General features: G+C 60.2%; 54 protein-coding genes, 1 tRNA gene and 1 pseudogene (2 of these 56 cut by a window edge). 35 read left to right on the forward strand and 21 right to left on the reverse strand.

Features of this window, described 5'->3' with window-relative positions:
• The 3 genes in view from dapD to ACFZCE_RS12010 are tightly spaced (at most 57 nt apart) and all read left to right on the forward strand, a layout consistent with a single transcriptional unit that may run on beyond the window.
• Positions 1-255 carry the final stretch of a 2,3,4,5-tetrahydropyridine-2,6-dicarboxylate N-succinyltransferase gene (gene dapD, locus ACFZCE_RS12000; RefSeq protein WP_390939164.1) on the forward strand. The gene continues 780 nt to the left of window position 1, outside the view, so 255 of the gene's 1035 nt are visible here — the last part of the coding sequence; its start codon lies beyond the left edge, outside the window; its stop codon occupies positions 253-255.
• Positions 256-312: 57 nt separating this feature from the next.
• Positions 313-1518, forward strand: coding sequence for an aminotransferase class V-fold PLP-dependent enzyme (locus ACFZCE_RS12005; RefSeq protein WP_390939166.1), 1206 nt, complete (start codon positions 313-315; stop codon positions 1516-1518).
• Positions 1515-1919, forward strand: coding sequence for a SufE family protein (locus ACFZCE_RS12010; protein ID WP_390939168.1), 405 nt, complete (start codon positions 1515-1517; stop codon positions 1917-1919). Before ACFZCE_RS12005 ends, ACFZCE_RS12010 begins: the two co-directional genes overlap by 4 nt.
• On the opposite strand, the gene tcdA is transcribed toward ACFZCE_RS12010, so the two are convergent.
• Positions 1891-2724: a tRNA cyclic N6-threonylcarbamoyladenosine(37) synthase TcdA gene (gene tcdA, locus ACFZCE_RS12015; protein ID WP_390939170.1), complete on the reverse strand. Its 834-nt coding sequence runs from the start codon at positions 2722-2724 to the stop codon at positions 1891-1893. The genes ACFZCE_RS12010 and tcdA overlap by 29 nt on opposite strands.
• Positions 2725-2846: 122 nt before the next feature.
• Between tcdA and ACFZCE_RS12020 the strand changes: the two genes are divergently transcribed.
• The 4 genes from ACFZCE_RS12020 to ACFZCE_RS12035 all read left to right on the forward strand — a co-directional run bounded on the left by ACFZCE_RS12020 (position 2847) and on the right by ACFZCE_RS12035 (position 6498).
• Positions 2847-4046 carry a diguanylate cyclase gene (locus ACFZCE_RS12020; RefSeq protein WP_390939172.1) on the forward strand — a complete coding sequence of 400 codons (1200 nt, stop codon included), beginning with the start codon at positions 2847-2849 and terminating at the stop codon, positions 4044-4046.
• 94 nt (positions 4047-4140) lie between these two features.
• On the forward strand, positions 4141-5292 hold the full coding sequence (gene dapE, locus ACFZCE_RS12025) for a succinyl-diaminopimelate desuccinylase (protein WP_390939174.1): 1152 nt from the start codon (positions 4141-4143) through the stop codon (positions 5290-5292).
• Complete coding sequence (locus ACFZCE_RS12030) at positions 5292-6101, forward strand: putative RNA methyltransferase (RefSeq protein WP_390939176.1); 810 nt, start codon at positions 5292-5294, stop codon at positions 6099-6101. The genes dapE and ACFZCE_RS12030 overlap by 1 nt, the downstream gene beginning before the upstream one ends.
• Positions 6102-6123: 22 nt before the next feature.
• Positions 6124-6498 (forward strand): hypothetical protein, encoded by a 375-nt coding sequence (locus tag ACFZCE_RS12035; RefSeq protein WP_390939178.1) that lies wholly within the window; start codon positions 6124-6126, stop codon positions 6496-6498.
• A gap of 20 nt (positions 6499-6518) precedes the next feature.
• On the opposite strand, the gene ACFZCE_RS12040 is transcribed toward ACFZCE_RS12035, so the two are convergent.
• On the reverse strand, positions 6519-6731 hold the full coding sequence (locus ACFZCE_RS12040; protein ID WP_390939180.1) for a cold shock domain-containing protein: 213 nt from the start codon (positions 6729-6731) through the stop codon (positions 6519-6521).
• Positions 6732-6898: 167 nt separating this feature from the next.
• On the opposite strand from ACFZCE_RS12040, the gene plsB reads away from it, so the two are divergent.
• The 11 genes from plsB (at position 6899) to metR (ending at position 23172) form a co-directional block, all read left to right on the forward strand.
• Positions 6899-9391 (forward strand): glycerol-3-phosphate 1-O-acyltransferase PlsB, encoded by a 2493-nt coding sequence (gene plsB, locus ACFZCE_RS12045; protein WP_390939182.1) that lies wholly within the window; start codon positions 6899-6901, stop codon positions 9389-9391.
• Positions 9392-9887: 496 nt separating this feature from the next.
• Positions 9888-10304 carry a YbaY family lipoprotein gene (locus ACFZCE_RS12050; RefSeq protein WP_390939184.1) on the forward strand — a complete coding sequence of 139 codons (417 nt, stop codon included), beginning with the start codon at positions 9888-9890 and terminating at the stop codon, positions 10302-10304.
• A gap of 15 nt (positions 10305-10319) precedes the next feature.
• The gene (locus ACFZCE_RS12055; RefSeq protein ID WP_390939185.1) at positions 10320-11009 is read left to right on the forward strand and encodes a DUF4197 family protein; all 690 of its coding nucleotides are present in this window, start codon (positions 10320-10322) and stop codon (positions 11007-11009) included.
• Between the two features lie 194 nt (positions 11010-11203).
• Positions 11204-12106 (forward strand): glutamate/aspartate ABC transporter substrate-binding protein, encoded by a 903-nt coding sequence (locus ACFZCE_RS12060; RefSeq protein WP_390939187.1) that lies wholly within the window; start codon positions 11204-11206, stop codon positions 12104-12106.
• A gap of 70 nt (positions 12107-12176) precedes the next feature.
• A complete protein-coding gene (locus ACFZCE_RS12065) occupies positions 12177-12923 on the forward strand; it encodes an ABC transporter permease subunit (protein WP_390939189.1) in 747 nt (248 codons plus the stop codon).
• On the forward strand, positions 12920-13588 hold the full coding sequence (locus tag ACFZCE_RS12070) for an ABC transporter permease subunit (RefSeq protein WP_390939338.1): 669 nt from the start codon (positions 12920-12922) through the stop codon (positions 13586-13588). Before ACFZCE_RS12065 ends, ACFZCE_RS12070 begins: the two co-directional genes overlap by 4 nt.
• On the forward strand, positions 13585-14319 hold the full coding sequence (locus ACFZCE_RS12075; protein WP_390939191.1) for an ATP-binding cassette domain-containing protein: 735 nt from the start codon (positions 13585-13587) through the stop codon (positions 14317-14319). The genes ACFZCE_RS12070 and ACFZCE_RS12075 overlap by 4 nt, the downstream gene beginning before the upstream one ends.
• 95 nt (positions 14320-14414) lie before the next feature.
• Positions 14415-16307, forward strand: coding sequence for an ATP-binding protein (locus ACFZCE_RS12080; RefSeq protein ID WP_390939340.1), 1893 nt, complete (start codon positions 14415-14417; stop codon positions 16305-16307).
• Positions 16304-17626 carry a sigma 54-interacting transcriptional regulator gene (locus ACFZCE_RS12085; RefSeq protein WP_390939193.1) on the forward strand — a complete coding sequence of 441 codons (1323 nt, stop codon included), beginning with the start codon at positions 16304-16306 and terminating at the stop codon, positions 17624-17626. Before ACFZCE_RS12080 ends, ACFZCE_RS12085 begins: the two co-directional genes overlap by 4 nt.
• Positions 17627-17695: 69 nt before the next feature.
• Positions 17696-22159 (forward strand): dermonecrotic toxin domain-containing protein, encoded by a 4464-nt coding sequence (locus ACFZCE_RS12090; protein WP_390939195.1) that lies wholly within the window; start codon positions 17696-17698, stop codon positions 22157-22159.
• A 92-nt stretch (positions 22160-22251) separates the two neighbouring features.
• The gene (gene metR, locus ACFZCE_RS12095; RefSeq protein WP_390939197.1) at positions 22252-23172 is read left to right on the forward strand and encodes a transcriptional regulator MetR; all 921 of its coding nucleotides are present in this window, start codon (positions 22252-22254) and stop codon (positions 23170-23172) included.
• 194 nt (positions 23173-23366) lie between these two features.
• Here the strand turns inward: metR and ACFZCE_RS12100 are convergent, their stop codons facing one another.
• Positions 23367-24326: a zinc-binding dehydrogenase gene (locus ACFZCE_RS12100; RefSeq protein ID WP_390939199.1), complete on the reverse strand. Its 960-nt coding sequence runs from the start codon at positions 24324-24326 to the stop codon at positions 23367-23369.
• A gap of 178 nt (positions 24327-24504) precedes the next feature.
• On the opposite strand from ACFZCE_RS12100, the gene ACFZCE_RS12105 reads away from it, so the two are divergent.
• Together ACFZCE_RS12105 and ACFZCE_RS12110 are read left to right on the forward strand one after the other, a co-directional pair.
• Positions 24505-26601 (forward strand): carboxy terminal-processing peptidase, encoded by a 2097-nt coding sequence (locus tag ACFZCE_RS12105; RefSeq protein WP_390939201.1) that lies wholly within the window; start codon positions 24505-24507, stop codon positions 26599-26601.
• Positions 26602-26703: 102 nt separating this feature from the next.
• Positions 26704-28446 (forward strand): EAL domain-containing protein, encoded by a 1743-nt coding sequence (locus ACFZCE_RS12110; protein WP_390939203.1) that lies wholly within the window; start codon positions 26704-26706, stop codon positions 28444-28446.
• Here the strand turns inward: ACFZCE_RS12110 and ACFZCE_RS12115 are convergent.
• From ACFZCE_RS12115 to pcaQ, 4 genes are all read right to left on the reverse strand, one after another.
• Entirely contained in the window at positions 28428-28814 is a 387-nt protein-coding gene (locus ACFZCE_RS12115) for a hypothetical protein (protein WP_390939205.1), read from the reverse strand. The two genes, ACFZCE_RS12110 and ACFZCE_RS12115, sit on opposite strands and share 19 nt — an antisense overlap.
• A 110-nt stretch (positions 28815-28924) precedes the next feature.
• Positions 28925-29371, reverse strand: coding sequence for a DUF1232 domain-containing protein (locus ACFZCE_RS12120; protein ID WP_390939207.1), 447 nt, complete (start codon positions 29369-29371; stop codon positions 28925-28927).
• A 247-nt stretch (positions 29372-29618) separates the two neighbouring features.
• Positions 29619-30416: an FKBP-type peptidyl-prolyl cis-trans isomerase gene (locus ACFZCE_RS12125; RefSeq protein WP_390939209.1), complete on the reverse strand. Its 798-nt coding sequence runs from the start codon at positions 30414-30416 to the stop codon at positions 29619-29621.
• A 177-nt stretch (positions 30417-30593) separates the two neighbouring features.
• Positions 30594-31514 (reverse strand): pca operon transcription factor PcaQ, encoded by a 921-nt coding sequence (gene pcaQ, locus ACFZCE_RS12130; protein WP_390939211.1) that lies wholly within the window; start codon positions 31512-31514, stop codon positions 30594-30596.
• Between the two features lie 107 nt (positions 31515-31621).
• On the opposite strand from pcaQ, the gene ACFZCE_RS12135 reads away from it, so the two are divergent.
• The 3 genes from ACFZCE_RS12135 to ACFZCE_RS12145 all read left to right on the forward strand — a co-directional run bounded on the left by ACFZCE_RS12135 (position 31622) and on the right by ACFZCE_RS12145 (position 32600).
• Positions 31622-31876, forward strand: coding sequence for an Arc family DNA-binding protein (locus ACFZCE_RS12135; RefSeq protein ID WP_390939213.1), 255 nt, complete (start codon positions 31622-31624; stop codon positions 31874-31876).
• On the forward strand, positions 31873-32286 hold the full coding sequence (locus ACFZCE_RS12140) for a PIN domain-containing protein (protein ID WP_390939215.1): 414 nt from the start codon (positions 31873-31875) through the stop codon (positions 32284-32286). The genes ACFZCE_RS12135 and ACFZCE_RS12140 overlap by 4 nt, the downstream gene beginning before the upstream one ends.
• 240 nt (positions 32287-32526) lie before the next feature.
• Positions 32527-32600 (forward strand) — tRNA-Gly (locus tag ACFZCE_RS12145).
• A gap of 759 nt (positions 32601-33359) precedes the next feature.
• Here ACFZCE_RS12145 and ACFZCE_RS12150 read toward each other — a convergent pair.
• Positions 33360-34280, reverse strand: a complete 921-nt coding sequence (locus ACFZCE_RS12150; protein ID WP_330735744.1) for a hypothetical protein — start codon at positions 34278-34280, stop codon at positions 33360-33362.
• 133 nt (positions 34281-34413) lie between these two features.
• Here ACFZCE_RS12150 and ACFZCE_RS12155 point away from each other — a divergent pair, with 133 nt between their 5' ends.
• Positions 34414-34650, forward strand: coding sequence for a hypothetical protein (locus tag ACFZCE_RS12155; protein WP_141695260.1), 237 nt, complete (start codon positions 34414-34416; stop codon positions 34648-34650).
• Here the strand turns inward: ACFZCE_RS12155 and ACFZCE_RS12160 are convergent.
• Positions 34628-35011, reverse strand: a complete 384-nt coding sequence (locus tag ACFZCE_RS12160) for a hypothetical protein (protein ID WP_147468546.1) — start codon at positions 35009-35011, stop codon at positions 34628-34630. The two genes, ACFZCE_RS12155 and ACFZCE_RS12160, sit on opposite strands and share 23 nt — an antisense overlap.
• A complete protein-coding gene (locus ACFZCE_RS12165) occupies positions 35008-35265 on the reverse strand; it encodes a hypothetical protein (RefSeq protein ID WP_065992385.1) in 258 nt (85 codons plus the stop codon). Before ACFZCE_RS12165 ends, ACFZCE_RS12160 begins: the two co-directional genes overlap by 4 nt.
• Before the next feature lie 256 nt (positions 35266-35521).
• On the opposite strand from ACFZCE_RS12165, the gene ACFZCE_RS12170 reads away from it, so the two are divergent.
• The 10 genes and pseudogenes from ACFZCE_RS12170 to ACFZCE_RS12215 form a co-directional block, all read left to right on the forward strand.
• A complete protein-coding gene (locus ACFZCE_RS12170; protein ID WP_083233253.1) occupies positions 35522-36982 on the forward strand; it encodes a site-specific integrase in 1461 nt (486 codons plus the stop codon).
• Entirely contained in the window at positions 36979-40407 is a 3429-nt protein-coding gene (locus ACFZCE_RS12175; RefSeq protein WP_122280364.1) for a site-specific integrase, read from the forward strand. Before ACFZCE_RS12170 ends, ACFZCE_RS12175 begins: the two co-directional genes overlap by 4 nt.
• The gene (locus ACFZCE_RS12180) at positions 40391-41077 is read left to right on the forward strand and encodes a hypothetical protein (protein WP_227447887.1); all 687 of its coding nucleotides are present in this window, start codon (positions 40391-40393) and stop codon (positions 41075-41077) included. The genes ACFZCE_RS12175 and ACFZCE_RS12180 overlap by 17 nt, the downstream gene beginning before the upstream one ends.
• Positions 41061-41402: a hypothetical protein gene (locus tag ACFZCE_RS12185; RefSeq protein ID WP_226504912.1), complete on the forward strand. Its 342-nt coding sequence runs from the start codon at positions 41061-41063 to the stop codon at positions 41400-41402. Before ACFZCE_RS12180 ends, ACFZCE_RS12185 begins: the two co-directional genes overlap by 17 nt.
• Positions 41399-43300 carry a hypothetical protein gene (locus ACFZCE_RS12190; RefSeq protein ID WP_065992381.1) on the forward strand — a complete coding sequence of 634 codons (1902 nt, stop codon included), beginning with the start codon at positions 41399-41401 and terminating at the stop codon, positions 43298-43300. Before ACFZCE_RS12185 ends, ACFZCE_RS12190 begins: the two co-directional genes overlap by 4 nt.
• 173 nt (positions 43301-43473) lie before the next feature.
• On the forward strand, positions 43474-44490 hold the full coding sequence (locus tag ACFZCE_RS12195; protein ID WP_065992379.1) for a glycosaminoglycan attachment site: 1017 nt from the start codon (positions 43474-43476) through the stop codon (positions 44488-44490).
• Positions 44491-44603: 113 nt separating this feature from the next.
• Complete coding sequence (locus ACFZCE_RS12200) at positions 44604-45023, forward strand: HAD family hydrolase (RefSeq protein ID WP_226504910.1); 420 nt, start codon at positions 44604-44606, stop codon at positions 45021-45023.
• Positions 45024-45638: 615 nt separating this feature from the next.
• On the forward strand, positions 45639-46061 hold the full coding sequence (locus tag ACFZCE_RS12205; protein WP_065992378.1) for a hypothetical protein: 423 nt from the start codon (positions 45639-45641) through the stop codon (positions 46059-46061).
• Positions 46062-46177: 116 nt separating this feature from the next.
• A complete protein-coding gene (locus ACFZCE_RS12210; RefSeq protein WP_065992377.1) occupies positions 46178-46969 on the forward strand; it encodes a hypothetical protein in 792 nt (263 codons plus the stop codon).
• Positions 46970-47880: 911 nt separating this feature from the next.
• Positions 47881-48000: pseudogene (locus ACFZCE_RS12215) on the forward strand (antitoxin Xre/MbcA/ParS toxin-binding domain-containing protein); the annotation flags it as partial.
• A gap of 37 nt (positions 48001-48037) precedes the next feature.
• Here the strand turns inward: ACFZCE_RS12215 and ACFZCE_RS12220 are convergent.
• The 7 genes from ACFZCE_RS12220 to ACFZCE_RS12250 form a co-directional block, all read right to left on the reverse strand.
• On the reverse strand, positions 48038-48586 hold the full coding sequence (locus ACFZCE_RS12220; RefSeq protein WP_330735746.1) for an arsinothricin resistance N-acetyltransferase ArsN1 family B: 549 nt from the start codon (positions 48584-48586) through the stop codon (positions 48038-48040).
• Between the two features lie 19 nt (positions 48587-48605).
• The gene (gene arsH / locus ACFZCE_RS12225; protein ID WP_065993189.1) at positions 48606-49340 is read right to left on the reverse strand and encodes an arsenical resistance protein ArsH; all 735 of its coding nucleotides are present in this window, start codon (positions 49338-49340) and stop codon (positions 48606-48608) included.
• Positions 49340-49810: an arsenate reductase ArsC gene (locus tag ACFZCE_RS12230; RefSeq protein WP_065992376.1), complete on the reverse strand. Its 471-nt coding sequence runs from the start codon at positions 49808-49810 to the stop codon at positions 49340-49342. Before ACFZCE_RS12230 ends, arsH begins: the two co-directional genes overlap by 1 nt.
• 9 nt (positions 49811-49819) lie before the next feature.
• Positions 49820-51109 carry an arsenic transporter gene (locus ACFZCE_RS12235; RefSeq protein ID WP_122280366.1) on the reverse strand — a complete coding sequence of 430 codons (1290 nt, stop codon included), beginning with the start codon at positions 51107-51109 and terminating at the stop codon, positions 49820-49822.
• 22 nt (positions 51110-51131) lie between these two features.
• Entirely contained in the window at positions 51132-51482 is a 351-nt protein-coding gene (locus ACFZCE_RS12240; RefSeq protein ID WP_065992371.1) for a metalloregulator ArsR/SmtB family transcription factor, read from the reverse strand.
• Positions 51483-51629: 147 nt separating this feature from the next.
• Positions 51630-53024, reverse strand: coding sequence for a heavy metal sensor histidine kinase (locus tag ACFZCE_RS12245; RefSeq protein ID WP_122280367.1), 1395 nt, complete (start codon positions 53022-53024; stop codon positions 51630-51632).
• The gene (locus ACFZCE_RS12250) at positions 53021-53704 is read right to left on the reverse strand and encodes a heavy metal response regulator transcription factor (RefSeq protein ID WP_032656501.1); all 684 of its coding nucleotides are present in this window, start codon (positions 53702-53704) and stop codon (positions 53021-53023) included. Before ACFZCE_RS12250 ends, ACFZCE_RS12245 begins: the two co-directional genes overlap by 4 nt.
• A 190-nt stretch (positions 53705-53894) precedes the next feature.
• Here ACFZCE_RS12250 and ACFZCE_RS12255 point away from each other — a divergent pair, with 190 nt between their 5' ends.
• Positions 53895-54341, forward strand: coding sequence for a DUF411 domain-containing protein (locus ACFZCE_RS12255; RefSeq protein ID WP_065992367.1), 447 nt, complete (start codon positions 53895-53897; stop codon positions 54339-54341).
• Between the two features lie 51 nt (positions 54342-54392).
• On the opposite strand, the gene copD is transcribed toward ACFZCE_RS12255, so the two are convergent.
• The 4 genes from copD to ACFZCE_RS12275 form a co-directional block, all read right to left on the reverse strand.
• The gene (copD, locus tag ACFZCE_RS12260) at positions 54393-55328 is read right to left on the reverse strand and encodes a copper homeostasis membrane protein CopD (protein ID WP_065992366.1); all 936 of its coding nucleotides are present in this window, start codon (positions 55326-55328) and stop codon (positions 54393-54395) included.
• A gap of 2 nt (positions 55329-55330) precedes the next feature.
• A complete protein-coding gene (gene copC / locus ACFZCE_RS12265) occupies positions 55331-55714 on the reverse strand; it encodes a copper homeostasis periplasmic binding protein CopC (protein WP_065992364.1) in 384 nt (127 codons plus the stop codon).
• A 69-nt stretch (positions 55715-55783) separates the two neighbouring features.
• Positions 55784-56725 (reverse strand): copper resistance protein B, encoded by a 942-nt coding sequence (locus ACFZCE_RS12270; protein ID WP_083233251.1) that lies wholly within the window; start codon positions 56723-56725, stop codon positions 55784-55786.
• A 10-nt stretch (positions 56726-56735) separates the two neighbouring features.
• A protein-coding gene (locus tag ACFZCE_RS12275) for a copper resistance system multicopper oxidase (RefSeq protein WP_122280368.1) crosses the window boundary here: on the reverse strand, positions 56736-57319 show its 3' portion. 1273 nt of this gene lie beyond the right edge of the window; the window shows 584 of its 1857 coding nt (coding positions 1274-1857); the start codon falls outside the window, past its right edge; it ends in the stop codon at positions 56736-56738.

The raw sequence follows: 57319 nt of genomic DNA on the forward strand, positions 1-57319 counted from the left end.
CTGATCGGCGCCAACGCCGGTATCGGCATTCCGTTGGGCGACCGCAACACCGTGGAAGCGGGCCTGTACGTGACCGCCGGCACTAAAGTGCGCCTGCTCGACGACGCCAACCAACTGGTGCGCATCGTCAAGGCCCGCGAGCTGGCCGGCCAGCCAGACCTGCTGTTCCGCCGCAACTCCGAAACCGGTGCGGTGGAATGCAAAACCCACAAGTCGGCCATCGAGCTGAACGACGCACTGCACGCCCACAACTAAAGTGGGTAGATCGGCCGGGGCATCTCGCCCCGGCCGACCAGCAAGGGCACCGCACCCATGTTCCAAGCATCCCCCTGGCGTACGGATTTCCCCGCCATCGCCGCCCTCGCGCGGCAACAGCAAACCTACCTCGACAACGCCGCGACCACGCAAAAGCCGCAGGCGCTGATCGACGCGCTAGGTCACTATTACAGCCACGGCGCCGCCAACGTTCACCGTGCCCAGCACCTGCCCGGCGCCCTGGCGACCCAAGCGTTCGAGGCCTGCCGCGAAAAAGTCGCCGGCTGGCTGAACGCCCCCAGCCCCAACCAGATCCTCTTCAGCCATGGCGCCACCTCGGCGCTTAACCTGCTGGCCTATGGCCTGGAGCCCTTGTTCCAGGCGGGTGATCAGCTTGCCATCAGCGCGCTGGAGCACCACGCCAACCTGCTGCCCTGGCAGCAACTGGCCAAGCGCCGTGGCTTGGAGCTGGTGGTGTTGCCGATCACTGCCGCCGGGGTGGTCGACCTCGACCAGGCCCGCGAGTTGATTGGCCCGCGCACCCGCTTGCTGGCCGTAAGCCAGCTGTCCAACGTGTTCGGCACCGAGCAGCCGCTGCCGGCATTGCTCGCACTGGCCCGCGCCCAGGGTGCGCTGACGGTGGTCGACGGCGCCCAGGGCGTGGTCCATGGCCGCCATGACGTGCAAGCGCTGGGCTGCGACTTCTACGTGTTCTCCGGGCACAAGCTGTACGGCCCGGAAGGCGTGGGGGTGATCTACGGCCGCGGCGAGGCCTTGGGCCAACTGAGCCATTGGCAGTTCGGCGGTGAGATGGTCCACCAGGCGAGCTACCACAGCGCCAATTTCCACCCCGCGCCCCTGGGCTTCGAGGCCGGCACGCCGCCGATTGGCGCGGTGCTCGGCCTGGGCGCTACGCTCGACTACCTCGGCGGGCTTGCCGCCGACGCGGTCGCCGCCCATGAAAGCGCCCTGCACGCCCAGTTGCTGCGCGGCCTGCGCGACCGCGAGGGGGTGGTGCTGCTCGGCGAGCCGCAGCGGGCACTGGCCAGCTTCAACGTGCAAGGCGTGCACCCCGCGGACCTCGCCCACCTGCTCAGCGAGCAAGGGGTGGCGGTGCGTGCCGGGCACCACTGCGCCATGCCGCTGATGAACCACCTCGGGCAACCGGGGGCGATCCGCGTGTCGCTGGCGTTGTACAACGACAGCAGCGACCTGCAACGGCTGTTCGAAGCGCTCGACGGCGCCCTGGCGTTACTGCGATGAGCCTGCCCGCGCAAGCCAGCCAAGCGCTGGCCGAGTTCGGCGCCGCTAAGGGCTGGGAAGCCCGGGCGCGCCTGCTGATGCAATGGGGCGAGCGCCTCGAGCCACTACAGGAGGCCGAGAAAACCGATGCCCAGCGCGTGCATGGCTGCGAAAGCCAGGTGTGGCTGGTGGCCGAGCCGCGCGACGGGCGCTGGCATTTTCGCGCCAGCAGCGACGCCCGCCTGCTGCGCGGGCTGCTGGCGCTGCTGCTGGTGCGCAGCAACGGGCTGGCTCAAGCCGAGTTGGCCAAGCTCGACCTGCCAGGCTGGTTCCAGGCACTGGGCCTGGGCCGGCAGCTTTCACCCTCGCGCAGCAACGGCCTGAACGCGGTGCTCAAACGGATGGCTGAGCTGGCGGGCTAGCCTGCGCGCCGCGCTCGGCGGGCCGGCGGGCACCGGCCACGAGTTTGTCCACCGCCTTGCTCGCGGCGACCATGCCGAAGGTCGCGGTGACCATCATCACCGCGCCAAAGCCGCCAGCGCAGTCCAGCCGCACCCCTTCGCCGACGAAGCTCTTTGACAAGCACACCCCGCCGTCTGCCTTGGGGTAGCGCAGTTGCTCGGTGGAAAACACACAGGGCACGCTGTAGCTGCGCGCGGTGTTGCGGGAAAACCCGTAGTCACGCCGCAACAACGAGCGCACCCGCGAGGCCAGCGGGTCGTTGAAGGTGCGGTTGAGGTCGGCGACTTGGATCTGCGTCGGGTCGACCTGCCCACCGGCACCGCCGGTGGAGACGATCTGCACCTTGCGCCGCTTGCACCAGGCAATCAGCGCGGCCTTGGCCGCCACGCTGTCGATGCAGTCGAGTACGCAGTCGAGCTGGCCGGTGATGTACTCAGCCAGGTTGTCGCTGCTGATGAAGTCGGCCACCGGGTGCACCACGCAGGCGGGGTTGATCGCCCGCAGGCGCTCGGCCATCACCTCGACCTTGGGCCGCCCCACCTGGCCCTCCAGTGCATGGGCCTGGCGGTTGGTGTTGCTCACGCACACGTCGTCGAGGTCGAACAGGGTGATCTCGCCCACGCCGCTGCGCGCCAATGCCTCGGCCGCCCACGAGCCCACCCCGCCGATGCCGACCACTGCCACGTGGGCGGCCCGCAGGCGCTCCAGGCCCTGATGGCCATACAGCCGGGCAATACCGCCGAAGCGGGGATCATCAGGGGTCACGGGTACTGCCTCCGGTGAAAAATGTTCATGGCCCAAAAAATGCGCCGCGAGTATACCGGCCTTGAGCGGGTGAACGGCCACATGGCTGTCAGAATTATCGCGTACACTGCGGTACTTTTCCCGTGCCCGCCGTACCGGCCATGCTGCTCAACGACCCACTCACCCTTCTCTATATCGTCACGCCGTTCGGTTTGATGACCACGCTGGTGCTGTGCCTGTCTTACGTGGGCCACGGCCGCCACAGCGTGGCGCTGCACGGGTGGATTGCCGGCGACCTGGTGCTGGCCTGCTACCGAGTGGTGCCGATGCTGCAGCCCGGCCTGGTGCCAGAGCGCTGGGCGTGGCTGGGGCTGTTCACGCCCCAGGTGGCCTTTGTGCTGAATATCAGCCTGCTGCTGGTGGCGATCGGCGCCCACAGCGTCGCCCTCAACCACTTGGGCGGGCGCCGCGCCGGGCGGGCCTGGCACGCGGCGGTGCTGGTCGGGCCGGCGCTGGTGTTCGCCGGCGGCGCTGGCCTGCTGCTGCACAGCGGCTTGCTGGTGCCCTGGTTCACCGGCGTGCTGGCCGTGGCGATCGCCTATCAGTTGCGCATCACCTGGCCCTTGCAGCGGCATTACCGCGGCGCCTGGGGCCTGATCGCCGGGCATGTGGCGCTGATCGCCTTCCACGCCTGGAACACCCTGGCACTGACCCTGCAACCGCTGCCGCCGCTGGCCTTCGATGAGCCCGACCTGCCGTCGATGATGGCCATGGGCATGGACTTCATGGTGTCGTTCTTGTTCACCCTGAGCTTCGCGCTGATGCTGCAAGAACAACTGCGCCAGCAGATCGTGCAGCTGAGCATCACCGACAGCCTGACTGGCGCGCTCAACCGCCGGGGTGCCGGCGCCCAGCTCGACCAGCAATGGGCCCAGGCCTTGTTACAGCGCTACCCGATCAGCGTGGCGATGATCGACCTCGACCACTTCAAGCGCATCAACGACGAGCACGGCCACGCCTTTGGCGACGCGGCCCTGCAGCATTTTGCCGGCACCGTGCTGCGCCTGAAGCGCCACGGCGATGTTTTCGTGCGTTGGGGTGGCGAGGAGTTCTTGCTGGTGCTGCCCAACACCCGCACCGACCAGGCCAGCGCCCTGCTGGCGCGCGTGCGCGATGCGCTGGCCGAACCCAGCGGCTTGCCCTTCGGCATCCACTTCAGCGCCGGGGTGGCCGACAGCCGCGCCCTGTTGCCGGCGGCCAAGCTCGAAGCCTTGCTGGCGGTGGCCGACAAAGCCCTGTACCGCGCCAAGGCCGAGCGCGGGCGGGTAGAGGTGGTGTGTTGAGCCAGGGCCGCGGCGCTAGCGGGGCAACACCCCACCCCCATTTTCCATTACCATAGCCGCCCTTACCTGCTGACGTTGACCACCGGAGTGCCCCATGACGGCTGCCGCCGCGCTTTCGCCCACCCTTGAACTGGCCTGCGAGCTGATCCGCCGCCCTTCGGTGACCCCGGTCGATGCCGACTGCCAGGCACTGATGATGCGCCGGCTCGGCGCCCTGGGCTTCAAGCTGGAGCCGATGGCGTTCGCCGAAGTGGATAACTTCTGGGCCACCCATGGCCAGGGCGAGGGCCCGGTACTGTGCTTCGCCGGCCACACCGACGTGGTGCCCACCGGCCCGGCGCAGGCCTGGCAGCACGAGCCGTTCGATGCGCGCATCGACGACAGCGGCATGCTCTGCGGGCGTGGCGCCGCCGACATGAAGGGCAGCCTGGCGGCGATGATCGTCGCCACCGAGCGCTTTGTACGCCAGTACCCGGACCACAAGGGCACCGTGGCCTACCTGATCACCAGCGACGAAGAAGGCCCGGCGGTGCACGGCACCAAGGCCGTGGTCGAAGCGCTGCGCGCCCGCGGTGAACGCCTCGACTGGTGCATCGTCGGCGAACCGTCGAGCACCACCCTGGTCGGCGACGTGGTCAAGAACGGCCGCCGTGGCTCGCTCGGCGCCGTGCTCACGGTCAATGGCAAGCAGGGCCACGTGGCCTACCCGCACCTGGCCAGCAACCCCATTCACTTGGCCGCGCCGGCCCTGGCCGAGCTGGCCGCCGAGCACTGGGACGACGGCAACGCGTTCTTCCCGCCCACCAGCTTCCAGGTGTCGAACCTCAACGCTGGCACCGGTGCGACCAACGTGATCCCCGGCACCCTGACGGCGCTGTTCAACTTCCGTTTTTCCACCGAGTCCAGCGTCGACGGCCTCAAGCAGCGGGTCGCGGCCATCCTCGACAAACACGGGCTGGATTGGCACATCGACTGGTCGCTGTCGGGCCTGCCGTTCCTCACCGAACCCGGTGAACTGCTCGACGCCGTGGCCGCCAGCATCAAGGCGGTGACCGGCCGCGACACCCAGCCCTCGACCAGCGGCGGCACCTCGGACGGGCGCTTCATCGCCACCCTCGGCACCCAGGTGGTCGAGCTCGGCCCGGTGAACGCAACCATTCACCAGATCAACGAACGCGTACTCGCCAGCGACCTCGAACAGCTCGAAGAAATCTACTACCAGACCCTGGTCCGGCTGCTCGCCTGATGCTCACCTGCCCCCTTTGCGCCGCGCCGCTGGCCAACGCCGACCATGGCGTGCAGTGCCCGGCCGGCCACCGTTTTGACCGTGCCCGCCAGGGTTACCTGAACCTGCTGCCGGTGCAGCACAAGAACAGCCGCGCCCCCGGAGACAACCAGGCGATGGTCGAGGCCCGCCGTGGCTTTCTTGACCAAGGCCACTACGCCCCGGTGGCCCGGCGCCTGGCCGAGCTGGCCGCCGAGCGGGCGCCGGCGCGCTGGCTCGACATCGGCTGCGGCGAGGGTTACTACACCGCGCAAATGGCCGAGGCCCTGCCACGTGGCGACGGCTACGCGCTGGACATCTCTCGCGAAGCGGTCAAGCGGGCCTGCCGGCGCGCCCCAGCGGTGACCTGGCTGGTCGCCAGCATGGCGCGTATCCCGCTGCCGGCGGGCAGTTGCCAGTTGCTCACCAGCGTGTTCAGCCCTCTCGACTGGCAGGAGGCCCAGCGCCTGCTCAGCCCCGGTGGCGGCCTGCTGCGCGTGGGCCCGACCCGCGACCACCTGATGGAGCTGCGCCAGCGCCTGTACGACGAAGTACGCGAGTACGCCGACGACAAACACCTGGCGTTGGTACCGGCAGGCATGGCCCTGGCCCACAGCGAAACCCTGACCTTCAAGCTGAAGCTGATCGACCCCGACTCCCGCGCCCAGTTGATGGCCATGACCCCGCACGGCTGGCGCGCCAGCGCCGAACGCCGCGCCGCGGTGGTCGAGCACCCGGGCCCGTTCGGCGTCACCGTATCGATGCGTTACGATTACTTCGTTGCCCAGTAACCCTTTTCAGAGCCCCAACGCCATGCGCCAGCCCGACATCGAGATCTACCTCAAAGACAGTGACGTCGACCACAAGGCCGTGACCGCCTGGTTGGCCACCGCCCTCGGCCCTTGCAGCCCCTGGGCGCAAAAGGGCCAAACCTGGAAGTGCAGCGCCGCCGGCATCGCCGTGACCTGGGTGCCGAACGCGGTGGGCAAATGGAACAGCCTGTTCCTTGAAAGCGACAGCACCCCGTGGGACGACGACCTCGCCTGCGCCCGCGCCGCCCATCTGGCCCTGGGGGTGGAGGTGCGCTGCGCGCCGGGTGGCTGGCTGGAAGAAGAAGGCGAAGAAGGCGCCGACCGCTGGATGCGCATCAGCGCCGACGGCGAAGAAGAGATCACCTGGCGCACCTGAGGGCGGCCAGGCGCTGAGCCTCAGAGGCCGACCACTTCCTCGGCCTGCAGGCCCTTCTGGCCATCGACCACGGCGAATTCCACCTGCTGGCCTTCGATCAGGGTACGGTGGCCATCGCCGCGGATCGCGCGAAAATGCACGAACACATCCGCGCCGCCGCTTTCACGCTGAATGAAGCCAAACCCCTTGGCGTCGTTGAACCACTTCACCCGCCCGGTTTCACGAGAAGACATCTGCACTACTCCGTTTTTTTATTATCCAATGGTGCGCCGCTGGCGCGCGCCAGGCTGTGGCGCGGCCTGCGAGTATAAATAATGAATCATCTTTAAAAAGCCCCCGTGGGCCGCTTTTTCGGGGAAATCTGGCAGACTGTACGCCTGTTCAAGGACAATAACGCCGTATGACCCTCTCCCCCCTGCGCCGCCTGGTCTTCAGCCTGCTGCGGCGAGTGCTCTACCTCTGGGTACGCTCCGAAACCACCGGCCCCGCGCCCGCCAGCCTCGAGCTCGACCGCGGCCACCCCATCGTCTACGTGCTGCAATCGCCCGCGCTCAGTGACCTGGCGGTGGTCGACCGCGAATGCACCCGCGCCGGGCTGCCACGCCCGGTGCTGCCGGTGGCCACCGGCGAGGTGCTGGAGCCAGCGGCGTTCTTCTACCTCACCCCCGACCCCGACTGGCTCGGCCGCCACGACAAACGCGGCGCGCCGCCGGCGCTGGAGCGGCTGGTGCAACTGTGCCGCGACACCCGCGGCAGCGATGTACAAATCGTCCCGGTGAGCGTGTTCTGGGGCCAGTCCCCAGCCAGCGAAAACAGCCCCTGGAAGCTGCTGTTCGCCGACAGTTGGGGCGTGACCGGGCGCCTGCGCCGGCTGGTGACCATCCTGATCCTGGGCCGCAAAACCCGCGTGCAGTTCGCCCAGCCACTGCACCTGCAAGCCCTGGTGGCCCACGACAAAGGCCAGGAGCGCAGTGTACGTATGGTCCAGCGCCTGCTGCGGGTGCACTTCCGCCAGCAAAAGGCCGCGGTGATCGGCCCAGACATCTCCCACCGCCGCCACCTGGTCAAGGGCCTGGTGCACGCGCCGCTGGTGCGCCAGGCCATCGCCGAACACGCGCAAAGCCAACAGATAAGCGTAGAAAAAGCCGAAAAACAGGCCCTGCGCATGGGCAACGAAATCGTCTCGGACTACACCTACACCGCCATCCGTTTCCTCGAGGTGGTGCTGAGCTGGTTCTGGAACAAGATCTACGACGGCATCAAGGTGGGCCACATCGACCAGGTGCAGGCCATCGCCCCGGGCCATGAAGTGATCTACGTGCCCTGCCACCGCAGCCACATCGACTACCTGCTGCTGTCGTACCTGCTGTTTCGCAACGGCCTCACGCCGCCGCACATCGCCGCCGGCATCAACCTGAACATGCCGGTGATCGGCGGCCTGCTGCGCCGCGGCGGGGCGTTCTTCATGCGCCGCACGTTCAAGGGCAACGCGCTGTACACGGCGGTGTTCAACGAGTACCTGCACACGCTGTTCACCAAGGGCTTCCCGGTGGAGTACTTCGTCGAAGGCGGGCGCTCGCGCACCGGGCGCATGCTACGGCCCAAACCGGGCATGCTGGCGATCACCCTGCGCAGCTACCTGCGCTCGGCCGGCACGCCGATCGTCTTCGTACCGGTGTACATCGGTTACGAGCGGGTGCTCGAGGGGCGTACCTACCTCGGCGAGTTGCGCGGCGCGAGCAAAAAGAAAGAATCGATTTTCGACATCTTCAAGGTCATCGGTGCGCTGAAACAGCGCTTTGGCCAGGTGGCGGTCAACTTCGGCGAACCGATTCGCCTGTCGGCGTTTCTCGACGAAGCACAGCCCGGCTGGCAGCAAACCCCACTCGCCGCCGGCGAACGCCCGGCCTGGCTGCATGAGGTGACCAACCGCCTCGGCGAGCGAGTGGCCCAGCGCATCAACGCCGCCGCGGCAATCAACCCGGCCAACCTGGTGGCGCTGGCGCTGCTCTCCACCAGCCGCCACGCGCTGGATGAACGCGCGCTGGCGCGGGTGCTCGACCTGTTCCTGGCGTTGCTGCGGCGGGTACCGTATTCGCCGCACATCACCCTGCCCGAGGGCGACGGCAAGGCGCTGATCGACCACGCCCTGGGCATGGGCCTGATCGCCGAACAGCGTGACGCGCTGGGGCGCATCCTGTACCTGAACGAAGCCAACGCGGTATTGATGACCTACTACCGCAATAACATCCTCCACGTGTTCGCCCTGCCGGCGCTGCTGGCGAGCTTCTTCCAGAGCGCCTCGCGCATGAGCCGCGAGCAAGTGGTGCGGTTCGTGCGCGCGCTGTACCCGTTCCTGCAGGCCGAGCTGTTCATACGCTGGCCGCTGGAAGAACTGGACGCGGTGGTTGACCAGTGGCTGGCGGCGTTCGTCGAGCAAGGGCTGTTGAAAATCGACGGCGATGCCTATGTGCGCGCCGCGCCGAGCTCACGGCAGTTCGTGCTGCTGGCACTGCTGGCGCGCGGCATCACCCAAACCCTGCAGCGCTTCTACATGGCCATCGCCCTGCTGCTCGACCACGGCCAGCATGCGCTGACCGCCGAGCAACTCGAAGAACTGTGCACGACCATGGCCCAGCGCCTGTCGATTCTGCATGGGCTCAATGCGCCGGAGTTCTTCGACAAAACCCTGTTTCGCCACTTCATCGAAACCTTGCTGGCGGTGGGGGTGGTGTTCAGGGACGGCGAAGGGCGCCTGGGCTACCAGGCCCGGCTGGGCGAGCTGGCCGAAGGCGCGGCGAAACGGGTGCTGTCGGCCGAGGTGCGCTTGTCCATTCGCCAGGTGGCGTTGCAGCGGAACCAGGACCTGGAGCCGGAGGCACCGTTGGAATGAACGGGCGTACCCCCTTACGACCCACAACGCATTGACCCGCGGGGCGAATATGGCCTGAGCGTGGTGATCTACGTCGATGGCAGGCCCCGGTAGCTCAGCGATAGCGTGCAGCCGGTAGCCTTTGCGGAGGAGCAGCAGATCAAGGTGTTGCTGCGCCAGGCACGCAGACACGCGCGGCGGGCCCATCGCCCGGCACAGCCGGAGTGCCGGACCGCGGCCTCCCACCAGTTTTGTGTAAGTACCTGATTTACTGGGCAACACAGAGCCCGTGGGAGGCCGGCTGTGCCGGGCGATAGGCCCTGAAGCTCATGCACACAATCAGCAGAGCTCACAGATTGATCCCTTCCATGAAGCCGTAAAATTGCTTAAGTGAACAGCATTACGGCACAGCCGGGCGAAGGGCCCTTCAGACAGCTCCGATTCAGCCTCCCCCACCGTGACAACCGCCCGGGCCGTTGTAAACTCCATGGCGCCCTCCCGATGGAAACGCCTCCCCATGCGCCCAACCCTGTTATTGCTGTGCACCCTTCTACTCAGCGCCTGCGCCAGCACCCCGCCTACCGCGCAGTTGCAAGGCGAAGTGTTCTACCTGCAGCGCATCGCCTTGCCGGCGGATGCCGAGCTGACCGTTACCCTCGAAGACATCTCCCTGGCCGACGCCCCGGCGCTGGAGCTGGCCCGGCAACAACAGGCCAGTGGCGGGCGCCAGGTACCACTGCCGTTCAGCCTGGTGTACTCACCCAGCACGGTGAAGCCCGGCCACCGCTACGCGGTGCGCGCGCGGATCGAAGCCGGCGGCCAGTTGCTGTGGGTCAACACCGATCAGCACAGCGTCGCGCTAGACGGCCACGACCCTCAACCGCTGCGCATCCGGGTCAATCCGGTGCATACTCCTGAGTCTGTCATCCACTGACCCAAGGACTGCCCCATGTTTCGTCGCCTTGTACCCTTCACCGCGCTGTGCGCGGGCCTGCTGCTGTCCGGTGCCGCCAGCGCCCTTTCGCTCAGCGACCTGTCCCAGTCCGACGCCAGCGGCGGCCTGAAAGACGCCCTCGCCCAGGGCGCGCAGGTAGCGGTCAAGCAACTGGGCACCCCGGGTGGCTTCAACAACAACCCGCAGGTGCGCATCCAGTTACCGGCCAAGCTCGAAAAAGCCAACAAACTGCTCGGCGCGCTGGGCATGGGTTCGCAGGTACAAGAGCTGGAAAACGGCATGAACAGCGCCGCCGAAGCCGCCGTGCCACAGGCCCAGGCGATCCTGGTCAACGCCGTGAAAAGCATGACCGTCAGCGATGCCAAGGGCATCCTCTCCGGCGGCAACGATTCGGCCACCGAGTACCTGAACAAAACCAGCCGCGAAGAGATCCGCGCCAAGTTCCTGCCCATCGTCAAGGCCAACACCGACAAGATCGGCCTCGCCCAGCGCTTCAACAGCGTGGCCGGCCAGGCGGGCTCGGTCGCCGGGCTGAACGCCAAGACCAACACCGTCGAAGGCTACGTGACTGAAAAAGCCCTCGATGGCCTGTTCAAGATGATCGCCCAGCAAGAAGAAACCATCCGCAAGAACCCCGCCGCCGCGGCCACCAGCCTGGCCAAGAAGGTGTTTGGCTCGATCTGACCGGCAGCACGTTCGGCCAACCGAACGCGCTACACCGGCAACGTCCGGTTTTCCGCCCGCCGCGTGCTAGCACAATGCCCGAAAACCCTCTGAAACAGCGGTTTTCGGGCATTTTCACAAACTGGCACGGCTCCTGCTCTCTCCTCGTTAGCCAACGATGGCCACCAAAAAAAGAAAATACGAGGATTGTACCCATGCGTTTCGTCCCGACCCTGTTGAGCCTTTCTCTCGTTGCCGCGCTGTGCGGCGCCAGCGCGCAAGCCGAAGAACTCACCGGCACCTTGAAGAAGATCAAGGACACCGGCGTGATCACCCTCGGCCACCGTGACGCTTCGATTCCGTTTTCCTACATGGCCGATGCTTCCGGCAAGCCGGTGGGCTACTCCCACGACCTGCAACTGAAGGTCGTCGACGCCATCAAGCAACAACTGGGCATGCCCAACCTCGAAGTACGCTACAACCTGGTGACCTCGCAAACCCGTATCCCGCTGGTGCAGAACGGCACCGTCGACCTGGAGTGCGGCTCGACCACCAACAACGCCGAGCGCGCCCAGCAGGTCGACTTCTCGGTGGGCATCTTCGAAGTAGGCACCCGCCTGCTGTCGAAAAAAGACAGCGCCTACAAGGACTTCACCGACCTGAAAGGCAAGAACGTGGTCACCACCGCGGGCACCACCTCCGAGCGCCTGCTCAAGGCGATGAACGCCGAGAAGCAAATGGGCATGAACGTGATTTCCGCCAAGGACCACGGTGAAGCCTTCCAGATGCTCGAATCCGGCCGCGCGGTCGCCTTCATGATGGACGACGCCCTGCTCGCCGGTGAAATGGCCAAGGCCAAGAAGCCCGCCGACTGGGAAGTGACCGGCACCGCGCAAAGCTATGAAATCTACGGCTGCATGCTGCGCAAGGGCGACGCCCCGTTCAAGAAGGCCGTGGATGACGCGATCAAGGCCACCTATGCGTCGGGCGACATCAACGGCATCTACCAGAAGTGGTTCGAACAGCCGATCCCGCCGAAGGGCCTGAACCTGAAATTCCCGATGAGCGACAAGCTCAAGGCGCTGATCCAGGCTCCGACCGACCAGCCCGCCCAGTAACCCTGGCGCCCCGTGCCCGGCCACCCTCGCGGTGGCCGGGCCTGCCCTTCCCTTCTGTTAGGTAAAACCCATGCAATACTCCTGGAACTGGGGCGTATTCTTCGATTCGACCGGCGTGGGCGATGAAATCTACCTGGACTGGTACGTGTCTGGCCTCGGCTGGACCATCGCCATCGCCTTGAGCGCCTGGGTCATCGCCCTGCTGCTGGGCAGCCTGCTGGGCGTGCTGCGCACGGTACCCCAGCGTGGCCTGCGTGCCATCGGCACCGCTTACGTCGAGCTGTTTCGCAACGTACCGCTGCTGGTGCAGCTGTTCATCTGGTACTTCCTGATCCCCGACCTGCTGCCCGAAGGGCTGCAAACCTGGTTCAAGCAAGACCTCAACCCGACCACCTCGGCGTTCATCAGCGTGATGATCTGCCTGGGCCTGTTCACCGCCGCGCGGGTGTGCGAGCAGGTGCGCACCGGCATCGAGTCGCTGCCCAAGGGCCAAGCCAATGCGGCCAAGGCGATGGGCTTTCGCACCGCGCAGATCTACGCCAGCGTGCTGCTGCCGCAGGCGTTCCGGGTGATCATCCCGCCGCTGACCTCGGAGTTCCTGAACATCTTCAAGAACTCTTCGGTGGCCTCGCTGATCGGCCTGATGGAGCTGCTGGCGCAAACCAAGCAAACCGCCGAGTTTTCCGCGCGGCTGTTCGAAGCCTTCACCCTGGCCACGCTGATCTACTTCACCCTGAACATGAGCCTGATGCTGCTGATGCGCCTGATCGAGAAGAAGGTCGCGGTGCCTGGGCTGATCTCCCTGGGGGGTAAATAATGGACTTCTCCGGCATCATCCCGGCGCTGCCAGCGCTGTGGAACGGCATGCTCATGACCCTCAAGATCATGGCCCTGGGCATTGCTGGCGGGCTGACCCTGGGCACCCTGCTGGCGCTGATGCGGCTGTCGCACAACCGCCTGCTGTCGCGCCTGGCCGGCGCCTACGTGAACTACTTCCGCTCGATCCCGCTGCTGTTGGTGATCACCTGGTTCTACCTGGCGGTGCCGTTCGTGATCGGCTGGATCACCGGGGAAAACACGCCGATCGGCGCGTTCACCTCCTGTGTGGTGGCGTTCATGATGTTCGAGGCGGCGTACTTCTGCGAAATCGTCCGCGCCGGCGTGCAGGCGATCCCCAAAGGCCAGATGGGCGCCGCCCAGGCACTGGGCATGCGCTACGGGCAAATGATGCGGCTGATCATCCTGCCCCAGGCGTTTCGCAAGATGACCCCGCTGCTGTTGCAGCAGAGCATCATCCTGTTCCAGGACACCTCGCTGGTGTACACCGTGGGCCTGGTCGACTTCCTCAACTCCGCCCGCGCCAGCGGCGACATCGTTGGCCAGGCCAACGAGTTCCTGATCTTCGCCGGTGTGGTGTATTTCCTCTTTAGCTTCGGTGCCTCGGCACTGGTCAAGCGCCTGCAGAAAAGGTTGGCCGTATGATTTCCATCCAGAACATCTCCAAGTGGTATGGCAACTTCCAGGTGCTCACCGACTGCAGCACCGAAGTGAAAAAAGGCGAAGTGGTCGTGGTGTGCGGGCCGTCGGGCTCGGGCAAGTCCACCCTGATCAAGTGCGTGAACGCCCTGGAACCCTTCCAGAAGGGCGACGTGGTGGTAGACGGCACCTCGGTGGCCAACCCCAAGACCGACCTGCCCAAGCTGCGCTCGCGGGTCGGCATGGTGTTCCAGCACTTCGAGCTGTTCCCGCACCTGACCATCACCGAAAACCTCACCATCGCGCAGGTCAAGGTACTCGGCCGCGGCAAGGAAGAAGCCACCGCCAAGGGCCTCAAGCTGCTCGACCGCGTGGGCCTGGCCGCCCATGCGCACAAGCACCCCGGGCAGCTCTCCGGCGGGCAGCAGCAGCGCGTGGCGATCGCCCGGGCGTTGGCGATGGACCCGGTGGTGATGCTGTTCGACGAGCCCACCTCGGCGCTGGACCCGGAAATGGTCAATGAAGTGCTCGACGTGATGGTGCAACTGGCCCAGGAAGGCATGACCATGATGTGCGTGACCCACGAGATGGGTTTTGCCCGCAAGGTCGCCGACCGGGTGATCTTCATGGACCAGGGGCAGATCGTCGAAGACTGCCCTAAAGAAGCGTTTTTTGGCGACCTCGAAGCCCGCTCCGAACGCGCCCGGCACTTCCTCTCGCGGATCCTCCAGCATTGACCGCACCGGCACGCAACCCGGCCAGCCTGTTACGCCCCGGCGTGGCGGCGGCCGGTGGCGTGCCCGTGGAGGCTGGCCGAGGGGGCGCGGCTATGGTGAAATGCCCCCTCACCCCCGACCGGCCAGTTGTGTTCGCCGTGCTGCCACGCTCTTATCGCCAACTGCTGCTGTTACCGCTGATCGCCCTGGTTACCCTGCTGCTGGGCCTGCTGGGCTATTGGGTCAGTGACCAGTACGGGCTGCGCCTGCTCAGCGAAAGCGGCGCGCGCCAACTTGAGCTCAACGCCCGCGCGGTAGAGAGCGAGATCAACCAGTACAGTTACCTGCCCAGCCTGCTGGAGCTGGAAAACGGCGTGTCCGACCTGCTGGCCAACCCCGACGGCGGCCGCCGCGGCGCGGTCAACGGGTTCCTCGAAGGCCTGCAACGGCGCAGCGGCGCCCGCGCGATCTACGTGCTCGACCCCAGCGGCCGAGTGCAAGCCACCAGCAACTGGCGCGACCCCGACAGCTTCCTCGGCGAAGACCTGTCGTTCCGCCCCTATTTCAAGGATGCCATCCGCGGCCAGCCAGGCCGCTTCTACGGCATCGGCACCACCAATGGCGAGGCTGGCTACTACTTGGCCCACGGCCTTGAAGACCACGGCCGGATCATCGGCGTGGCAGTGATCAAGGTGCGCCTGCAAGCGCTGGAAGAACGCTGGAAACGCGCCCGCCTGGAGGCCTTCGTCAGCGACGAGAACGGCATTATCATCCTTTCCAGCGACCCGGCGCGGCGGTTGAAGTCGATCTACCCGCTCAACGAGGTGATCCTCGAACGCCTGGCGCGCAGCCTGCAGTACTACTGGTACCGGCTGACCGAACTGCAACCGGTGAACCGCGAGCCGCTGGCCCAGGGCGTAGAGCGCCTGACCCTGGTGCAGGAAGACGACAACGGCCGCGCCAGCAACGTGACCTACCTCGCGCAAAGCCGGGTGCTTCCCGACACCCACTGGCGCTTCACCCTGCTCACGCCGCTGCAGGACCAACGCCAGGAGGCGATGATCCACGGCATGCTGGTGGCGGTGGCCTTCGCCCTGCTCGCCTTTTTGCTGATCGCCTGGAACGAGCGGCGCAAGGTGATCGCCACCCGCCTGGCGGCCCGCGAAGCGCTGGAAGACGCCAACAACCTGCTGGAAAAACGCATCGCCGACCGCACCGCCGACCTGCGCGCCAGCAACGAGCGGCTGCGCGCGCAGATCCGCGAACGGCGCCAGGCCGAGCTGACCCTGCGCAAAGCCCAGGACGAACTGGTGCGCGCCGGCAAGCTGGCGGCGATCGGGCAGATGTCTACCAGCATCGCCCATGAACTGAACCAACCGCTGGCGGCGCTGCGTACGTTGTCGGGCAATGCCGTGCGCTTTCTCGAGCGCGGCGCCCTCGACACTGCCAGCACCAACCTGCGCACCATCAACGAACTGGTCGACCGCATGGGCCGTATCACCGCCAGCCTGCGCGCCTTCGCCCGTGGCGGCGGCGACCACGGCCGGGCCAGCCTGGATGCCGCGCTGGACGCCGCCCTGCAACTGCTCGAAGGCCGCCTGGCCGGGGTGCAGGTGCAACGCGAGGTGCGCGGCGCGCAACTGGCCATCGACCAGACCCGCCTGGAGCAGATTCTCGTCAACCTGATCGGCAATGCCGTCGACGCCATGGCCGGGGTGCCCGCGCCCTGCCTGCAACTGCGCGGCGAGCGCCTGCCCCATGCCTACCGCCTGAGCGTCAGCGACAACGGCCACGGCATCGACGAGGCCACCCGCCAGCACCTGTTCGAACCGTTCTTCACCACCAAGCCCGGCGAACTCGGCCTGGGCCTGGGCCTGACCCTCTCGGCCAGCCTGGCCGCCGCCGCCGGCGGCCAACTGAGCGTGGAGCCGGCCCAGGGCCTGGGCGCCACGTTCGTCTTGCTGCTTCCTGAACTGGCCACCCCGGCCCTTGCGAGCCCCAGCCCATGAACACACCCTTGAGCGTTCTGATCGTCGAAGACGACCCCCATGTGTTGCTCGGCTGCCAACAGGCGCTGGCGCTCGAAGACATCAGCAGCGAAGGCGTGGCCAGCGCCGAGCAGGCCCTGGCCCGGGTCGGCACGGACTTCGCCGGGATCGTGGTCAGCGACATCCGCCTGCCGGGCATGGACGGCCTGGCCCTGCTCGCCGAGCTCAAGCAGCGTGACCCGACCCTGCCGGTGGTGCTGATCACCGGCCACGGCGACATCTCCATGGCCGTTGGGGCGATGCGCCAGGGCGCCTATGACTTCATGGAAAAACCCTTCTCGCCCGAACGCCTGGTCGACGCGGTGCGCCGCGCCCTCGAGCAACGCGGGCTGGCCCGCGAGGTGCATTCGCTGCGCCGGCAACTGGCCGGGCGCGGCGCCCTGGAGCAGCGCATCATCGGCCGCTCGCCGGCCATGCAGGCGGTGCGCGAACTGATCGCCAACGTTGCCGACACCGCCGCCAACGTGCTGATCGAAGGCGAAACCGGCACCGGCAAAGAGCTGATCGCCCGCTGCCTGCACGACTTCAGCCGGCGCCAGGCGCAGCCGTTCGTGGCGCTGAACTGCGGCGGCCTGCCAGAAAGCCTGTTCGAAAGCGAAATCTTCGGCCATGAAGCCAACGCCTTCACCGGCGCTGGCAAGCGCCGCATCGGCAAGGTCGAGCATGCCAACGGCGGCACGTTGTTTCTCGACGAAGTCGAAAGCATGCCGATGCCGCTGCAGATCAAAATGCTCCGCGTGCTGCAGGAACGCCACGTTGAACGGCTGGGTTCGAACCAGCCGGTGGAGGTGGACTGCCGGCTGATCGCCGCGACCAAATCCGACCTCGACGCCCTGAGCCGCCAGCAGCAGTTTCGCAGCGACTTCTACTACCGGCTGAACGTGGTGACCCTGGAGCTGCCGCCGCTGCGCGAGCGCCGCGAAGACATCCTCGAGCTGTTCGAGCACTTCCTGCACCAGGCGGCGCTGCGCTTCGACCGCAGCCTGCCGGAGCTCGACAGCCAGACCGTTTCGCGGCTGATGAGCCACGACTGGCCGGGCAACGTGCGCGAACTGCGTAACGTGGCCGAGCGCTTTGCCCTGGGCCTGCCGGCGTTCAAGCAGGCGGGCGGGGTCAGCCAGGGGTTGAACTTCGCCGAGGCGGTAGAGGCTTTCGAGCGCAACCTGCTCGAAGGTGCCCTGCAACGCACCGGCGGCAACCTCAGCCAGGCCAGCCAGGAGCTCGGCATGGCCAAGACCACGCTGTTCGACAAGGTCAAGAAGTACGGCTTGAACGGGTAGTTATCTACCGCCAGGGCGAGGCAGGGCACGGGTGTAATCCGGGCCCTTTCGATTAGCGGATGCCCGCCCATGCCAACACTTCTGGAGCCTTTCGAGGCCGCCCCCCTCGCCTTTGAACCCACCCCCGCCGAACGTGCCGCCGCCAGCCACGAACGCCGGCTGATCCTCGCCCAACTGGTCAATGGCGCACAAACCCTGGGCAGCGTGCTGGAACAGGCGCTGGCCTACGAAGACGCTCGCGGCCGCAGCCAGGTGTTTGCCGAAGCGCTCTGGGCGGAGGTCGCCGAACACCCCGCCGTGCCAGAGGGCAGCGCGGCGCTGAGTACACTGCTCGACCAAAACCTGCGCGGGCTGGACTTCGAAGCCCGCCTGCAACATTCACTCGGCGCGTTCAGCACCGAGGCCTTGACCTTGCTGCTCGAAGCACTCAATACCGAAATCGCCGCTGCGCCGTTACCGGCCGAATGCGCCCTGGGCCGCTTGCACCACCAAAGCGAACCCTTCGAGGCGGTACCGGGCCTGGTGCTGGTCACCACCCCCGAAGCCTTCGCGCAGCCCCACTTGGCCGGCACCGTGTTCCTCGCCTGGAGCCGCTTGCCGGGCGGCCTGATGGCCTTTGAAAGCCTCGAACGCGCCCGGGTGTATGCTGAAGACGAACTCGGCCTGCTGCTGGCCTACACCACCGAGTGGCGCGCAGCAGGCGCAGGCGCCTTCAAGGCTGCCCTGCTGGACCAGGTGAACGCTTCGCTGGCCATCCCCGCCGGCGCCGCCAACGCCGAACAGCGCCTAGACGAGCTGTTGCCCGACATTACCCTGCCCGCCCATTGGCCCCGCGACCTGGCGCTGCTGGAGTTGCTCACCCACGAGGCCGGCAGCCTGCTGCAGGCCCACTACCAGCCGTGGCTGGAAGCGCTCGCCAGCGACCAACGCGAACGGCTGATCGACCTGCTCGCCCAGCACTGCGACGCCCAGGAGGCCGAGCGCTCGCACACCCAGCAGCAACTGGCCACCCGCCTGGCATTCATACAAGCCGCGGTCACCCAGCAGTTGCAGCAGAGCTTCGAGGTGGCCCGCCCCGGCCGGGTCATCCTTGACCTGCCGGCCCGGCTGGAGGATCGCCTGCTGCCCAGCGGCTCGGAGTTTCCCAGCTACGACCTGGTGCCCTCGGCCGAACGCGAGCAGTGGCCGCTGGCGCAGCTGCTGCTGCACAACATCGACGACGACCTGGCCGGCCGCCTGGCGCACTTGCGGGTCTCGGTAGAAGGCACCGACCCCAGCACCGCCGAGCTGCTGGCCGGTGGCATCAGCCGCCAATGGGTCATCGACACCGCCAACACGCTGGACCTCGCCAGTGCCTACGAACAGTACCTCTGGGCCCACTACCAGGCCAGCGCCGACCCTGCCGACAGCCGCCAGGCGTTGCTGCGCCGCCCCTATGAAACCGCGCTGGCGCTGCTGGCCGAGATCGCCCAACAGCAGGGGGTTTTCAGCGCAGAAGACGGGCAAACCTTCAGCACCGCGATTCATGCCCACAACGCCGAAATGTGGGGCGCCATCAGCCTCAAGCCGGTGGCCTTCACCCTGTTCGATGAAGATCACGAAACCGCCGGCGCGCAAGTGGAAGGGGCCATGCTGATCAGCGATGCCGGCCGTGGCCGAACCTTGCTTTACCTGCCCGCCAGCCCGGCCGCCCAACTGACCGCCCATGACGGCGAAGCCGAGGCCCTGGCGTGGCTGGCGGACCAATGCCTGGCCGAGCCGATGCGCCGCTACCTGGCCGAGCGCGCCCTTGCCGGCGACCCCGCCTGGCTGGAAGCACGCCTGGACCAGGCCCTGATTGCCGGCTTCAGAGGGCTGTTTGAAACCCGCGCCACATGGCCGCCGGAACGCTCGATGGCGCAGCAGCTACTCAATGAACACACGGGCCGCTTGATCCGCCAACACCGCGCAACCTCCCGCAGCAATGGCGACCTGTACGCCCAGAGCATCGAGCTGTCGCGCGCGCGGGTGGTCGATGGCATTCGCTTCGCGCTTGGCATGATGCCGGGGTTCGGCACCGTCATCGACATCGCCGAGGGGCTGTTCAGCCTGTACAAGGCAGTGCGCCATTTCGAGCACAGTGAGGCGCCCGAGGGCTTGGTCGAGCTGCAAATGACGCTGGTCATCGCCCTGGGCGCGGTGATCGACTTTCTGCCCGCCGGCGCCGCTGGCAGCCCTGCCGGTGCCCGCGCCATGGCCCGCGCCCGCCAGGCCCAGACCTTGCCACAGCTGAACCAGCAGCGGGTCGCCAGCCAGGTACGGCGTGGCGATACGGCCTTTGCCGGGTATGCCCTTGAACACACCTTGGAAGGGGGAACCGTACACAGCAGCGGCCACTTCGACGGCGTGATCGAGCTCGACGGCGCGTATTACATCCAGCGCAAAAGCCAGGCCTACGCGGTGCAATGGGACGACACCGCGCACACCTGGCGGCTGGCGCCCCAGGGCACGAAAACCTACCGCCAGCCCATCGCCCGCGGCAGCGATGGCCAATGGGAAAGCCACGGGTTCCTGCACGGCCACCTGCTGCTGGGCGGCGGCCTGGGCGGCGGCAATGCCCTGCAAGGCATGGCCAACGTCGCCCATGGCCGCCTGCCGTTGTGGCTACGCCGTTACCTGCCGCAGCGGCTGCTGGCACAGTTGGAAACCCGGCAACAGCACCTCGAGCGTGAACTGACCGAGTACACCCAACTGCGTGCTACCAGCAACGATTGGGTACGGCGCGCCCAAGTTGCCCCTGAGAACGCCGTATTGCACCAGCAAACCCTGGCCGCGCTAGACCAGGAAATCCGGGCTAACCAGGCGCTGGAGCTGACCCTCGGCGACCTCACCCCGCGCCAGCTGCGGCAGATGTTCAACAGCCCGCGCCACAGCCTGGAGCAACTGCGCGCATACGACAGCAGCAGCCAATGGAACCGAATGCAATTGATCGAGAACCGGCGCCGGCACCTGGTGGAATCGGTACAGGGGATCAACGGCGAAGTCATGGTTCAACGGCAACAGTTGCTGCAACTGAGCCAACAGTTGAGCGACGCGTTGGCCGCCCAAAGGCCCGCCGACGAGCTGCTGCAATTGCAGGCCCAGATCGAAGCCGCCATCGCCGAGCTGGTTCGCACTCACCAGAGCAAGCGGCCGCTGTATGTGCAACTGTTGGTGGAAGAAGACTTGCTGAGCGATGCCCTTGAAGCGCTGCGCAAGGTACCGGAGCGGCTGCCGATTACCACCGTCGACGGCTACCTGCGCACCAGCAGCGGCGCCGCGCGTGACCAGTGGGCCAAGGTCAAGGTGATTCTGGAACGCATCCAGGAACGGCTCGGCGTGCGTACCCGCGAAGTCGCGCAGGTGCTGAAAACCTATACGCTGCTCAACCTTGTGCTGGTCAACGAAGGCACCCCTGCCTGGGCCCGGGTTCGCGAACATTACCTGCGCGCCGTGGAGCACGTCGACCGGGCCACTGACCTTTACGTCGACCTGCCGAAAACCCGGTTGGGCCGGCGCGAGCGCGCCTTCATCGAGCAACAGCTCAACGACGACCTCGACGCCTTCAGCGGCAAACTCAAAGCCCTGGCCCGGCTGCACCCGGCGCTGATCGACACGCGGGTGTACGACCGGCTGCTGGAGCAACTGGCGAACATGCGGGCCCGCCCGGCGCGGGCCAGCCAGGCCCCGGCCCGCACAGGCGGGCAGCACCCACTGCGGCCGTTCCAGGACGCCGACGGCAACTGGATGCTCGGCCAGCGCCAGGCGGACGGCAGCATGCGCGTCGAGCGCCTGGAGCGCCCGGAGGAAACCTGGATCGCCCAGGACAACGGCCAGCGATTCAGCCGCCAGGGCGCGCCAGCGCCGGCCCAGCCCAACCCGGCGAGTGCCGATGCCGGCGCGGTGCGGCGCGAGGCGGCGCAGGCGCTGGAGCATGCCCAAGGCGCGCAGGGCCGCGCGCAAGCGCTGCAGCGCGCCTCGACCACGACCGGCGCTGACCTCGAAGACCAACTCGCCCTGGAGGCCACCCCACTGGAAACCTACGCCCGCCAACTCGGCGCCCTCGGCACCCCGGAAGACCTCGAACTGGCGGCGCAACTGCGCGCCCAGGCCGAGCACCTGCGCAGCCATGGGCACAGCCTGCGCCTGGCCCATAGCCTTGACCCCGCGGCGCCTACCGCCGGGCGGCTGGCCTGGCTGCTCGAACATAACCAGGCCACCCTGCGCCGCACCCAGCCGCGCCGGCACTTGAGCGGCGCGGACGGAGGTGATTACCTGGAGGAGTTCGAAGTCAGCACGCTCGAAGGCCAGCCGCTGTGGTATGCCCACTTCCACCTGAAGGGCGAACACACGCCCTTGGCGGACTTTTCCAAGGCCCACCTGAAAACCGCCGAACAACGCCACCTGGGCCTGAACTGGCAACGCCAACAAGGCGAGAACGCGCCTGCCATCCTGCGGGCGGACCTGGGCCCGGCGTTTGTCTATCGCTACCTGGCGCGCTTCCAGGCCGCATAAGGCCGCGGCTGGCCGCCGCTTTGCAGCGCGGGTATCATGAACGAAACTCAACCTTTTTGGGTTTCGTTCAAATTCCATTCATGGAGCACGCCGTGCTGGAAATCCGCCACCTGAAAACCCTGCACGCCCTGCGCGAAGCCGACAGCCTGGTCGAGGCCGCCGAGCGCCTGCACCTCACCCAATCGGCGTTGTCGCACCAGTTCAAGGAGCTCGAAGAGCGCCTGGGCCTGCCGTTGTTCATCCGCAAAACCAAGCCGGTGCGCTTCACCAGCGCCGGGCTGCGCCTGCTGCAACTGGCCGACGCCACCCTGCCGTTGATGCGCGGCGCCGAACGCGACCTGGCGCGCCTGGCCGGCGGTACCGCCGGGCGCTTGCACATGGCGATCGAGTGCCACAGTTGCTTCCAGTGGTTGATGCCAACCATTGACCAGTTCCGCGACGCCTGGCCCGAGGTAGAGCTGGACCTCGCCTCCGGCTTCGCCTTCGCGCCGCTGCCGGCGCTGGCCCGTGGCGACCTTGACTTGGTGGTCACCTCCGACCCACTGGAACTGCCAGGCATTACCTACGTGCCGCTGTTCAACTACGAGGCGATGCTGGCGGTGGCCAACCAGCACCCGCTGGCGAGCAAGCCCTACATCGTGCCCGACGACCTGCGCGACCAAACGTTGATCACCTACCCGGTGGAGCGCGACCGCCTGGACATCTTCACCCGCTTCCTCGAACCGGCCGAAACCGAGCCCGCCGCGGTGCGCACCGCGGAGCTGACGGTCATGATGATGCAACTGGTGGCCAGCGGCCGTGGCGTGTGCGGCATGCCGCACTGGGCACTGCACGAATACAGCGCCCGGGGCTACGTCAAGGGCAAGCGGCTGGGCGAAAAAGGCCTGTTCGCCACCCTCTACGCGGCCGTGCGCAGCGACATGCTCGAGGCGCCGTTCATGCGCGATTTCCTGCTCACGGCGAAAGACACCTCGTTCGCCACCCTGGAAGGGGTGAGTGCTGTGCGGGGGTGAGGCCAGCGGCCCATGGAGCGGATCAATCTGTGCGCTCTGCTGATTTTGTGCATGAGCTTCAGGGCCCATCGCCCGGCACAGCCGGCCTCCCACCAGTTCTGTGTAAGTACTTTATTTACGAGGCAACACAGAACCCGTGGGAGGCCGTGGTCCGGCACTCCGGCTGTGCCGGGCGAAGGGCCCTGAAACCAAACCTACACCCCCTCGTTCACCACCAGCACGATCTTGCCGTTGATCTGGTTCAACGCCAACTCGTTGAACGCCTCCTCGGCATCGGCGATCGGGAAGGTGCGCTCGATGCGCGCGTCCAGCCGGCCCTCGGCGAACAGCGGCCACACCTGTTGGCCGAGGTCGGCCAGCAGCTCGGCCTTGAACAGGTCGCTGCGGGTACGCAGCGCCGAGCCGATCAACTGCACGCGCTTGGCCAGCACCTGGGCCAGGTCGATCGCGGCGTCCTTGCCGCCCATCAGGCCGATCAATACCCAGCGGCCATCGCGGGCGATCACCTTGAGGTTAAGTTCGGCGTACTTCGCCCCGACCGGGTCGAGGATCACGTCGAACGGGCCGAAATCGTTCAGCCCGCCGAGGCCGTCGCCGCGCACCACACCGCCCTGGGCGCCGAGGCCTTCGCAGTAGGCCAGGCGCTCGGCCGAGCCCACGCTGACCCACACCGGGTTGCCAAACGCCTTGCACAGCTGAATGGCCGCCGAGCCCACGCCACTGGCGCCGGCGTGCAGCAGCACCTTCTCGCCCGGGCGCAGCGCCGCCAGTTGGAACAGGTTCAGCCAGGCGGTGGTGTACACCTCAACGACCCCCGCGGCCTGCACCAGGCTCAGGCCCTCGGGCACCGGCAGCACGTGGCGAGCATCGACCACCACCTGCTCGGCCATGGCGCCGCCCGCCACCAGCGTGCACACCCGGTCGCCGACTTTCCACGGCGAGCCGGCGCCCACTTCGCTGATCACCCCGGCGCATTCCAGCCCCAGCACTTCGCTGGCGCCGGGCGGCGGCGGGTACAGGCCGGCGCGCTGCAGCAGGTCGGCGCGGTTCAGCCCCGCGGCGGCCACTTGGATGCGTACCTGGCCTACGTCACAGGCCGGCTCTGGGTGGTCAAGCCACTCGACATGACCTTCAACGCCTTGCAATGCCTTCACGCTACCTCCATAGTTGAACCAAGAGTGAGCCCCGTGCCCTGGCGCGGGGCTTTTGCATTATGCGACCGGATTGCGGCGCGGCCAGATGAAAACACCGTCATCTGGTTGCCAGCATGGAACTCGGTCTTCTTCAAGACGGCCTAATATGCGTTATCAATTGCCCCCACGTCGAATGAGCATGAAGCATTTTCTATCGCGCAACGTAGTGCCGCGTACCGCCCTGGCCCTCGCACTGGGCCTGGCCCTGCTGCCCATGGCCGCCCCGTCCTTCGCCGCCAACAGCTGGGACGGCCTGCAGCCCGACCGCGACGAAGTGATCGCCAGCCTCAACGTGGTGGAGCTGCTCAAGCGGCACCATTACAGCAAGCCGCCGCTGGACGATGCCCGCTCGGCCATCATCTACGACAGCTACATCAAGCTGCTCGACCCGGCCCGCAGCTACTTCCTGGCCAGCGACATCGGCGAATTCGACAAATGGAAGACGCAGTTCGACGACTTCCTCAAAAGCGGTAACCTCGACCCTGGTTTCGTGATCTACAAACGTTACCTCGACCGGGTCAAGGACCGTATCGACTACACCCTGGGCGTACTCGGCCAGGGCGTCGACAAGCTCGACTTCACCACCCACGACACCCTGGTCATCGACCGCAAGGATGCCCCGTGGATCACCTCCAAGGCCGACCTCGACGCCCTCTGGCACAAACGCCTGATGGACGAAGTGCTGCGCATGAAGATCGCCGGCAAGGACAACGGGCAGATCCAGGACACCCTGACCAAGCGCTACAAAAACCAGCTGGCGCGCCTCGACCAGACCCGCGCCGAAGACATCTTCTCGGCGTACATCAACACCTTCGCGCAGTCCTACGACCCGCACACCAACTACCTGTCGCCTGACAGCGCGGAAAACTTCGACATCAACATGAGCCTGTCGCTCGAAGGCATCGGCGCGGTGCTGCAGAACGACAACGACCAGGTCAAGATCGTGCGCCTGGTACCGGCGGGCCCGGCGGAAAAAACCAAGCAGGTGGCGCCGAGCGACAAGATCATCGGCGTGGCCCAGGGCGATAAAGAGATGGTCGACGTGGTCGGCTGGCGCCTCGACGAGGTGGTCAAGTTGATCCGCGGGCCGAAAGGCTCGGTGGTGCGCCTGGAAGTCATCCCGCACACCAATGCGCCGAACGACCAGACCAGCAAGATCGTGTCGATCACCCGCGAGGCGGTCAAGCTCGAGGAGCAGGCGGCGAAGAAATCCGTGCTGCACATCAACCAGGACGGCCACGACTACAAGCTCGGCGTGATCGAAATCCCGGCGTTCTACCTCGACTTCAAAGCCTTCCGCGCCGGCGACCCGAACTACAAGAGCACCACCCGCGACGTGAAGAAACTGCTCGGCGAGCTGCAGCAGGAGAAAGTCGACGGCGTGGTCATCGACTTGCGCAACAACGGCGGTGGTTCGCTGCAAGAAGCCACCGAGCTGACCAGCCTGTTCATCGAAAAAGGCCCCACCGTGCTGGTGCGCAACAGCGATGGCCGGGTCGATGTGCTCGAAGACGAAAACCCCGGCGCCTTCTACAAGGGCCCGATGGCCTTGCTGGTCAACCGCCTCTCGGCCTCGGCCTCGGAGATTTTCGCCGGCGCCATGCAGGACTACCACCGCGCGCTGATCATCGGCGGCCAGACCTTCGGCAAGGGCACCGTGCAGACCATCCAGCCGCTGAATCACGGCGAGCTGAAGCTCACCCTGGCCAAGTTCTACCGGGTGTCTGGCCAGAGCACCCAGCACCAGGGCGTACTGCCAGACATTTCCTACCCGTCGATCATCGACACCAAGGAAATCGGCGAGAGCGCCCTGCCCGAGGCCATGCCGTGGGACACCATCCGCCCGGCGGTCAAACCCGAGGCGGACCCGTTCAAGCCGTTCATCGCCCAGCTCAAGCAGTTGCATGACCAGCGCAGCGCCAAGGATGCCGAGTTCACCTACATCCGCGACCGCCTGGCCCTGGCGCAGAAGCTCAACGATGAAAAAACCGTCAGCCTCAACGAAGCCGAGCGGCGCGCGCAGCACACCGCCATCGAGCAGCAGCAGCTGGCGCTGGAGAACGTGCGGCGCAAGGCCAAGGGTGAAGAGCCGCTCAAAGAGCTGAAAAAAGAGGAAGAAGACCCAATGGGCGCGACCCCGGACGACAGCAAGCCGGAAAACGACGCCTACCTCAGCGAGACTGGGCACATCCTGCTCGACTACTTGCGGCTCAATACGCAAGTGGCGAAGCATTGATCGGATAGTGGCACTTTAGTAATAAAGCTGTCATCGAACTGTCGTGAAATGAGGGCCGGCCGCCAAGGCCGGCCTTTTTTTTGCGGTGGGAGAACGCTGCGCATGACGATTACCGAACAGCTGAGTGCCCTGACGGCCATCATCAACGGCAATGGCATCCACAGCCTGTTCCAACCGATCGTGTCGTTGTCCGAGCGGCGCATCCTGGGTTACGAGGCGTTGTCGCGCGGGCCGTCGAACAGCCCGCTGCATTCGCCGATCAACCTGTTCACCGTGGCCCGCCAGACCGGCCGCCTCAGTGAGCTGGAAGTGGCCTGCCGGCAAAGCGCCTGCAAGCAGTTCAGTGGCCAGCGCCTCGAAGGCAAGCTGTTCCTGAACGTGTCTCCCGAGTCGCTGCTCGAACCCATCCACCCCTCGGGGCTGACCCTGCAACTGCTGCAGCGTTTTGGCCTGACCCCGGCCCAGGTGGTGATCGAGCTCACCGAACAAACCCCCACCGACGACTTCCAACTGCTCTCCACCGCGCTGCACCACTACCGCGCCATGGGCTTCACCATTGCCCTCGACGACCTCGGCGCGGGCTATTCGAGCCTGCGCCTGTGGTCGGAGCTGCGCCCCGACTACGTGAAGATCGACCGCCACTTCATCGAGAACATCCACCAGGATGCGGTCAAGCGCGAGTTCGTCGGCTCCATTTTGCAGATTGCCCGTACGTCCCGGGCCCAGGTGGTGGCCGAGGGTATCGAGCAAATCGAGGAACTGGCGGTGCTCAGCGAAATGGGCGTCGACCTGATCCAGGGCTACCTGCTCGCCCGCCCGCAAGAACACCCACCCCGCGATGCCCGCGCCTTGCTGCCCAAGCTCGACACCTCGCCGGCGCTCGGCGAAGAAGGCAACGACCTCGGCGACCTGCTGATCGAACAACCCGCGGTGGCCAGCGACCTGCCCACCGCGCAGGTGCTGGAGATGTTCCGCCGCCAGGCCAACCTCAACTCGGTGGCGGTGATCGACGCCCAGCACCAGCCGTGCGGCATCGTGCACCGGCATTCGTTGTCAGATGCGCTGCTCAAGCCGTTCGCCACTGACCTGTTCGCGCGCAAGCCGATCAGCCGCCTGATGACCGACGACTACCTCGCGGTGGAAATCGGCCAGTCGCTGCAGCAGGTCAGCCGGCTGCTCACCAGCCGCGCGCGGCAGCGCATCGAAGAAGACTTCATCGTCACCGAGGGCGGCGTGTACAAAGGCCTGGGGCGGGTGATCGACGTGCTCAAGCTGATCACCGAGCTGAAAATCCAGCAAGCGCGCTACGCCAACCCGCTGACCCTGCTGCCCGGCAACGTGCCGATCCAGCAATGCCTGGAGCGCATGCTGCAGCAACGCCGCGAGGCGGCCATCTGCTACGTCGATGTCGACAGCTTCAAGCCGTTCAACGACCTCTATGGCTACGGCCGCGGGGACGAAATCCTGCTGTGCCTGGCGCAGTGCCTGAACGACCGCATCGACCCGGCGCGGGACTTTGTCGGGCACATTGGCGGGGACGACTTCATGCTGGTGCTCGGCTCGGCGGACTGGAACACCCGCCTGGAGCGGCTGCTTGAGGACTTCCAGGCCCAGTGCAAGCGCTTCTACCGCCCTGAGCACCTGCAAGCGGGCTGTTTTGTTTCCCACAACCGCCAGGGCCAGCGCCAGGAATTCCCGCTGCTGTCGTTGTCGGTGGGGGTGGTGCACCTGGCCCCCGAGGCCTGCGCCGGCCTGGACGCCGAGCGCCTGGCCGAGCTGGCCTCCGAGGCCAAGCACCACGCCAAGGACGTTTCCGGCTCGTGCATCTACGTGTTGGAAGCCTGACGCTGCTCAGCTTCGGGGTAGCTGTATTCGAACACCCGCACCACCTCAGAGGCATGCCAGGAGGCCGCCGCCGTGCCATCGACCGGCCCGGAGAAGCGCCCCAGGCGCTCGACGCATTCGAAAAACCCGGTACGCGGCAGGCGGCTGGCGCCCTGGCTGATCACCAGCGAGCTGCGCAGCGGTTGCTCGGCGCGGGCGTCTAGAGCTGCCAGGTATTCAAGGGCAGCGGTGAGGGTTTGCATCGCCGGGCTCGGTAGCTGCAGGCGCTCGAGCAGGGCGCGGTAGGTCACCAGGTGTCGCTGGCGGCGAGCGACGTCGAGTTCAGTGATCAGGTTGTTCCAGTGCTGGCGGCTGATCCGCACACTCATGAGCGACCCTCCTTGAACGGGCTCAGGCCCTCGGCATGAATATCCATGTACACAACTTCCAGGCGAACTCCGGCCACTCTAGGGCGATAACGTAAAGGCATAGGGCCAGCTCAGCGGCCGAGGTATTCACCTTCGAGCGCGGCCTCGCCTTCCGGCACTCGCTCCACGGCGCGCAGCTTCTCTGGGCTTTGCGCGTCACGCCAGGCCTTGAACGCCGCCAGTTCGCCCGCCAGGGTACGTACCACCCAACCCAGCACGGCGATGTCGTCGAGCATGCCCACGCCGAGAATCCAGTCTGGGATCACGTCGATGGGGCTGACGAAATACAACAGCCCCGCCACCACCGAGAGCATCGCCTTGGGGCTGATGGCACGGTACTCGCCACGCCAGTACGCGGCGCACAGCGCCATCAGCAGCCCGGCGTCTTCACGCAGGCCGGCAGTGCCGCGGCTGCGCAGTTTGTGCGAGGCGGCCAGCAACAGGGCGGGCAAACGGCCGCGTTTGATCAGCCGTTCGGCCAAGGGCAAGAACCGGCCAAAACCGAAAGGAATGTTCATAAGGCCTCCGGAGTGCAATGCGAGGGGAACGTTATCCACAATATTTGTGGATAACCATGTGAACAGCGGCACGCTTTTTCGCCCAAGGGCCCGCCTGCCAAGGGGCGTTCTCAAATCGCGCGTTTTTCAGCCAATCCACGGGCCGCGCGCACGGTAGACAGCCCAGAGGATGGAACAGCTCAGCGCCGATGTCGACCCATAAACGACAACGCCCCGCGATGCGGGGCGTTGCAGAGCGTTCGCTCGGTTACTTCTTGGCCGGTTTCTCGGCAGGTTGCTCGTCAGCCGGGGCGGCGGCGTCGGTGTCGTCTTCGTCGTCCTGGGCAGCGGCGGCGCCAGCACCGGCCTGGGCCGGGTCCTTGATGGCGAGCAGTTCAAGCTCGAACACCAGCACCGAGTTGGCCGGGATCGCCGGGCTTGGGCTTTGCGCGCCGTAGGCCAGGTCGCTCGGGATGAACAGCTTGACCTTCTCGCCCACGTGCATCAGTTGCAGGCCCTCGACCCAACCCGGGATCACGCCACTGACTGGCAGGTCGATCGGGCTGCCACGGTCGACCGAGCTGTCGAAGGTGGTGCCGTCGATGAGCTTGCCGGTGTAGTGCACGGTGACCACGTCGGTCGGCTTCGGCTGGGCGCCGCTGCCTTCTTTCTCGACCTGGTATTGCAGGCCGGAAGCGGTGGTTTTCACGCCGTCTTTCTTGGCGTTTTCCTCGAGGAATTTCTTGCCAGCGGCGAGGGCTTCCTCGCTCTTCTTGGCCATGCGCTCTTCAGCGCGCTTTTGCAGGTCGGCGAAGGCCTGAACCAGGTCTTCGTCCTTGATTTTCTGTTCTTTCTTGCCAACGGCGTCTTCGATGCCCAGCGCGACGGCTTTCGAATCGAGGTCGTCCATGCCTTCCTGGGCCAGGCTCTTGCCCATGTTCAGGCCGATACCGTAGGAGGCTTTTTGCGACGGGGTCTTCAGCTCGACGCTGCTCGTTTGCTTGTCGCAACCGGCGAGGACCAAACCAACGAGGGCGATAGCCGCCGCCAATCGATGCTGTTTCATGCTGTTTCCTTCAATGATGCGCCATGAGTGGGCAGTCGGGATGAAAGCGGCGAGCTTAGCAGGCAGCCCCGACCGATGGCTACCGGCATAGGAGCAGCTTTGGGCGCATAAGTTCAAGTAACTCAACGGGTTTGCGCGGGGTTGGTTCAACTGACGTTCAGCTATGTCAGAAAAGGGTCAAGGCTGTTTCCGGTACTCGGCGGCGACCTCGCGCACCACCTCGCACAGCCACTGCGCCGGCAGCGGTAACGGGATCGCCGCATTGGCGCAGAGGCCCACCGAGCCACCCGGCTCGCGCACGCCAAGGTCGAGCTCGGCAAGCTCATGGTTGGCCAGGTCGAGGCCGACCGCATCGCGCGGGGCAACCCAGATTGCATCGCTGGCCAGCACGTAGCGCCGGCTCAGGGTCGGCGAGAGTGTTTCAAGCCGTTGCGCCGAAGGCGTGATGCCGCACTGCACGAACAGGCTGTCGGCGTGCTGGCGAATGGTGGTGCCGGCCAACGGCAGCACCAGCGGGTAGCCGCTCACCGCGGCCGCCTGGGGGCGCGCCAGCAGCGGGTGGCCGGGGCGCACGATCAGCGCCATGGCTTCGCTGTACAGGTGCTCGAACTGCAAGCCCTGCACTTGAGGGCTGTCGGTGATGCGGCCGATCACCAGGTCGAGGTCGCCCACGTGCAACTGCCCCAGCAGGTAGGTGCCCGGCCCGGTCGCCACGCTGACCACCAGCGCGCTGTGGCGGCCATGCAGGCGGCGCAGCACCTCGGGCATCAACTGGCTCTCAACGGTGGACAACACCCCCACCCGCACCTGCGGCGGCTGGTGCTGCTCATTGCGCAAGGTGCTCACGCCTTCACGCAGGGCCTGCACACAGGGCCCGGCGTAGCGCAAAAAACGCACGCCAGCGGCGGTGAGTTCAACCCCGGCCTTGTCGCGCTCGAACAAGCGCGTGCCTAGCAAGGTTTCCAGCTCCTTGAGGGTTTTCGAGATCGCCGGCTGGGTGATCGCCATCACGTCTGCCGCGCGCGCGAAACTGCCCTGGCGGGCGATTTCCAGAAAGCACAGCAGGTGGCGGAATTTAATGCGGGAATCGAGGTTCATGGAGGTGGAGGATACCGCAGGTGGGGGGATGGAGGCAGGGATTGTGGCATTGCTGAAATGACAGCAACGCCATAGAATTGCTGTCAACGCTAGCAGAGGGTTACAACATGCCAGTCTTAACCGTCAGAAACGTTCCAGACGACGTGCACCGCGCCTTAAGAATGCGCGCTGCCGAGCATGGGCGGAGCACCGAAGCCGAAATCAGAGACATCCTGGCCAACGCGGTGAAACCTCCCGCGCGGCCCCGCATGGGCGATGCGCTGATGGCCATCGGCCGCTCCGCTAGGCTCACGGATCGGGACATAGACGCCCTTGAAGCCAATCGGGATCGCACCCCCGCCGAGCCGATGGGGTTTGAATGATTGTTCTCGACACCAATGTGCTCTCCGAAGCAATGCGGCCAACCCCCAACGCTGGCGTCATCACCTGGCTGAACGAGCAGTTGGCCGAGACACTGTTCATCACCAGCGTCACCATTGCCGAACTGATGTTTGGGGTGGCGAACCTGCCAGAAGGCAAACGCAAAGACCGGCTAAGCGCTTCGCTCGATGAATTGCTCAAGCTGTTTGGCAACAGGGTGCTGCCATTCGATACCGAGGCGGCGAAACACCATGCACGCTTGGCCATTGCCGCGCGCCGGGCTGGCAGGGGGTTTCCAACACCGGATGGCTACATTGCGGCCATCGCCACAGCACAAGGCTTTATGGTTGCGACGCGTGATTGCGCGCCGTACGAGGCCGGGGGTGTGAGGGTCATCAACCCTTGGGGCTGAAGCGCCAAGCCCTGGCGGAGGGCGCTGTGCCCCGATGAGGGGCCGCGGCACGCAAGGGCACGCCTGGTGAGCAAAACACCTCAAGGATGCACTTAACGCTTCCCAACGCCCTGATGTTCTGGTAAAAAGTGCCCCCTCAGAGCGGGTATAGTTTAGTGGTAAAACGAAAGCTTCCCAAGCTTTAGTTGAGGGTTCTTACTGGACAACCGCTTTTGTGAGCGAGCTTCACTAGCAAGACATGCGGGTATAGTTGAATGGTACAACTATTGCTTCCCAAGCAATCGGTGAGGGTTCGATTCCCTCTACCCGCTCCACATTCCGTGATCTAGGGCACGTTCAGGCTTTCTGCCTCGTACTCTGAATCCCCCGAAAGCCCCCCCTTACCCCCAACCACAAATCCCGAAACGACCTCACTCACAAACGTGATGACTAGTTACCCATGCCCATTCGATACCGCACAACGCTACGAGCCGCCGCCTGAACTTCTGAGTTAGCTCAACCCGCACGCAGCGATAAGCCCAGCCTCTCCACGAGAAGTCGACTTTCCAGACAATTGGATGGTGTTGAATCGAAAAGGGCCCGCCATACATTGCTTAAGGCCAGTTGAACTCTGCGCTGATGACCCGAAAGCTAAGTGACATTCCGCTGCCCCTCCCCTGATACCCCTGCCCTGCGACACGCACTTGGCCAGATCGCTACGCCCGATGATCTGCAAGCCAAAATTCCTGCCTCTGCAAGAGAGGCGCTGGCACTACGAGCAAGACGTCACCCACAAAGTCGTCAATCCACGACAGAAGTTCGCCAGTGACGATGACATAGCCCTTGTTGCTGCTGCATAGAGAGGCTTGAGCGCTATCCAGGGGCCGAGCTGCTACGGTCAGTAGGCGCTGGAAAGCGGAGTAATGGTTACAATCCTTGAGGACTGCCCCACCGAAAGCTTCGAGTTCTTCGTGGTCTTCCCTTCAACGAAGTACCTGCCAGAGCGTGTCATGGCCTTGGCCGACTACCTGAAACATCAGCTGAGCCAGCAGTCGGAGCTACAGCTAATCAACGCTTGAATGAAAGTCAGCCGGTCATCTGAGTGATCGTTGAGAACCTATGAAAAACGCTACCAAGCGCCGATTTTTGACGGTTTCATTGTGATAGTGCCGTAGCCAGAAGTATTTTCTGAGGATTCCCCTATTGACCCTCTTGAGGTCGTTATCTTCATAATGCTCACGGTAAGCAGCCCAATATTCCCGAATCGACTCGACAACGAAGATTTGCTGAGCCTTGAGGTATTGTGCGCACTGCATACGCGTCGCTAGGACAGATGGGCGGGTCGCAGGGTGGAACATCGCCCTGCTAACAGCGGGTGACCTTAGATCTTGACCCGCCAGCATCAAGTCGAGCGAATTCACCCAGGTGATACCGTTTTCCGCCACCAAGAACTCTGAATCACCATACATTCGGCTGAAGAGCTGCCGAACTCTACCCATTAGCGCCTCGTTTTGGACTACATCGTCTGCCAAGGCAATGCGAGCAAACTTAGCCTTGCCTTCAGTCTCACTCGCGGCGCTAAGGCCTGCGCCCACAGCAAAGCTGTCGCGAATGTCGCAAAATTGAGTAGAGATGCCGCCTCGGAAGGTGATTTTTTGTTCCAGCAGACATTTGTGCATCAGCATGCACAACCGAAAAATGAGTAGCATCAGGGCGTTGGCAGAGTGCGTTAGCACCTGATCAGCATCCGTCTCTTCCTCCATTTCTTTCGGCTTGAACGTCACGACCACCGAGTCAGAGATGCAGGTACTTTTGACGTCATACCAATCGTAGGGGTTGTGTCCGCCAGTCATCCTGTACCCCTCAGCGAGCGCCTGCTCATGACCGGTCAAAACATCCCGATTGCTGATCATAAACTCCAATAGGTCTTGCGCCTGCTGGTCGGTGGTGACCACCGTGTTCAGCTTCTTGAAGCCCAGCATGTCGATAAACACTGTCCACTGCACTGCTTTCATTGCGTCGAAATCGCTTCTCAGAGAGGGTCGGTCAGGGTGGCTGGTCAGGATGGTACGTGAAACACGGGTACGGTGATGATTAGCTCGCGATTCGAGTCGTCCGGCTGGTGGAAGACTAGCGGAAGCCACTTTCGTGCCGGTACGCCTCTTTGCGCTTGAAGCTCGCACGCGCCTGGACAGTAGCATCGATGCCAGCCAGCACCTTGCTGGTATCAACGCCCTTGTTGAAGACCAAAATCGCCGTCTTGCTATCTCGCCAGGTCGTGAAGCCGAGCAACTGATCGATGGCCTCTCCGAAGGCCTTGGGCCCCTTCCAGAACTTGCACTCGGCGATGAAAACGTTGCTATCACCCCTCGCGCAGCAGGATGACGGTCTTACCGCTCATGTTGAAAGTCTCGCCTGAGGCTTTGCCCTCAAACTGGGCGTTGAGCTGTACCAGGAAATGTTGCCGTAACGCCTCCTCGTCCATGGACTTGAAAGCGGCAGGACTGCGCTCCACGACCAATGCCATGTCCTGCATGATTTTCAGCACGCGCTCGTACTGATCCATCGCCCAGGTAGGTTCCGACTCGAAAGGCTGGGATGTAGCCGGTTGCAGGGTGGGTACGGACTCGCGGCGAGCGGTGGGTACAGCGTAGGTTTTCGGTGCATCTGAACACTGTCGAACAGGGATACCCAGGTCTGCCGTGCGCTGAGACTTGGCCAGCAAACGCTTCTTGCGATCGTTCACCACCTGCGCGGCCAGATGATGAGCGACGCATTGTGCGCGTTGATCTGGTATTCCTGCCATCCGGGGTATTGCTCAATATCCATCAGCAACCGGTCAATCTCCGGACGTGTCTCACGCGGAGAATCTGAAGGATACTGGAACTCAAGGATCAGCTCACTGCCAGCCACTTTGGCGCGCGGAAGGTGGGTCGACCACTGCTTCGATTGGCAAAAGAAGAAAAGCTCACGGCCATCGAACGGCACATGAACCGTCACACACTCTCTAGGCACGAGCGCAGGCCGCCTCATGTCACGTATAAACCAACGGGAGTCGCCCCGGACGCTGAAGTTAAACGAAGAGGAAAACACATTCAGCCGAGTGCGGTCATTGAAAGCCCACAATGACGTCATCAATGTAAATAAACTATTATAATAATGTTACCAATAGTTTATTTCAATTGATAAACGCAAAAAAGATTAGACCTATGAGCTATACCAATTGTATATCACATGAATTATAGCGAGTCAATATATGATTAAGCCGACTTTAACCGAACGTGACCAAGCGGCGATTGGATCAGGTCGAAAGGTTGAACGGGTTGATCAGCAATGCACTCGCAAAGGCAACTTGAAAAATGTCCTTCTGGTGCATACCGAGCCGCCGCGCCTCTACGAAACGGCAACCGGGCAACCGGTGCCCTCATTTAACGCCTACTCCCGAGGCATCCACAGACAGCTGGGAACGAAAAGCTCACGGGCGAGAAATGAGCAATACACCTACCGCAATGCGGGCTTCATTGACTACCTGTATGAGTCCAGAGCGATCGGCGCCGGCCAGATTGATCCGGAAGCGCTCGGCGAAACGATCAATTCCTACTTCATCTTTTTGACCCAAGGAGTCAACAGCACCGACTTCGTGGTCAGGACGGTGGCTAAACGGCTGGGTCGGACGCCAATCAGCGTTGTCTCGGCCCTTGCCTATAAAGCTGCCGCCAACCATTTTCTGCGGCTTCACGCAGCTCTCCTGAGGGACTCATTGGCCATGGCCAACTTCCTCAACCCGGGAATCGTGATCGAGGCCCCAAACGAACTCGATGCTTTGGCAGATCGACGTCGGAGCAAAATCGAGATCGAACAGATGCGTTCGAAGCTCATGGAGTTCAAGGAAAAACCTGCTGACGTCTATCAGACCGCGCAGGGAGGCCTAGAGGGCGGAAAGGCTCCCAAAAGCAAGCCCCCAAAGGAGTTTCCATCACGTCGAATTTTGAGCCTGATCGAGAATCTGCCGCCCTTAGAGAAGGTAGTTGCCTTGCTCCAAGCTGGCGGTGGTCTCCGACAGTCCGAAGCCTGGGCCATGAGAAACGATGAAATCAACTTGAAGGAACGCTCCCTTCGCATAGAAGACCCTAACCACTGGCGCGACCCTTCCGCTAAAGATTTGCCCTTCAAAGGAAGGACGACAGCAAGAATCTACATGTTCGAACCCTTTGAAACCCTCTTCTATGATGCTTTGGCTGAATACAAGGCAATACGCCCCACCTCAGATAGCGAGTTCCTTTTTATATCAGACAACCGCAATAACTATGGTGAGCCATTGGTCGATGCTGTCAAACCGAACTCGCTTAACCGCAGGATTAATCGCGCACTCGCAAAAGCTCAACAAAAAGCAGGAATAACTGATAGCACACCTACGAAGTTATATACTTCCCATAGTCTTCGTCACTTCTACGGCTATTGGGCCAGGAATTTTGTCTACATCCCTGGGCGTCGTGGAGTTGGATTAACCCTAGGTGAGATTCAGGTGCTAATGGGGCACGCAAATATCGCATCCACTATTATTTACGCCAAGCTCGACCAAGAGGTGCTCATGGCCGAAATTCACGCTTCGCAGCAAATGGCGGCTATCTGGAATGAAACCAGCAGTATCGACAGCCTGCGTGCGGATGCGTATGAAGCCTTGGCACAAGATCTGCGCGGACGCTTGGCAGCATGATTAACGTATCGAAAGAAATTCGGTTAATCGCGCCCGAGAAGTTGCACGCTGCTTCAAAAGTGATTTTCAGTAAAATGACCGAGCCATTAACGTCCAAGCGGGTGAACCTAAACGAATACTCAAGCGACAGGCAGTACCACAAACGTCACGCCATCGTAAAGTTCTGCCGATTAAGATCCGCTCGACAGACGTCCGAGAGTGATCTGAACAATATTTTCAAAATTACCCTGCTGGAAGGTGATGGTGGCCCTCCGGCGTCAACGCTGTATCACCAACTGACAGGTATACGTCCCGACCGACCAGAGGACGTGACGGGCTTAGTAGTTCCATTTAAGGCGCTGCTCTGCCTGCTCTGGGCAGAGAAGATAGTAACCTTGCCATTCATATTCGAGTTGAGCTCTGCATGGAAAAAGAATCCAGAGTTGGAAAAACAAACCTGTGGGTTTATTTTCGAGGTAGCAAAGGGCTCAAACAACATTGAAAGAGCCTCCAGAAGGTGGCAGTACCGCACGTCATGGCAATCTAAAGATGATGTGAATTTTGACGAAATCTGGGCCGCCATACCTGAGATAGTGAGTCTTAAACTTGATAAAGGAAATAAACACTTCTCTTTCATACCTTGGCTCAAGAAGTTCTCGGCCATGTTCAGCGAAATCGTGTCTCCTGAACAGTGCTTCTACCTTGAGCGATATCAAATGTACCTTATATCAAAACGCGCCCACAACGAAAGTATTGCTCAAAATATTAAGGATTATGATGAGTATGTAAAATATTATGTTATGACACCTGAGGAAGCGCAAAACATACCCACGCACGACCGAAAACTTCGTCGCTACAAGATCAGAAACATTAACAGAGAGTATGCTCGCTCTTCTCCGACAGCTAAGCTTAAAAGAAAAGAGCGAACAATCATAGAAAGACAGATGGCTCGAATAGAAAAGGCGCAGCGCGTCGCAGACGAAAGCGAAGCCTTGTATAACGAGCTTCACTCTTCGATATCCGCCGAGGACTACCTGCTTTTACTATCTCTACCTCCGCGAAAGCCTGACTTCAATTGGGTGACAAACGATTTCTATCCCGGTCGCTCACACATCGAAATCGAGAAGACCTACCGTCAGTGGGTAACGATGGCGGAGATATTTGTTGCCAAACTTATCAATCCTAACAACCCTAAAAACTCCAGAAGCTATATAGACAACCAGATCCAGCATATCAAATTCTTATTTGACTACATATTTTTTTACCTACCTATGTGGAAAGAGCTGCATCCTACTTCCACACTTCGGCTGCCAGAAACCATCATTGACTTCGAGCGAGTGGTATTTTGGTGCGACGATCTAATTGACCATGAAACCGTACAATCGATTTATCGAGATCATGACATTTCTGGCAACCTTGAGATGCCACTGACCGGATTGAAACTTCGCACGTTGATGTTCACGGAGAAATCTACTAAACCCTTTGTTAATTCAGTGCATCTCTTCTTTGAGCTAGTAAGAACCTATGGCGCACCTCATGGGTTTGTAGATGGTGGGTATGCCAATCCCGTCAACCGCTCCATGGATTCGACTGGAAGTGGCGGACGATCGAAGTCTGACAAGAAGCCATTCCCTCGGGACATTTCAATTATCGCAAAAGCCTACATGAGCGCGCTTGACGCCATTGGCATCAACATCAGAAACTCCATATTAGATGGTCGCATTGCTCCTGAAACAATTGCAGAAATCAAATCAAGCGATTGGATTGATCTCACGAAAATCCACCTCGGCACCACGGTAACTTTACGCAGTTCCAAGCGTCCACTGGAGACCTATCAGATACCCATTACAATCATACCCAACATCTACAACTGGTGGTATGGCGATTACCACTCAACCAACGCAGCCACCATTGTTACGGCATACTTGCCCTGGCTTTCAACACTCAGGATGCTGGCTATCGGACTATTTGGAGGCCAAAGAATACAAAATGGCCAATGGTTGGATCTCAGAACGTTCGACAATTTTTATCACGAAAAATACGTTGACGCTTTCAATCTCTGCACGCTGCATGTCAACACAGACAAATCTGGGAAATCGAGGGATGTTGTGATCGATGGCGATGTCATGAAGAGTCTCATCGATGAGCGATATTTTCAAACGGAGGTTTACACCAGAGCTCCTGGCCTTGTTTATTACGAGAATGACCCGAGGGATCCTAACAAATACGGCATGATTTGCCCATTGTTTAGAAGTCCTTGGGGAGACCACGACCTCCCTTTTTCGGACGGGACATACTCTGACGAATGGATACATTTTTGCAGGGGCTTGGAGCAGGTATATAACTCCATTGTAAGTCCCGACTCGCATCACAGCTTCATAACCATAAGCGCTTCTGGCAACGAACTGGCGGTGCATGTCCCACACTCTCTTCGGGTGGCGTGGATTTCTCACATGCGATTGTACGGGCACCTCGATGTCACCTATACCGCTCAGCAAGCTGGTCACAAAATAAATGATCAGATTGCTGTGACAACCGACTACTATACAGTGGTTACTCCCGAAGATATGTTAGAGAACATAGGCCGTGCTAATAGCATCGTCACAGACATTGCCTATGAAGCGCTGATGGGCAAGATTAATCAGCCGAGCTCGCCGGGCAGCGCCATTGTTAAAGGGTGGCACGAAAACAAGGCGCAGCTCGTCAAAGATCAAAAATTCAGAAGCCAGCAATTTTATCTCATCGATAGCCAAGAATCAGGCACAGATTTGATAGCCACAACCAAAGCCCTGCCGGGATTTTACACTCATTGTATCTGCATGCGTGATGGCGACTGCCCCAAGAAACTTGTGGAGTTCACAGGACGTTCGAGAGTTTGTAGCCTTTGCGATGCAGCAGTATGGGGCATCGATCATTTGCCAGGCATGAATGTAAAGATGCGACAGGCTCAAATCAACAGTCTTCAACTCGTGGATAAAATCAGTCAGCTGGCTGACGCAGCCATTTCACAAGCTGAGATGGAGCCATACCATCACGAACTGACAATCGCTCGCTACGAGATCGCATCATATAAACATTTGGCCGATCACCTTAATGAAGTATTGGATTCGGACAATAAAAATCCAGGGTATATTTCCCGCTACCGTGACCTCGTTGGTGCTAAGCGACATGCTGTAGACATGTCAAACCCTCTCCACCGGGTTATTGCGGGAATTATTGATTCTGAAGCCTATCCGCACTTAACTTCGGCCAATTACCCCTACATGGTTGAGCGGCTAGCCAAGAACCCAGACCTTCTAAAATTAGAACTAAGCGATCCTACGTCGAAGCAGCTTATCGCCTGCCAGATAGCCACCATCCTCAGAAGCTCAGACTTCACTTTTGAAGAGGTGATTACGCTTGTTTCAAATCCTTACCTGGCCCTGGAGCGTGAAAAAATTGAATAATCATCGTTCTGACCAGCTGACGCTTCAGGATAAAAATAAGCATGATTGGAAGCAGGAGCAACTCAATAGAACTTTGGCAAAGACCAAAGCTACTTTAGAGTCATTGATCAAAAAAAATGTGCCGCCCTACAAAAATTTTTCAAACTTGGCCAGGGATGTGGCTCTCATTGTTGGCGTGGATCCTTCACTTTATAGAAAATCAAATACACCTCAAAAGAGACTTTTTGATAGCTATGCTGTGAAACTCTGCACAAAGATCCCCCGAGTACTTGCAGAATCCTTGATTCCAGAAGAAACGCTTCAAATCAAACTTAGCGAAGCGAAACATAGGATTCTGGTTCTGGAAAATATATTGAGCGATCTATCAAAAAAATCGAAACCAAAAATACCCATGATTAAAACTGACAGTTTCCTGCACGCTTTCGAAACGACCTGCAAGCTAATCGAAATCATATTGAAAGAAGATCAGTTCCTATATTTTGAAAAAGGTCGCTTGATGACCCGCGCAACGATGACAGCAGTTCCCGCATCACTCTCTGATGCAAAAACTTGCAAACCCTTCTTGGACTGGCGCCATGCAAAAAACACTAATCTTGGATCGCTTAGCACAGCTGAACTTGAAGAATCGCTTCGCTCTTCGACTGAAAGAGGAAATGGCAAAACTGATTGAGGTAGACGCCTTTATGCCCATGAGGAAAGGCAGCATTGATCTTACATGGTTGGCAGCCAGGATTGGCGCCACTCGACAAATATTTTATGCCCGCCGAGGCAACCCCGAAGTGCATATACTCCTAGCGATGCTGAATGAATTCCTGGAAAGCTCGATCGCCACTCTTCCCGGAGGCGCGCCTCTAAATATTGAAAATTCCAGATTGCAAACCGAATTGACCCTGATCAAGCAGGAAAATTCGACGCTGAAGCAACAACTTCGATCGGCGCGTCATGTGCTAAACATGATCCACGCAGGCGGCATCGTACTGAGCGATCGCCCATGAAGAAGTACCTCATCAAGCGGCTAATCCATCGGCTAGATGGCATCAGCCAAATCACCTGCGTCCACTCAGGGAACGGTAGAATCGCCTCATTGCGCTTTCGCACTGATGCATTCGATTTTCCGCTGCTTGCCGGGCGCATGTACATGCTGCGAACCGCTGCACGTAGCCATGGAGTCAACCTGATAGCTGCTCTGGAATGTGGCCTAGACATCTCGGCCTGGGTCACGCTCATTGAACACAACTTTTTCCTCGCCGATATTCAGCTCAAACCTGCTGCAAAACGACTGCTCAACTCCCTGGACGCAGCTCAACGCGAGAGGCTTCTAGCCAGTCTCGTCCAGAATGACCTGAAACCCTGGCAAGGAGTACTCCCAGCGCCGCAATGCACTCTGCTAGGGGTAGCGTTCCAAGAGTCTCAGCAACGGTTCCAGCACGTTAAAGGACTCATGGCCTGGGGGCTTCCTCAAACGCGCGCAGAAGCCTGCTATGACACGTTTGGTTCCGATGCATGCGCCGTTCCGCTTGCCAGGCTCAAGGCCCTCTTGTCGTTCGGCACATCGCAGTTGATTCAATCAGTCCTGTCCTCACAAACGAGTTTGGACGCCAGCCAACGTGCGGCGCTTGAGCTACTGACCTGGTTCAGAGATCAAGGCTCGAAGGGACGCACGATCTTTCACAAGACGGAGCTGCCCAAGTCCTCCGGAAAGGCCCTCGAACTCTGCACCGACCGGGGCTGGACAATTGTTGATGGGGAGTACTGCCAACTCAAATCCCACGCTATGCTTCAGGTCGCCGTGCGCAGACAGCTCGAACGCCTATCGAGCAGTTTTTTCCCCATCTATACGCCTCAGGAAGTCCAGTATAGTTATTCCAGATACAGCCAAGTCATCGCATCCTATGACCATCATAATTACCAAGACGAAATCATCGTAGCCATCAACTCAAGGCTGTCGGTGATCAGTGCCCGTGCTCTACCAAGCGTTTGTGAGTTCACGAGCCAGCTGTCCGGCACCCTGCAGATCTTGTACGCGCCGGCTCCTCAGCTCGTCGTGTATTCGAGCTCCATGCTGCCTATCTATGATGCCTGTACTGAGAACGTTGCAGTTCCTTTCCACGAACTCCCACCTGACCTCGCTGAGTACGGCACCGTCATCATCACCGACTGCCATCTACTGACGCTCAGTGACTTCTTGGTGGCCCTCCAGGGAGTCCCTGCCTCCACGCGGGTGGTGCTATTCGATGCCCGGCCAGCTATGGCTGAGCAACCAGCACATTTCCTGGACGTTCTCAAAGCCTACTACCCCACCATCGCCCTGCACGCTGCGAGTCACCCCGTATCAGCGATCCCAGCGCCGAACCTTGAGCTCAACGGCGAAGACCAGGTGTTCAATGTCCACTGGGCCGAGCAATGGCACCAAGCGTCAAAGGGTGAAATTTTTGTCAGTGACTCTCCCTCGCTGATCGCAACGATCAATCAGCGTCTGGGTCGAGTGCGAGCACCGGTAGTCCTTCAAACCCAGGAGACAAGTTTCAGAAAGCATGATCTGATCAGAGTGCGGCCAGCCCATGCCAACAAGTGGGATCCTTTCATCTGCCGGATTCATTCCGTCAGAGGAAAGGGGCTGTTTGTGGAAGCGGAAGGCAGGTACTCCACCTTGTCACCTGAGTTCGTTGACGAGGCGAATGTGTCACTTGGCTTCGCCATGTCTCCAGAGGCAGCCGTACAGGCAGGTGCACGATCGGTCGTGCTGATCGCAGCGAAGGCATCGAGGCATGCTTGGATTGATTATCTCAAAGCCTATCGAATTGAGGTCAAGCAGGTGTATGTGCATGATCAACCTATGACGGCGAAGACAATACCGATCTTTCACCAACGGCTGACCCCACTGGTTGAGTAGGGCCTTGAGCCCCCTCGCGGGCTTGTCCTGTGGGTCATCCAAAAATCCAGTACTAGCCCTGCCGAAATCTTTACTACATTCAACGCCAGGACACAGCGTTGATATGATAGTCACCCTCGAATAGTCTTCCGCGAAGGTCTGAACTCTAACGGCTTTGCTCAAGGAAGCGCGTCATGCCCATTGATCTATTCACACATCAGGTCGATGCCGAGACCCAGCATGCGATTTTTCAAATGATGAACGAGGCGCCCTACGGGCCCGAGCGCGCAGTTTTGGCTAAATGGGCCGAGGGCTTCGAAGATCGTGACGGTAAGTTTGTCAGAGAGCTGCAAACGACTTTCGAGTCCTCATTCTGGGAGCTCTACCTGTTTGCTGCGCTCAAGGAATTGGGTCTACCAATCAACCTTCGTCATCATGCCCCTGACTTCGTGGTGGAGGGGGGCGTGCCATTCTGCCTGGAAGCGACGATTGCAAGACCGCCGGTTGGCGGAGAACCTGCATTTGGCTTTCCCATGGCCGCACCTCCTAAGGACTTCACCGATTTCAACATCGAATCAACCCTGCGGATTTGCAACAGTTTCGATGCCAAGATTAAGAAGTACCGCAAAAGCTACCTCAACCATGCGCACGTTGAAGGCAAACCCTTCGTAATTGGCATCGCATCGTTCGACAGGCCGCACTCACATTTCGCATCTGGGCGCCCAATCCTTGCAGCATTGTATGGGCTTTACCACGACGAGGCGGCGACCAAACCGGGGGACACCCACGTCGTATCGTACAACGTCACTGCAGCGCCTAAAAATGCCAATACCAACATTGAGGTCGGACTGTTTTGTGACGACTCACATGCGGAAGTATCAGCGGTTGTTTATAGCTGCCTCGCCACTTGGGGGAAGCTGAGGGCTCTGGCTGATAGTCCTGAGGCACCGTCCGTGTACACCACCTTGCACCCTAATCAAGGGAGCCTGATTCCAGTGGTGCGGAATACCTGGAAACGAGACTACACAGAGCACCTCATGGACGGACTCTATGTGCTTCACAATCCGTTTGCTCGGCATCCCCTGCCTCCTGGACTGCTCAGCCATCCCCGGCTATGCGAGGTAAGGGTCGCTGATGATGGGGAGCTCATCTTGGATGCCCCGGATGATTTTCTGCTCTTAAGGATGCTGCAAAGCATCAAGATCACTTGAGGGCCGACCAGCCACATACGGCTGGTCGCTTCGAATGTGTGCCCTTCTGACCCACTGTATCCTGCCAAACCAGATGAAGCGGGCCTCAACCGCAGTTGTTAAAGGCAATCCAGATGTCCGTCAGATTCATACTTTTCGACGCGTTCGGCACCTTACTTCGAATCCCGCAGGGCAGACACCCCTATCGCATGATTTTGAAAGATGGCATCCGACAAGGGCGTCTCCCGCAGCCGAACAATCTGCACCAGGTCATGACCCGCAGCCTGAGCCTGGCGGAAGCGGCTGAGCTTTTCGAAATCAGCGTACGACCCGATCTCATGGTCGAAATTCAAGGCGCACTGGACGCTGATCTAGATAGCATCGAACCGTTTGATGATGGAATGCGAGCAGTGGAAATGCTGCAGGCCGAAGGCATCAAGATTGCCGTTGCCTCCAATCTCGCTGCACCATATGGAGAACCCGTACGCCGACTGTACAGCGCAGTCGTGAGATTGCGAGCAACTCCCTTCCATGAACACTCCTGTGCCACATGAAAAACTGGATCTTGGACATCACGAAAATGCCATCAGCAATGGCAATACTCCCCTATACAACACGATGAGAGCTCTCCGGCGGCCTGAACACCCGCATGAATTCAGCGCCTTGAGATTGCCGGCCATCCCGTGAGAGGCCCGGAAACTCTGCTCACCTCACCTTTGGAAGCGAACAGCCATTTTTTCCAATTGCCCCGATGGCCACTTTAGCGACGACGCAGTCACCGACAGCTAAATTAACTAAATATTGGTAATCCCACAATCTTAGTTACGAAAACTCAGTTATCAATTTAAGGCAAAATCAATGTTATACCCGCAACCAATACACCAGCTCTAAATAATAGCTTGACACTACCGCCGCCATCATCTTTAGTTAGCAAGTCGCTCAGAACTCAACGTGATCACCATGACCTATATCCACTGCAAATTGTATGCCCGTGAGGAAATAACAAGAAATGTCGGCAGTTTGCAATCCAACGTAAAAACGCCATTCGTGGACTTAAACATTGCACAAGCATGAGCATGCTTATCAAAATTTACCAAATGATTGAGTACCACTTACACGTTAAACCCGGTCACTTAATTTAATGCGAAGCACAATAGGAGAATATTAGCATGCCCGAATCACCGTATATTACTCACCGCGACATCTTTCTAACAGGAATGTATGGTACTGCTTACCTCCTGCAGGACTTTATCCTATACCAGTACAATCCAAGCAAGTTCTTCTCCGACACAGACCAACGTTGTGGCGGATTCGACCGCCGTCATCAACAAATCTATGAAGACCTTAAAGCTTGGTTCTCTGACCACGGTGCTGCTTCGCCAGGGTTTAGGCAGATCGCTGAACACCTTCAATCACAAAGAATAGCCCGGGCCCAGTCCGTTTTTGAAGAGCTTTGTCGGCTGCGAGAGATGTTTCCCGCTGACTATCCCAGCGAGCCCGGAGCGAACCCGTCGGAGGAGCATGGAAATGCGCTGCGGAACCATGAGTGGTACCACGAACAAAACGTGTCCAAAGGCTACATCTCAAGATGAACTCTGCAGCCAGGCCGACCCGGTTCTTACCTGCTGCCGAAGTCGATTCATGGCTGCCAAACCGAGAGAACTTCTTAAACAAGCCATTCTGAATTCGACCAGGGACTTTGATACGTATGCTGAAACAAGACCAGATCCTCGCCTGCGGTATGACAATGCTGAATCCAACCCAGTGCGAATTATCGCTGAGGGAGGCCTTCCCTGATCAAATCGAACGGCAGCAGCGTGTGATGCTTGCATTGAATTTTTACGACGCGTACCTCGCCATTATCGACGCGCCCATTGATAATGCACTCAATCCCATGACAATGGTGGGATTCAAAGGGTTCCTAGCAACTGAGCTCGAAATGTCTAAGGCGGAGTTAACTGCCACGGTTTGGGCCGTTAGTGACCTGCTGGCGCTGTATGGTCTGATCAGAGAGGGCGATGTTCAATTTGCCCTGAGCCAAGATGAGGCTTTCGATCGATGCACCTACCAAGGGCTGAACCGCTTACAGGATAGAATTTCCTACTACGCCAGTTGGTTTGCTATCCAGAGTGGACAAGGCGTCTACGTCGATTTCACGATTCTGGATCCCCATCTGAGCCGCTCATCGCAGCAGTTCCTTCGTAATCACCTTGGTATGTACATGATCGATAAGGATGCCGATCGGGCAGAGATGGACGCCAGGTTCATTACCAGCATTATTCAAGGGTACGTTACGAGATGGCCACATCGTGATCTGAGCCGGGCGCTCTCCGTGAAGGAGACCCGTTCATTCATTGCTGAGATCAATGCTGAGTCGGACAATCAGATGGCCCGCGCAGGCTTTACGGCCCGAGACGCCCGCATAAATCGTGGGTATCTGGCAAATGTCATTCAGGGTTTTTTCATACCTGCGGACATTTTTACTACAGCAGTGTTGTGACGACGCCCTACCCTACATCCATTCATCCCTTACATCTTGTCAGCCCGGGTCGCTCAGGAGTAAAGACCGTGAGTACGGAACGTCGTCACATGCCGCTCGACGGAGGATCCCGGCCTCTCCACTGGCGGCATATGATAAAAACTGCTCGCCAAAGGTGCGAACCAGGTACTCACCGCAGTCCAAACCCATCTACTTCAGCTCCGCAACCAGCTCCTCCCGCCCATGCAAGCTAGAAACGCCCCGGAGTATATTCATGACCTGCTCCGACCACCCAGAAGCTTTCATGCCTTTGCGCTGATAAAACGCCCCCCAGCCGCTCATCATTAGATCACAAGCCGTCGCGCGACCGTCGAGAGTGGGAGCGACGCAGATACCTTCTTCAGCGCGCTGGATCTGAAGCTTGAGACCATCCAGGAGTCCCGCCAGTCCAATCCATCAGGCATTGAACTGACTATTACCATGGCTAAGCGATTCATGGCCCGACCAAAACATCGCATTCAGCTTGACGATCTGGTTACGACCCAAGACAGGCTCGACGCCATAGAGTTTGAGCGTGAATATTGCTCAGGTTTGCGGTGCAGTCCGAGCACCTCGTGACGCCGGGCAACCAGTTGCTGGCAGAGCCGAATTCCCGTTTCACCCGTGGCGCCGATCACAAAAACTTTCGCCATCATGCCCTCTGGAATTTATTTCCCCCTCCCGCATTATCCTAAACAGCAGACCCGCACACTGGCGTCCGGTAGTGGAAAAAGATGGAGCATCGCAGCCGCAGAGGCCGGCAGGTGAACGTTTGAGGAATGGTTTGATCCCAACGCACCTGTGAAATCTGCAGGCTGAAAATTCCGGAATCTGGTAAGCCCAATTCCGGTTTTTTCGTTTCACGACTTTCGAAACGCTGCAGCGCTACTCGGATAACCAAGCCGAAAGAACGCTTCTCGGGTAAAAGCCCACTATTGATGCTTACCAGCACCGTTGGAACTCGCCAGGTTGAAGAGATGCTGTTCCAGCTAGCTGAGGGGTTTTCTTTTTGAGGGGGCAAGCGCACTTGATCTGCTGGTCGTGGCTGATTCAGAAGAGACTGATCTCACTGAAAAGCACGGGCAGTTTTGGCGGATTCGTTGAATCCAGCGCGATACGCCAATATCCAACATCACGCCAAGCGCCATGCTTGAATCCTACTTCTGGATACGTACCAATGTGAGCGAAGCCAAGTGCTTCGTGTAGTCCCACGCTGCCATCATTGGGCAGAGCGATCCCGGCATAGGCTGCGTGAAAACCTTGCTTCTTCAATGTTGGCAGCAACACGTCATACAGTGCCCGACCGACGCCACTACGGTGCGCTTCTGGCGATATATAAACGGTGACGTCGACCGACCAGCGATAGGCCTCACGAGCCCGGTGCTGACTGGCATATGCATAGCCGATGACCTGGCCGTCTCGCACCGCAACCAGGTACGGGTAAGTTAGCAGAGTCGACTCAATCCGCATGGCCATCTCTTCGACTGAAGGCGGCTCAAGCTCGAACGAAATCGTAGTGCTCCCAACCATTGGTGCGTAGATTGCCTGGATGGCTTGAGCGTCCGAAACCTGCGCAATCCTTACTGTCGTCTTGCTCATCCTCTATCCCCTTGGTGGCTCAAATCGATCTTTGATTGACTCGTTTCGAGAGCGACTCGGCGCTTTCCTTTCGCTCCGAGTAGCGATCTACCAGATACGTTTCCCGGCCCCGAACCATCAGCGTGAACTTCATTAGTTCCTCCATCACGTCGACCACACGGTCGTAGTAGGCAGATGGCTTCATACGGCCTGCGTCGTCGAACTCCAGGAAGGCCTTGGGTACTGACGACTGGTTTGGGATGGTGATCATCCGCATCCAGCGCCCGAGAATTCGCAGCTGATTTACCGTGTTGAACGACTGTGATCCACCGCAGACCTGCATGACGGCCAGGGTCTTGCCCTGGCTGGGCCGGACAGCCCCCATCGTGAGCGGAATCCAATCGATTTGGGCTTTGAATACAGCAGACATCGCGCCGTGACGCTCCGGCGAACACCAAACCTGTCCCTCTGACCACAGAACCAGATCCCGCAGCTCTTTAACCTTTGGATGGTCTTCCGGAGCGTCATCAGGGAGAGGCAAGCCCGAGGGATCAAAAATAACTGCCTCGGCTCCCATTAGGGTCAGGATGCGCGCGGCCTCTTGGGTCAGTAGCCTGCTGAAAGAGCGCTCACGGGTTGAGCCATACAGCAACAAGATGCGCGGCTTGTGAGTCGGTTGCTCGTTGCCTTGCAGACGATCCAGTGTGGCGACGTCAATCAGCGCCTGATCCAGATTAGGTAGATCCGGACTGCTCTCCGACGAAAATTCGTCCATCACAGCTCACCTATACGATCTAGCTCGCGCTTCAGTTCCTGCGGTGTAAGCGTCGAATGATCCAAGCTGAAGAATGCCTCGAAACGCTTTTTAATCTGGACGACGGTTGCGTCAAATGCGGCCTGGATTTCGCTGTCTGTTCCTTCCACATCGGAAGGATCGGCAAGCCCCCAGTGGCTTTTGACAGCAGGCCCAAAATAGACCGGGCATGTTTCGCCTCCAGCCTTGTCACACACGGTTATCACAACATTCGGTGGTGAGTCCGAAAAGACCTCTGAGCCTTTGCTGTAAAGCCCCGAGGTATCGATACCCAGCGCTTGCAGCGTACTCACGGCGCGTAAATTCAGTTTCCCGCTAGGGAAGCTGCCAGAACTGACGGCAGTAAAGCCGCTCGGGGCCAGATGGTTGAACAACCCCTCCGAGAGAACGCTCCGGCAGCTGTTTGCCGTACACATAAATAACACTTTCATGGGTTTCTCCTAGACAGGGATGCTCAGCCGCAACGCCAGTGCCACTAGCGTTACCAGCAAGATAGGAAGAGTGAGGATGCTGCCGACTTTGAAGTAGTAGCCCCAGGTGATGCGGATGTTTTTCTGTGCCAGAACATGCAGCCACAGCAACGTGGCCAGGCTTCCGATGGGCGTGATCTTTGGGCCGAGATCGCAACCGATGACATTGGCGTAGATCATGGCCTCACGCACCAGTCCCGTAGCGTCGCTGCCCTGAATGGACAGAGCGCCGATAAGCACACTCGGCATGTTGTTCATCATCGAGGACAACAGCGCAGCGGTGATACCGGTGCCCAAGGTAGCGGCCCATAGGCCATGCTCAGCAAATATGTTCAACAGCGCCGAGAGCGAGTCGGTTAGCCCGGCATTACGCAGGCCATAGACCACCAGATACATGCCCAGCGAAAACACGACAATTTGCCAAGGCGCGTGCTTGATGACCTTTCGCGTGGAGATGATGTGGCCTTTTCCAGCAATGATCAGCAGGATCACCGCACACGCAGCAGCAACGGCGCTGATGGGGATGCCCAGCGGCTCCAGTGCGAACAGGCCAAGCAGCAGCAGGCCAAGTACCCACCAGCCAGCAATGAATGTCGCCCGGTCACGAATTACTGCATCTGGGGCTTCAAGCTGATTAGCGTCGTACTGGGTTGGAATGTCCTTGCGATAGAACATCCAGAGCATGAACAGCGTCGCGGCCACCGCCACCAGGTTCACTGGCCACATCACCGAGGCGTACTCACCAAAACCCACGCTGAAAAAGTCAGCCGAAACGATGTTGACCAGATTCGACACGACCATGGGCAGACTGGCGGTATCCGCGATGAAGCCTGCGGCCATCACGAATGCCAGAGTGGATGCCGGACTGAAACGAAGCGCCGTCAGCATCGCGATGACGATTGGGGTCAGAATCAGTGCGGCTCCATCATTGGCGAACAGTGCCGAGACGGCTGCACCGAGCAGGATCATCAGCGCAAACAGGCGTCCACCTTTGCCCTGACCCCAGCGAGCCACATGCAGCGCCGCCCAGTTAAAGAATCCCGCTTCATCAAGCAGCAAACTGATAATGATCACTGCAATGAAGGTCGCGGTAGCGTTCCAGACGATGTGCCACACAACCGGCACATCCCCCAGACTCACGACGCCAGTCAGCAATGCCAGGACGGCACCCACTGCCGCGCTCCAGCCGACACCTAACCCCCTGGGTTGCCAGATAACAAAGACAAGCGTAACTACGAAAATTGACGCAGCGATGAGCATGGGTATGTTCCGAATCAGAAGGTCAGCAGCAGGAGGCTTGGCGCACGGGTCTGTCTTCCATCGAAGCCAGCCTTCCTTGACTGTCGTTAACCCAGGACTGGTGCGCCTGCGTAGTGACGTTCAGAACATCCAGTGCCCACTGTTCAAGCTCGGGATGCAGCCGGTAGTAAACCCACTGACCCTGCCTCCGATCTGCGAGTAACCCGCAAGCCCGCAGTTGGGCAAGATGCCTGGAGACCTTCGACTGGCTATCGTCCAGTGCCCAGATCAACTCGCACACGCACAACTCACCCTCAGCCGAAAGCATGAGCATGATCCGAGCGCGAGTTTCGTCCCCCAGGCACTTGAAGAAGGTGTGTGGTGCCAGGCTCATAAGCGACCGCCCAATACATGTGGATAACCGAATATACAGATGTAACCACATTCAAACCGCATGCACAAACACCAAGCGAATGTATTTAACGACCTCCGCTACCTCCAGCGCACTCTCCTTGGGAGGGGGCCGCTGCGTTCGTATAGCTCACACACTATGAGCATCGCTGTCCCACGCTGGCAGGCTGATCTTAAAGGCCGTATAACCTCCCCCGGAGACACATCTAACGGTGCCGCCATGAACGTCAACCAGTGATTTGACGATTGCCAAACCTAACCCCGCGTTTGTGGTGCTGCCCTCTCTGCGAGCAGGATCGACTCTGTAAAAACGATCAAACAGCCGGGGTAAATGTTGTGCTGCTATCTCCTCTCCAGGGTTTTGCACTGACAAGCTGATCATGTCGCCATCAGGTTCGATTCTGATGGAGATCACGGAGCCTGGTGGTGTGTACCGGAGCGCATTGGACAGCAGATTAGAGATCATCCGATCCAACATAGTGTCGTCGCCGTACACTGCGCCATGCCCGGAAAGCTGTAGCGTCACCCCAGTGTCGTCTGCCAGCAACTGGTAATACTCGAAGAGCTTTTCGACGACCGAACGCAACTCGATTTTTTCTTTGGTTGGTAGAATCAGACCGTTATCCGATTTGGCCAAAAAAAGCATGCCATCAATAATGCTTGAGAGGCGGTTCAGATCCTCAAGGTTGGAATAGAGATTCTCTTCATAGATTTCGGGCGCACGTTTCTTTGCGAGGATGACTTCTGTATGTGTCCGCAGATTGCTGATAGGAGTGCGCAGCTCGTGCGCGATATCAGCCGAAAAGTTGGACAGCCGAACAAAAGACTCATCAAGGCGAGCAAGCATGGCGTTGAACGAGGAGACTAGGCTTTCAAGCTCACGAGGCACCGAGTCCATCGGGATACGCTCTTTGAGCGATCCCGCTGACATCGAGGCTGCGACCCGCGTCACCTGTGCGACCGGCTTCAACCCACTACGCGCCACCAACCACCCTAAAGCTGCGCTGACCAAGACACTAATCGTCAGTCCGATCACCAGCCACCACCGCAAGGTTTCAACGAAATGCAGATGGCTAGTGATATCTAGACTCAACCACGCGTTCAGCGGCTCGGCTTCGTTTACTAATCGAACCTGGGCCTGCATGCCACGGTACATATGGCCGCCAACAGTCCACTCCCACATGTCTTCTCCAGGATCGCCCGAGTGGGAAGGAGGATGCTCAACTGCATTCTGTGTGGCGAAGATCGTCCTCCCTTCCTTGGTGGTAATCGAGGCGGAGAGTTCCTGATGTGCACCAAGCAAAGCCTGTAGTTGCAGCACGACTTCTGATGAGTCTGCGGAGCCAGCTTCGCCTTCCATGATTTGGCGGATGGATTCGAGCTTTTCCGTCATGGCTTGACGGTCAAGAACCTTGAAGTGATGTTGGCTAAACGCATCGAAAGTAAAGCCCGCCACTACCAGCACGGCGACCACGGCACAGACAAACATCATGCTCAAACGGAGGGTAAGGGAAGCGCGCTTCATTCTGTTTCGGGAGCGTCTAGCATGTAGCCCATTCCCCTCATGGTCTGGATCAGCTTGGTGTCAAAATCATCATCGACTTTGGCTCGGAGGCGGCGAATAGCGACTTCGATTACGTTGGTATCGCTGTCGAAATTCATATCCCAGACCTGCGATGCGATCAGGGATTTTGGCAAGACTTCCCCCCGACGGCGCATCAGCAATTCAAGTAGCGAAAACTCCTTAGCCGTGAGGTCTATCCGGCGACCAGAGCGCATGGCGCGGCGCTTCAGAAGATCGACTTCCAGATCCCCGATCTTGATTGATGTCTGGTTGGGCGCGGCGGAACCACGGCGAAGCAAGCTTCTTACGCGAGCAAGCAACTCGGAAAAGGCGAATGGCTTAACCAGATAATCGTCAGCTCCTAGCTCTAACCCCTTGACCCGATCATCAACTCCGTCTCTGGCCGTCAGAAACAGCACAGGAACTGCGCGCCCAGCTGCGCGAACGCTTCGGACGACATCCCAGCCGTCGATGCCCGGCATCATCACGTCCAGAATTAGGAGATCGTAGGTCTCACTCAGTGCTTGATGCAGTGCTTCCGTACCGGTCACAACCCGATCAACACTGAACCCGGCCTCTACTAGACCTTGCTGTAGATACATGCCTGTTTTGGGTTCGTCTTCTGCTACCAAGAGTTTCATGCTTGGGCTCCGGTTGTGCGGCGTTCAATTGTGCTACCAAATTGGCCGCTATGCGCAAGCTGACGCAAATGTAATCGGCAATCTGATTCTTTGCGCTTAACCTACGTTGTAACCGGTAAGTAAGCGCCACTCGCGGCCTAGGCCAAGGGCGCCTAAGCAACCGCAGACTAACCTTGATGAGGTGCATGGAATGTTCAAACGAAAGCTATCGCTGGCTGTGGCGTTGATGATTTGTGGTGCCGCCCAGGCGGCAGCGCCGCTCACAATAGATGTACACCGCGACGCGAACTGCGGCTGCTGCAAGGAGTGGGTCAAACACCTTGAGTCGAGTGGATTCAAAGTGGTCGACCATGTAGAAAGCAATATGAGCGCTATCAAGCAGAAACTGGGTGTTCCACAGGAACTCGCCTCATGCCATACCGCTGTGATTGGCGGCAAATTCGTAGAAGGTCATGTACCAGCCGACGAAATCAAGAAGCTGAGCGGCCGCTCCGATCTCGTAGGGATTGCAGTGCCAGGCATGCCAGCAGGTTCTCCAGGCATGGAATACGGTCAAAATTATCAGCCGTATAAAGTCATGGGAGTCACCAAGGCAGGTGCGCAAGAAGTGGTGGCTACCTACCCACTCAGCCAATAGTGTTGGCTGGATCTGGGCCCCTCTTGGAGCCGCCCAGATCTGGCATCGAGCTTACCCTTGAGCCATGTCGATTGATGGGCTTAAAGTCCCCAGCCAAGCCACCAGGACGACGATGACCACGGCACAGGTGGATTCGAGCACCACGCTTTTTCTCAAAGCAGTCACTGCCAGAGAGTAATCACCGGCCTGCGCAGACCGCTCAAGGGCAGGACTCAGGTAGAAACGATTCAGGGTAGCAAGTCCGATCATGCCGGCGAACAGCACGATTTTCACGAGTAGAAGAACGCCATAGGCGCCTGATATGACATTGGCCACTGTCGGCCCAACGATGAAGAGGTAATTGGCGACACCGGTCACTATGACCGTACCAACGATCAGAGCACCGGCTGTTTCGAATCCGCTGAGTGCTCGTGAAAGTACTCGGACAAGTAGCTCAGGATCAGACCCTTTTATCCTCAACATCAAACCAAACGCCGCGAGGGCACCGATCCACCCGCCAGCGGCAAGTAAATGCAGGATATCAGCGGCAAAGTGCCAGAACCGCTTAGCACCTTCATCCATGGCTCCATGACCTGTCCACGCGAGCGTCGCTAGGGCGATGCTGCCCGCCAAGGTAGCAACCCATAGACTCTCTGTTGGCCATCGCTTGCTTTGGCTTGCGACAACAATGACCACCGCTAGCGAGATCATGCGCGTCACCCAGCTATAGCCGATCTCAGTCTCGTACAGCATCATTTCTATGTGAGGCCGCAGCTCGACCCAATCGGAGGCGCCGCTCATATTGCTTGTCATAACCACGAAAGCTGCTATGGACAACAGCATGCCTATAGCAGCGGTGCCGGGCAGTATCCACCCAAAATGAAGTACCGCTCCGGATACGCGCTCTTTACCTCGAAAGCTGTACAGCCCAAACACCGCTAGGCCGAACAAGAGCATCAAATCCAGATAAAGCGCTATGCGCAGCACCACATTCAGGGGGTCGCTCATGCTTACTTCACTTTGAACGTAACGTTGCCGATAATCGGGTGGGTATCAGAGGAGACCGCCCGCCACTCCACTTTGTAGGTGCCAGCAGTGAGAGGTGCTGCCGGAGTCAAGATCATGGTTTTAGGATCGCTACTTCCAGCCACGCTGGCCTTCATGGGCATAGGGGAATGTGCCATGCCAGGCATTTCCGTCATGACCAACTTGGCCCCGGAAAACTGGGTAACCAGGTTTTCGGAAAAATGCAGTTCTATCTTCGCAGGAGCTGGGCCGCTCTCCCCTTCAGCCGGAGTCGAAGACAGCAGCTTCGGGTGAGCCTGGGCAACTGCGCTGAGCAGAAGGCTGGAAGAAAGAGCAACGGCCACAACACAGGATTTAAATACAGACATGCAAGGCTCCTCACAGCGCAAAGCTGTTGTTATGAGGTTAGATAATTATTTGGTGCTTCTAACTTTGATTTAGAACCACACTCGGACGCCAAGCACGAGGCGTGCTTCGTTACTGTCTTCGCCTTCGTCGCGGGCGTAATCAGCGGTCTTTCCATAAGCCCGATTCCAGGTCACACCTACGTAAGGTGCGAATTCTGGCCTGATTTCGTACCGAAGACGCAAACCGACCTCACTCTCTGACAGCCCTGAACCAATGCCCCGCTGGGGATCGTTTTTACCGTAGAAATTGAATTCCGCCGTCGGTTGCAAAATGAGCTTGTTGGTCAGGAGGATGTCGTAATCACCTTCCAGCCGAGCTGCGGTCTGGCCACCTTCAGCCAGATAAGCAGTGGCCTGGGCTTCGAAATTGTAGAGAGCCAAGCCCTGGATACCGAAAGCCGCCCACGTTTGAGGGTCGCCTGGTTTGAAGTCTTGACGAACCCCGCCGACCAGATCCCACCAAGGGCTGATGGAATGGCCCCAAAGAGCTTGAACCTCAGCTTCTTCGGTCTTTCCGTTGGTGCGCTCGCCCTCGGAGCGCAGCCATAGACGATCAACATCTCCACCTATCCAACCTTGGGCTTCCCAGTTAAGCGCGCTCCCATCGTCAGCATCCTGCCATTCCAGCTTCTCAAATATAAAAAAAGAGTTGAGGGCAGTGTCGTGGACTTCGTGACCACCAGGAGCGTTATAGACTGCGGCTCTATCCGCATCGGTTAGAGCCGCTATCGGTGTCCGGCTTTGGGTCTGGGTCTGCTGCTTGGGAGGCTGCATACCCTGCATCTGGCTATGATCCATACCCTGCATTTTGCTGTGATCCATGCCCTGCATCTGGCTGTGATCCATACCCTGCATCTGCCCGTCTTTCGTGCCCTGGCCCGGTTCAGCGGCTACAGGCAAGATAAAAGCAGCGGTTAAAGCAACCGTGAATACAGCTGAGTGCATGCGAGTCTCGCAAAAGAAATTGCTCATAGTCGGCTCCTTATTCCTCTACACGCACTTCACGGAACATGCCCATTTCCATGTGGTACAGGAGATGGCAGTGGTAGGCCCAGCGTCCTAGCGCATCGGCGGTCACTCGGTAGCTGCGCTTTGATCCTGGCGGCATATCGATGGTGTGTTTGCGGACGAGGAATTGCCCGTTTTCATCTTCAAGGTCACTCCACATGCCATGCAAGTGGATGGGATGCGTCATCATCGTGTCGTTCACGAGAACGATGCGGACTCGCTCGCCATATTTCAGTTTTAAAGGCTCGGCGTCCGAAAACTTCACGCCGTTGAAAGACCAGGAAAACTTCTCCATATGACCGGTCAAGTGCAATTCGATGGTGCGACTTGGCTCACGGCCATCTGGATCTTCAAACGTGCTTTTTAGATCAGAGTACGTCAGTACCTTTCGGCCATTCTCGCGAAGGCCCATACCGGGATCATCAAGCTTTGGCGACGTCGACATGGCCTGCATATCGACGAGAGGGTTGTTGGACTCTGAGGCCGGGTGCTGCTGCATTTCTTCCATGCCACCCATAGACATCTTGCTGTGATCCATTGCAGCCATGCTGTCCATGC

It is taken from the genome of Pseudomonas sp. NPDC007930, from assembly GCF_042958985.1.
Taxonomy (GTDB): Bacteria; Pseudomonadota; Gammaproteobacteria; order Pseudomonadales; family Pseudomonadaceae; genus Aquipseudomonas.

Coding starts and splice junctions, on each gene's coding strand:
- ACFZCE_RS12005 (WP_390939166.1), top strand. CDS start 313: ATGTTCCAAGCATCCCCCTGGCGTACGGATTTCCCCGCCATCGCCGCC.
- ACFZCE_RS12010 (WP_390939168.1), top strand. CDS start 1,515: ATGAGCCTGCCCGCGCAAGCCAGCCAAGCGCTGGCCGAGTTCGGCGCC.
- dapE (WP_390939174.1), top strand. CDS start 4,141: ATGACGGCTGCCGCCGCGCTTTCGCCCACCCTTGAACTGGCCTGCGAG.
- ACFZCE_RS12030 (WP_390939176.1), top strand. CDS start 5,292: ATGCTCACCTGCCCCCTTTGCGCCGCGCCGCTGGCCAACGCCGACCAT.
- ACFZCE_RS12035 (WP_390939178.1), top strand. CDS start 6,124: ATGCGCCAGCCCGACATCGAGATCTACCTCAAAGACAGTGACGTCGAC.
- ACFZCE_RS12040 (WP_390939180.1), bottom strand. CDS start 6,731: ATGTCTTCTCGTGAAACCGGGCGGGTGAAGTGGTTCAACGACGCCAAG.
- plsB (WP_390939182.1), top strand. CDS start 6,899: ATGACCCTCTCCCCCCTGCGCCGCCTGGTCTTCAGCCTGCTGCGGCGA.
- ACFZCE_RS12050 (WP_390939184.1), top strand. CDS start 9,888: ATGCGCCCAACCCTGTTATTGCTGTGCACCCTTCTACTCAGCGCCTGC.
- ACFZCE_RS12055 (WP_390939185.1), top strand. CDS start 10,320: ATGTTTCGTCGCCTTGTACCCTTCACCGCGCTGTGCGCGGGCCTGCTG.
- ACFZCE_RS12060 (WP_390939187.1), top strand. CDS start 11,204: ATGCGTTTCGTCCCGACCCTGTTGAGCCTTTCTCTCGTTGCCGCGCTG.
- ACFZCE_RS12065 (WP_390939189.1), top strand. CDS start 12,177: ATGCAATACTCCTGGAACTGGGGCGTATTCTTCGATTCGACCGGCGTG.
- ACFZCE_RS12075 (WP_390939191.1), top strand. CDS start 13,585: ATGATTTCCATCCAGAACATCTCCAAGTGGTATGGCAACTTCCAGGTG.
- ACFZCE_RS12085 (WP_390939193.1), top strand. CDS start 16,304: ATGAACACACCCTTGAGCGTTCTGATCGTCGAAGACGACCCCCATGTG.
- ACFZCE_RS12090 (WP_390939195.1), top strand. CDS start 17,696: ATGCCAACACTTCTGGAGCCTTTCGAGGCCGCCCCCCTCGCCTTTGAA.
- ACFZCE_RS12105 (WP_390939201.1), top strand. CDS start 24,505: ATGAAGCATTTTCTATCGCGCAACGTAGTGCCGCGTACCGCCCTGGCC.
- ACFZCE_RS12110 (WP_390939203.1), top strand. CDS start 26,704: ATGACGATTACCGAACAGCTGAGTGCCCTGACGGCCATCATCAACGGC.
- ACFZCE_RS12115 (WP_390939205.1), bottom strand. CDS start 28,814: ATGAGTGTGCGGATCAGCCGCCAGCACTGGAACAACCTGATCACTGAA.
- ACFZCE_RS12120 (WP_390939207.1), bottom strand. CDS start 29,371: ATGAACATTCCTTTCGGTTTTGGCCGGTTCTTGCCCTTGGCCGAACGG.
- ACFZCE_RS12125 (WP_390939209.1), bottom strand. CDS start 30,416: ATGAAACAGCATCGATTGGCGGCGGCTATCGCCCTCGTTGGTTTGGTC.
- pcaQ (WP_390939211.1), bottom strand. CDS start 31,514: ATGAACCTCGATTCCCGCATTAAATTCCGCCACCTGCTGTGCTTTCTG.
- ACFZCE_RS12135 (WP_390939213.1), top strand. CDS start 31,622: ATGCCAGTCTTAACCGTCAGAAACGTTCCAGACGACGTGCACCGCGCC.
- ACFZCE_RS12140 (WP_390939215.1), top strand. CDS start 31,873: ATGATTGTTCTCGACACCAATGTGCTCTCCGAAGCAATGCGGCCAACC.
- ACFZCE_RS12150 (WP_330735744.1), bottom strand. CDS start 34,280: ATGAAAGCAGTGCAGTGGACAGTGTTTATCGACATGCTGGGCTTCAAG.
- ACFZCE_RS12170 (WP_083233253.1), top strand. CDS start 35,522: ATGATTAAGCCGACTTTAACCGAACGTGACCAAGCGGCGATTGGATCA.
- ACFZCE_RS12175 (WP_122280364.1), top strand. CDS start 36,979: ATGATTAACGTATCGAAAGAAATTCGGTTAATCGCGCCCGAGAAGTTG.
- ACFZCE_RS12185 (WP_226504912.1), top strand. CDS start 41,061: ATGGCAAAACTGATTGAGGTAGACGCCTTTATGCCCATGAGGAAAGGC.
- ACFZCE_RS12190 (WP_065992381.1), top strand. CDS start 41,399: ATGAAGAAGTACCTCATCAAGCGGCTAATCCATCGGCTAGATGGCATC.
- ACFZCE_RS12195 (WP_065992379.1), top strand. CDS start 43,474: ATGCCCATTGATCTATTCACACATCAGGTCGATGCCGAGACCCAGCAT.
- ACFZCE_RS12200 (WP_226504910.1), top strand. CDS start 44,604: ATGTCCGTCAGATTCATACTTTTCGACGCGTTCGGCACCTTACTTCGA.
- ACFZCE_RS12205 (WP_065992378.1), top strand. CDS start 45,639: ATGCCCGAATCACCGTATATTACTCACCGCGACATCTTTCTAACAGGA.
- ACFZCE_RS12210 (WP_065992377.1), top strand. CDS start 46,178: ATGCTGAAACAAGACCAGATCCTCGCCTGCGGTATGACAATGCTGAAT.
- ACFZCE_RS12220 (WP_330735746.1), bottom strand. CDS start 48,586: ATGAGCAAGACGACAGTAAGGATTGCGCAGGTTTCGGACGCTCAAGCC.
- arsH (WP_065993189.1), bottom strand. CDS start 49,340: ATGGACGAATTTTCGTCGGAGAGCAGTCCGGATCTACCTAATCTGGAT.
- ACFZCE_RS12230 (WP_065992376.1), bottom strand. CDS start 49,810: ATGAAAGTGTTATTTATGTGTACGGCAAACAGCTGCCGGAGCGTTCTC.
- ACFZCE_RS12235 (WP_122280366.1), bottom strand. CDS start 51,109: ATGCTCATCGCTGCGTCAATTTTCGTAGTTACGCTTGTCTTTGTTATC.
- ACFZCE_RS12240 (WP_065992371.1), bottom strand. CDS start 51,482: ATGAGCCTGGCACCACACACCTTCTTCAAGTGCCTGGGGGACGAAACT.
- ACFZCE_RS12245 (WP_122280367.1), bottom strand. CDS start 53,024: ATGAAGCGCGCTTCCCTTACCCTCCGTTTGAGCATGATGTTTGTCTGT.
- ACFZCE_RS12250 (WP_032656501.1), bottom strand. CDS start 53,704: ATGAAACTCTTGGTAGCAGAAGACGAACCCAAAACAGGCATGTATCTA.
- ACFZCE_RS12255 (WP_065992367.1), top strand. CDS start 53,895: ATGTTCAAACGAAAGCTATCGCTGGCTGTGGCGTTGATGATTTGTGGT.
- copD (WP_065992366.1), bottom strand. CDS start 55,328: ATGAGCGACCCCCTGAATGTGGTGCTGCGCATAGCGCTTTATCTGGAT.
- copC (WP_065992364.1), bottom strand. CDS start 55,714: ATGTCTGTATTTAAATCCTGTGTTGTGGCCGTTGCTCTTTCTTCCAGC.
- ACFZCE_RS12270 (WP_083233251.1), bottom strand. CDS start 56,725: ATGAGCAATTTCTTTTGCGAGACTCGCATGCACTCAGCTGTATTCACG.